The sequence below is a fragment of the Microbacterium paludicola genome (genome assembly GCF_015235415.1).
GTDB classification, from domain to species: Bacteria; Actinomycetota; Actinomycetes; order Actinomycetales; family Microbacteriaceae; genus Microbacterium; species Microbacterium paludicola.
Genome location: NZ_JADGLL010000003.1, coordinates 1 through 56,631 on the forward strand (window position 1 = coordinate 1; position 56,631 = coordinate 56,631).

A 56,631-nucleotide genomic window follows, 5' to 3' on the forward strand; every position below is an offset into this window, starting at 1 on the left:
GGTGCACGAAGACAGCACCCACCCGTTCCTCCTCGACGCCCACCCCGCCAAGGCCGATCCGGCCCTCATCCGTGACGACGTCGCGCAGTTCGCCCGCATCGGCGACAGCCTCGCGCGCCAGATCTCGGTCCTGGAGTCCCGCCTCGCCGAGCAGCGTCGCGCCCCGGCCGGCCACGGCCAGGCGGCGCTCGACCGCGACCTCGAGATCCATCGCCTCACCGCCAGGCTGCGGATGCTGCGTCGCTTCGGACTCGACCTGTGCCTCGGCCGCATCGTCGGCGCGCACGGCACCCTGTACATCGGCCGCCTCGCCCTGACGGACGATGCAGGCGAGCCGCTGCTGGTCGATTGGCGTGCTCCCGCGGCCGAGCCCTTCTTCGGTGCGACCCACGCGCAGCCGATGGGGCTGACGAGCCGGCGGCGCTACCGCTGGAACGACGGCCGGATAACCGACTACTGGGACGAGGCCTTCACGCCGGAGGCGCTCGCCGTGGGGCGCGCCCTCGACGACCAGTCGGCGTTCATCGCGAGCCTCGCCGCCAGCCGCTCGCCCCGCATGCGCGACGTGCTGGGCACGATCCAGGCGGACCAGGACGCGATCATCCGGGCCGGATCGCGCGGTGCGCTCGTTGTCGACGGCGGCCCCGGCACGGGCAAGACGGTCGTCGCCCTGCATCGCGCCGCGTACCTGCTGTACGCCGACCCGCGCCTGCAGGACGGCCGCGGCGGCGTGCTCTTCGTCGGCCCCTCGCACGCGTACACGGCGTACGTCGCCGACATCCTGCCCGGCCTCGGCGAGGAGGGGGTGAGGATCACGCCCCTGGCGGACCTCGTGCCGGAGGGATCGCAGGCGGTCGAGGAGACGGACCGTGACGTCGCGCGCCTGAAGGCGTCGGCGCTCGTGGTCGACGCCGTCGACGCGGCGGTGCGGCTGCGCGAGCGCCCGCCTGCTCGCGACGTGCTGGTGGACACGGCGTGGGGCGATCTCAGCAGGATCGGCGCGAGCGACTGGGAGGAGGCGTTCGGGGCGATCGAACCTGGCGCGACGCACAACGAAGCGCGCGCGCAGGCGTGGGACGCGCTCATGCGCATCCTGGTCGATCGCGTGGGCGCGGCGCCGCGGGAGGGGGCGGAGGCGGAAGACAGCGGACCCGACGACCGCTGGGCCGACGAGGGCTGGGGGGACGCGGGCACGACGGCATGGGACGAAGAGCGCCTCGCGGAGGACGCGCCCGCGGACGAAGAGGACTTCGACGCGTACGGGCTGGTGGGCGAGGACGGCGACGAGGCGGTGCGCGGCGCGCTCGCCGAGAGCGAGCGGCTGCGCGCGGCGTTCGACGCCGCGTGGCCCCTGCTCGATCCCGTCGCGCTCGTTCGGGCGCTCTGGACCGACCCGGCGCTTCTGCGCCGTTGCGCGCCGGGGCTCACCGCGGCCGACGTCGCCGCGCTGCAGCGCCCGGCGGATGCGCCGTGGACCCGCGCCGATCTTCCGCTGCTCGACGCGGCGCGGCTGCGCGTCGGCGATCCCGAGGCGGAGATCCGGCGGCGACGCGCCGAAGCAGAGGCCGCGGCGGAGCGGGCGCGGATGGACGACGTCGTCGCCGATTTCATCGCGACCGACGACTCGGACCTGCGCGTGATGTCGATGCTGCGCGGGCAGGATCTGCGCGGCACCCTCGCGGTGCCGGCCGTCACGGCGCCCGCCGGCGAACCGCTTGCCGGTCCGTTCGCGCATATCGTCGTCGACGAGGCGCAGGAGCTCACCGACGCCGAGTGGCGGATGCTGCTGCGCCGCAATCCCTCGCGCAGCTTCACGATCGTCGGCGACCGCGCGCAGGCCCGCCACGGATTCACGCGCTCGTGGAAGCAGCGTCTGGCGGATGCCGGGCTCCGCGACGTGAGCATCGCCGCGCTGACGGTCAACTACCGCACGCCCGAGGAGGTGATGGCCGAGGCCGAACCGGTCATCCGGCGCGCGATCCCGGATGCGAACGTGCCCACGTCCATCCGCCGCAGCGGCATCCCGGTGCGCCGCGGCACGATCGCCCAGCGCGACGCACTGCTCGCCGCATGGACTGCGGAGAACGACGAGGGCGTCGCGTGCGTGATCGGCGATCCGTCGTTCGTCGGATCGGACCGGATGCGCTCGCTCTCGCCGGCGGAGGCGAAGGGGCTCGAGTACGACCTCGTCGTGCTGGTGGATCCCGATGGCTGGGGCGAGGGGATCGAGGCGACCGTCGACCGCTACGTGGCGATGACGCGCACCACGCGGGAACTGGTCATCCTCTCGGGCGTATAGCGCGCTCCCCGCCGCTGCGCAATGCCCTGTGGGGGAGCGGTTCCGCGCGAGTTCACTTGTGACACCGCAGGGTGAAACCCGAAAGGAGCACCGCCATGAGCACTCCCATGGATCGAGACGGCGTCAACCGCAGCGAGCGACCGGGCGCGGCTGACCAGCAGGCATCCCAGCACGTGCACGACGAGTCGGTGACGACGGGGCGCTCCGCGCCCGACCTCGACGCGGGCCGGGGAAGCGACGAGCCGACCCGCGCCTACGACGCGCCGCGCGTCGACGACCGCACCACCACCGGCGCCCGTCAGGGTGACGGCGCCGCAGGGCAGGATCGCGAGGTCGTGCAGCGCGACTTCGTCGACCGCGAGTACGTCGCCACCGAGCGCGGCGGGCGGGGAGCCATCGTCGGCGACCACGATCAGGACCGGGATGGACGCGATGACCGGGATGAGCGGGATCGCGACCGCGACGCTGACCGCGGCGGCCTCTTCGGACGCGACCGGGACCGGGACGGCGATGCGGACGCCGCGGATCGGGATCGCGACGGCGAGCTCCGCCGCGATCGAGACCGCGACGCGGACCGCGACGCCACCGTCGCCGCGCCGGTCGTGGGGGCCGCGTCGCCGGAGGCGGCCCGTGCCGCGCGCCACGAGGTCGTCGCCCGCGAGAAGGAGGAGTTCGGCGGCATGAAGTTCGGCTCGGCCTTCTTCGGCTGGCTGTGCGCGATGGGAATGACCGTGCTGCTGACCGCTCTCGTCGCGGGCGCGGGTGCCGCACTGGGCCTCGGCGGACAGGTCGATCCCGAGCAGGCCGCGCAGGAGAATGCGGGCACCATCGGCATCGCGGGAGCGATCGCCGTCCTGGTGATCCTCCTCATCGCCTACTACTGCGGCGGATACGTCGCGGGCCGGATGGCGCGCTTCAGCGGCGCCAAGCAGGGGATTGCGGTGTGGCTGTGGGCGATCATCGTCGCCATCATCGTCGCGATCATCACCGCCATCGCCGGAGCGCAGTGGAACATCCTGGCGAACGTCAACACGTTCCCGCGACTTCCGTTCAGCGAGGGCGAGCTGACGACGGCGGGCATCGTCACCGCGGTGGGCGCGCTGCTCGTCAGCCTCCTCGGCGCGGTCCTCGGCGGGGTCGCCGGCATGCGCTACCACCGCAAGGTCGACCGGGCCGGCTTCGGACGCTGACCCGCAGGACAGAGGATCGGCCCCCTCCCTCGGTCGAGGGAGGGGGCCGATCAACGCGTCGGTCAGCGTTCGACGACCACGTGCTCGTTCGGCACCACGTGCGTCATCTTCAGCCCCGTCACGTCGCGCGGGCCGTTCGCGCCCAGGTTTCGCAGGCGCTCGAGCTCGGCCTCGCTGAGCGTCTGGCTCTGCAGCGGCGGCAGGTCCTTGACGTCGTCCACCCCGATGCCCAGGCCCTCGCCGACGCGCAGTCCCAGCTCGTCGTCGCAGAGCAGGAAGTGCCACACCATGCGCTCCTGCACGGGGCGTGCGGCCTGGCCGATGAGCTCGACGAAGTTGGCGACGAGGTCGTCCTTCTCCCACTGCTCCATGAGCTGGTAGCGCTGGCCCGCCTGCAGGTAGTCGTTCGTGCGCGGGATCCGCTTGCGCGTGAGCCGCCCCCTGATCTCCGGCCCCTGCTCGTCGTGGGTCGGGTACTGCGCCTCGCGCAGTCCGCCCGTGATGGACGGCTCGTAGTTCACGTGCGGGTTCTGCCCCTCGCCGAGGTCCACGCCGTACGACATCTGCCCGCCGCGCTGGTTGGTCGCCGCGCGGGCGTGCTTGGGCGCGTTCACCGGCAGCTGCAGGTAGTTCGGCCCCACGCGGTAGCGCTGCGTGTCGGAGTACGAGAACGTCCGGCCGACGAGCATCTTGTCGTCCGAGAAGTCGAGGCCGTCGACGAGCACGCCCGTGCCGAACGCGATCTGCTCGTTCTCGTTGTGGTGATCCGAGACGTTGCTCGTGAGAGTCATCGTGCCCACGAGCTTCGGCTCGAACTCGTTCTCGGGCCACACCTTGGTGTCATCGAGCGGATCCCAGTCGAGCTCGGGGTGCTCGTCGTCGCTCATCAGCTGCACGTACAGGTCCCACTGCGGGTACTCGCCGCGCTCGATGTGCTCGTACAGGTCCTTCGACGCGTGCCCGAGGTCGCCCGCCTGGATGTTCGCGGCGTCGGCCTCGGTGAGGCTCGCCACGCCCGCGCGCGGGATCCAGTGGTACTTCACAAGGTGCGTCTCGCCCTGCGCGTTGACCCACTTGTACGTGTTCACGCCGAAGCCCTGCATGCGGCGGTAGTTCGCGGGGATGCCCCGCGGGCTGAACAGGTTCACGAGCATGTGCATCGACTCGGGCGTCTGCGACATGAAGTCGAAGATGCGCGCGGGCTCCTGCCGGAACGTGACGGGGTCGGGCTTGAGCGAGTGGATCACGTCGGGGAACTTGATCGCGTCGCGGATGAAGAACACCGCGAGGTTGTTGCCGACCAGGTCCCAGTTGCCGTCCTCCGTGTAGAACTTCACCGCGAAGCCCCGCGGATCGCGTGCTGCCTCGGACGAGTCGCGCCCGCCGATCACGGTCGAGAAGCGGATCGCGAGGTCGGTCTTCTTCCCGGCCTCTGCGAACACCTTCGCGCGCGTGTACTTCTCGATGGGCTCGTCGCCCCACTTCCCGGTGGCCTCGAAGTGTCCGAACGCGACGGCCCCGCGGGCGTGCACCACGCGCTCGGGGATGCGCTCGCGATCGAAATGGCTGATCTTCTCGAGGAAGTGGTAGTTCTCCAGCGTGGCGGGACCGCGGGCCCCGACCGTGCGCTGGTTCTGGTTGTCGGAGACGGGATGGCCCTGCCGGTCGGTGAGGATCGGACGACCCTCTTCGCTCGGCTCGGGTCCCGTGGATGCGACATCGGTCATCGAACGTCCCTTCGTGACGTGGGTTCGCTGTCGCTGGCGACACTAGGAGCCCGATGTGCCGCCGTCGAGCGGGTTGGCGGAACCCCCTCGGCGGCCGCCACGACGCTGAGCCTGCATGCCGAGCAGTCGCGCAACAACCAGTACGCGCGCAACATCGACGACGGGCTCGCGTGGGTCACTGCCGCCGACTCCGCCATCTCGTCGAGTGTGACGCTGCTGCGCCGCGCGCGGGATCTCACCCTCCAGGGGGCGAACGACGGCGCGCTGGATGCCACCGCGAAGGAGGCGATCGCCGTCGAGCTCGAGGGCATCCGCGAGGAGCTGCTCGCCAACGCGAACACGTCGATCCTCGGGCGCTCGGTGTTCGCCGGCACCTCCGACGCGGGAGCGGCCTTCACCGCCGACGGCACGGGCGGCTACGCCTTCACGGGCGAGCCCGGATCCTCGGTGCAGCGGCGCCTGTCCGACGGGGTCACGGTGCGCGTGGATGCCGACGGCGCAGAGGTCTTCGGCACCGGCCCCGACTCGGTGTTCGCCCTCATCGACGACATCGTCGCCGACCTGCGCTCGGGCCAGAACGTCGCCGCGCATGTGGGCCGGATCGACGAGCGGTCGACAAGTATGCTCAGTGCCCAGGGCGCCGTCGGCGCCCGCCAGTCGCAGATCGAGCGAGCGAAGGGGATCGCCGTGGACACGTCCGTCTCCCTCGAGACCCGCCGTGCTGCGGTCGAGGACGTCGACTCGGTCGAGGTGCTCGTGCAGCTGCAGGCGCAGGAGCTTGTGTACCGCTCGGCGCTGCAGGTCACCGGGCGCGTGCTGCAGCCCACGCTGATGGACTTCCTCTCGTGAGCGCGGCCGTCGCGTTCCTGTCCCCGCCCCCGGGCCTCGCGCCCCACACCGACTTCGACCTCGCGCCGATCGAGGGTGCCGAGGGGCTGTTCGCGCTCAGCGCGCGCGGCGACGCCGAGCTGCGGCTGTTCCTCGTCGACCCGAGCACGGTCGTCGCCGGCTACGCGCCCGTGCTCACCGATCAGCAGGCCGCCGACCTCGCGCTCGAGCGGCCGGACGACGCGCTGCTGCTCGTCGTCGCGAACCCGGGGGCCGATGGCGTACACGTCAATCTGCTCGCGCCCGTCGTCATCAACACGGCCACGGGGACGGCGGCTCAGCTGATCCTCGACGGCCAGGATCACCCCGTCCGCGCGCCGCTCGGCTGACATCCCGCCGGCGCGCGGGAGGCGCTGGGATCGAGCCGGAGGCGCGGCTAGGGTGGCCATCGTGGGCACACTTGTCGAGGTCATGCGTTCCGCCGTCGACCGCACCCGCTTCCCGCACGACACGGGTGAGGATGGCGCGCATGGCTGGTGACTACTCGCTCGACGGTTTCGCCGTGCCGCCCGAGCTCCATCGCCTCCACACGCTCCTCGAGAGGGTGGGCGCCGAGCATCCCGAGCTCGATCCGATGGATCTCATGCTCTTCGAGACCGCGGTGATCGAGATCGCGAACAACGTCGTGGAACACGGCGTGCCGAGCGGTGAGGTGCGCTGGCTTTTCGAGGTGCGCGTCACCGACGAGGCGATCGTCGCCGATCTGCACGACTCTGGCCAGGAGTTCTCGCCCACGTTCGGCGAGCAGATGCCCGGTGAGGACGCGGAGCGCGGCCGCGGGCTGCCGCTCGCCGAGGCAGTGCTCGACGAGCTCGAGGTCAATCGCACGGACGAGGGCAACCACTGGCGCATGGTCCGCCGCCGGGGGCACTCCGCTCCCTGAGCGAGCGCGCAGGCCGCGCCCAGCCTCGTGGGCTAGGGTTGACCGACGCGGCAGCCAGCTTCGGCCATTCCCGCCCGACATCTCACGGGCGCCGCGTCACCCGGATCCACCGCTTCACTGCGGAACCGCCCGCCGTCTTCGGCGAAGGGCGTGATCCTCCCGCCGAGCGATATGCGCTCGCGCGCTCCCTGACCTTCTCCGCGATCCGCCAGTGACGGCGAGATCGCCCGTGATGAAACGACCTGATGTCTTCCCTACTGCCCCTTGCCCCGTCCGCCCCTGCCCGCGCCGTCGCCGCGCCGGCCCTGCTCTGGAAGCAGGCCGACGAGGACGTGTACGTCGCGACCGTCGACGACGAGTTCGCCGGCTACATCGCCGTGTCCGACAGCGGCTACGCCCTGCACAGCGCCCACGCCGAGCCGCTGGGCGTCTACCGCTCGCGCCGGGACGCCCAGGATGCGCTGCGCGTGCACCTCGCTCCCGCCGCGGCGTCGCGCCCACGCACCGCCGCGGGGCGACGCCGTCGCTCCCGCGCGCGGACGCATGCCTGAAGTGTGAACGCATGCTGGCGGCGGCCTGGACATCGATGATGCATCGGCCGAGTATTCCTGCGTCCGCATGGCACCACCTGTAGCGTGGGCCTCAGCGATCGGCGATCTGCCTTTGGCTCCGAGGTCTGTGACGGCCGAACCGATCGACAGGGGTTGACCCATCTCCACGACCACGCTCACGTCCGCACCCCCGGCTCGGCTCGGTCCGATCCGCCAGACGTACTCCGGTGCCGGTGATTTCCCGCCGCTCGCGAAGGCCTACACCCAGGTGTCGCAGGTGGTGAAGGAGACCGGGCTGCTGCGTCGCGCCGGCTGGTTCTACGCCCTCGTCGGTGCCGCTCTCGCCGTCTGCTTCGGCGGCGTCATCACCGGGTTCATCCTGCTCGGAGACAGCTGGTTCCAGCTGCTCATGGCGGCCGCGCTCGGCATCCTGTTCACGCAGGTCGCCTTCCTCGCTCACGAGGCGGCGCACCGTCAGATCCTGTCCAGCGGCCCGGCGAACCTGCGCCTCGCGCGCATCCTCGCGGCCGGTGTCGTCGGGATCAGCCTGTCCTGGTGGGACGCGAAGCACACGCGCCACCACGGCAACCCCAACCGCGTCGGCAAGGACCCCGACATCGAGTTCGACACGGTCTCGTTCCTCGAGGTCGATGCGGCCAAGACGCGCGGCCCGCTGCGCTGGATCACCCGCCGGCAGGGCTGGCTGTTCTTCCCGCTGCTCACGCTCGAGGGACTGAACCTGCACGTGCTGGGGCTCAAGCACCTGTTCGCCCGCGGACCGGTCAAGGGTCGCTGGCTGGAGCTCGGACTCATCGCGGTGCGCCTCGCGGCCGTGATCGTGCCGGTCTTCCTCCTCCTGCCGCTGGGCATGGCCTTCGCCTTCATCGGCGTGCAGCTCGCGGTCTTCGGCGTCTACATGGGAGCGTCCTTCGCGCCGAACCACAAGGGGATGCCGATCATCGCGCCCGACGCGAAGCTCGACTTCTTCTCGAAGCAGGTGCGCACCTCGCGCAACGTCTCCGGCGGCTGGTGGGCGACGTGGCTCATGGGCGGCCTGAACTACCAGGTGGAGCACCACCTCTTCCCGAACATGCCTCGCCCGCATCTGGCGAAGGCGCGCGAGATCGTGCGCGACTACTGCATCTCGCACGACGTGCCGTACACCGAGACCACGCTGCTGCGCTCGTACGGCATCGTGATCGAGTACCTCAACCGCGTCGGTCTCGCCGCGCGCGATCCGTTCGACTGCCCGGCCTCGGCGCAGTTCGGTCGCGCCTGACAGACGCCGCAGAGCGGCCCTCGTCATCCTCCGGATGGCGGGGGCCGATTTCTCGTGCGCGTCAGCCGAGCCCGACGTGCTCGACCGGATAGACGTCGCGCACCCGCTGGCTGAAGAACGCCCCGGGGCTGTCCGCGCCGATGAGGCCGCGGTGCACGGAGGGCGGAACGGCGTAGTAGCGGTACAGCTCGCCGGTGGTGAACAGCACGTCCATCGCGGAGAGGTCGGGGTCGTAACCCACTTCCGCGATCACGCTCGACTCGACCGTCACCCGCTTCATCCCGGCCCCCTCCCGCCGATCGGATCATGCCGGCTCGAGCGCAGCACGCATCCGCGTCAGGTCATGCTCGATCCACCGTAGGCGCCGGGAGCGGCTGCGGCGCAACCCCCTGGCCGGTCGGTGCGGAGCGCCCTACCGTCGGGACGACGACGCGCGAAGGAGGACGGATGAGGTCGACGACCGAGGTGCTGCACGATCATCTGATGAAGCGACTTCAGGGAGACGTCGAGGGGGATCTCTCGAACTACTCGCAGGATGTCGTGATGCTCACCGGGTCAGGGGAGTTCCGGGGGCACGAGGGCGTGATGCAGTGCGCCGGTGAGCTGGATCGGATCGTGGGCGACGCCGAGTTCGCGTACGACACGACGATGGTCTCGGGCGAGTACGGCTTCCTGCAGTGGTCGGCGAGCAGCGGTGACGCCGCCGTCTGCGACGGCGCCGACAGCTTCGTCGTCCGCGACGGCCTCATCGTCATGCAGACGGTGCACTACACGCCGCGGTGAGCGGTGCCGCCGGCTCAGCCGCGACGGCGAGGGGATGCCTCGCTTCGGATGGGACCACGCGACCGACTGGTACAAGCGCGTGATCCAGGACGTGTGGGGCTTCGACCTGGAGGTCATCGAGGCCGAGCTGACGCTCGCGGAGGGCAACCCCGCGATGGCGGACCTCGTCGAGCTCGCGCACAAGAACCTCGCCGACGCCCACGCCGCGGCCGAGGCGCACGGCAGGACGCTCGCCGAGAAGCTGTCCGTCGCCGCCTGATCCCTTCGTCGGTGCCGCTCGGCCGTCAGGCCGGGCGGCACCGGTCGGGCCGGATGGTGATGTCGGCGGCCCTGCCTACGATGTGGATGTGAGCACAGAGCCAGAGCAGCTTGTCGTCGAGGACGCCGCGGCCTGGCGCGCCTGGCTCGACCTGCACGAGGGCGACTCCGACGGCATCTGGCTCGTGCTCGCCAAGAAGGGGACGACATCGCCCACGTCGCTCACCTACGCCCAGGCGCTCGACGAGGCGCTCTGCAGCGGATGGATCGACGGGCGTCGCCAGAGCATCGACCAGGCCGCCTTCCGTCAGCACTTCACGCCGCGGCGGAAGACCTCCATCTGGTCCGAGCGGAACGTCGGCATCGTCGAGCGGCTGATCTCCGAAGGCCGGATGAGGCCGCGCGGGCAGGCCGAGATCGACAGGGCCAAGGCCGACGGGCGCTGGGATCGCGCGTACGGGCCGCAGGCGTTCGCGCAGGTGCCGGACGACCTCGCGGCTGCGTTGGCCGCGGCCCCGGCGGTCGCCGAGCGGTTCGCGGGGCTGAACGCCCAGAACCGGTATGCGGTGCTCCACCGGGTGCACACCGCGCCGAGCGCGACGAGTCGCGCGAACCGCATCGAGAAGCTCGTGGCCATGCTCGCGCGCGGCGAGACGCCGTACCCGCAGTGAGCCGCCCGGCGGTCGCGCCCGCCGCCGGTACGCTGGGTCCGCAGCGTCGCGTGCCCGCGCGATGACGTCCGGCGGCCGGTCTCCGGGCCCGCCCCGATCCGCGAGGAGCGCCATGCGAGGTACCCGCCCGCCATCGATGGCGGACGTCGCCGAGCGCGCGGGCGTCTCGCACCAGACGGTGTCGCGGGTGCTGAACGGGCACGCCTACGTCCGTCCCGACACGCGAGACCGGGTGCAGGCAGCGATCGACGAGCTCGGCTACCGGCGCAATCAGGCCGCGAGGGCCCTCGTGACCGCGCGCAGCGCCACCATCGGCGTGCTGACGGCCGGCACGACGCACTACGGGCCGACGAGCACGGTGCTGGCGGTCGAGGCCGCCGCGCGGGCCGAGGGCTACTACGTCTCGGTCGGATCGCTCTCCGGCGCGGGATCGGCGCGTCCCGTGTTCGAGCAGCTGATGAACCAGGGTGTCGACGGCGTCGTCGTCGTCGCGCCGCTCGACGAGGTGGCCCATCTCATGGACGACGTGGCCTCCGCGGTGCCGGTCGTCGTGGTGGCGGCCCGGCCCGACATCCCCGAGCAGTCGCCGATCCGGTACGTGGCGGTGGATCAGGTCGGCGGCGCGATGCTCGCGACCGAGCACCTGCTGGGCCTCGGCCACGAGCGCATCGTCCACGTCGCCGGTCCCGACGGGTGGTACGACGCGGCGCAGCGCGCCGAAGGGCACCGGCGGCTGCTCGCAGAGCAGGGCCTCGAGCCGCGGCTCGTCGCCGCCGGGGGATGGTCGGCGAGGCGCGGATACGACGCGGGCATGCGACTCGCCGCCGAGCTGCGCACGGCGGGCGGCCCCACCGCGGTCTTCGCCGCGAACGACTACCTCGCCATGGGACTGCTCCGGGCGTTCTGGGAGCGCGGCGTCCGCGTGCCCGAGGACGTCTCGCTGGTGGGCTTCGACGACATCGACGGCAGCGGGTTCCTGGTGCCGGCGCTCACGACGGTGCGCCAGCCGTTCGCCGCCGTGGGGGAGGCCGCGATCCATGCGCTGCTCGATCACTGGTCGGCCGATCCCTCGCAGGATGCGGGCGGCCTCGTCGCCCTGATCGCCCCCGAGCTCGTCGTCCGCGACAGCACCGCCGCACCGCGCGCCTGAACCTGCCGGCGTGGGCGCGACTTGCCCGCGGCAGATATGTGAGCGCTAACATATACTCGATCCGCGGCGGACCGGCCGCGAGGACGATCGAGGAGCGGGCGGCGCTGCCCGGCGGAACGGAGCACTGCGATGACGCATGCGGAGACGGACACGGCGATCGCCGACGATATCCGGGCGGGGCGTACGGCGCTCGGCATCGAGCTCGGCTCGACCCGCATCAAGGCGTGCCTGATCGCCCTCGACGGCACGACCGTCGCCGCCGGATCCCACGCCTGGGAGAACGAGCTCGTCGACGGCTTGTGGACGTACTCGCTCGAGGCGGTGCATGACGGCCTGCGTTCGGCGTTCGCCGAGCTCGTCGCCGACGCGGAGGAGCGCCACGGCGTGCGGCCCGCGACGGCCGGCTCGATCGGCGTGTCGGCGATGATGCACGGCTACCTCGCGTTCGACGACGCCGGCGAGCTGCTCGTGCCGTTCCGCACGTGGCGCAACGTCAACACCGAGCGGGCGGCAGGCGAGCTGTCCGAGGCGCTCGGCGTCAACATCCCGCTGCGGTGGTCGGTCGCGCACCTGCACCAGGCGGTCCTGGATCGCGAGCCCCACGTCGCCCGGATCGCGCACGTCACGACCCTGGCCGGCTACGTCCACGAGCAGCTCACCGGGCAGCGAGTGCTCGGGGTGGGAGACGCCTCCGGGATGTTCCCGATCGATCCCGCGACGGGCGGCTACGACGAGGCGCTGCTGCGGATCGCGGACGAGCGGATCGCGGCCGCGGGAGCCGAGCGCATCCGGCTGTCCGACGTGCTTCCCGCCGTGCTGCCGGCCGGAGCGGAGGCCGGTCGTCTGACCGCCGCGGGCGCCGCGCTGCTCGACCCGACCGGCACCCTGCAGCCGGGAGCGGAGTTCTGCCCGCCCGAGGGCGACGCCGGAACCGGCATGGTGGCGACGAACGCCGTCACTCCGCGCACCGGCAACGTCAGCGCCGGCACCAGCATCTTCGCGATGGTCGTGCTCGAGAAGGCGCTCTCGCGCGCCCACGCCGACATCGACATCGTGACAACACCCGCGGGCGATCCGGTCGCCATGGTCCACTGCAACAACGGCGCGAGCGAGCTCGGCTCGTGGGCCGACCTGTTCGGCGAGTTCGCGGCCGCGATCGGATCGTCCGCATCGAGCGACGATGTGTTCGCCGCCCTCCTCGCCGGCGCGCTCGAGGAGGGCGTCGACGACGGCCTGCTCGCGTACAACCACCTGTCGGGCGAGCCGATCGCCGAGCTGCCGGAGGGCCGGCCGCTGTTCGTCCGCACGCCGGGCTCGCGCCTCACCCTGGGCGGCTTCATGCGCGCGCAGCTGCGAGCGGTGTTCGCCACCCTCGCGCTGGGGATGCGCACGCTGGCCGAGGAGGACGTGGCGATCGACGCGATGTTCGCGCACGGCGGCCTCTTCCGCACCGCGGGCGTCGCGCAGCGACTGCTCGCCGCCGCCCTCGGCGCTCCGGTCGTCGTGGGAGACACCGCCGGCGAGGGCGGAGCCTGGGGCATGGCAGTGCTCGCCGCGTACCGCCGCGCGGTGGCCGAGGGAGACGAGCGCGACCTCGCCGCCTGGCTCGACGCCGAGGTCTTCGCCGGCGCCGAGACCACGACCGCGGAGCCGACTCCGGCCGAGATCGCCGACCACGCCCGCTACCTCGAGCGATGGAGCGCCGGGCTCGCTGCCGAGCGCGCCGCCATCGACGCCGTCCGCTGATCCGGACCGCCCGACCCGACCCTGCTCTGAAGGAGAACTGATGCGTCGCACTGAGCGACCGAAGGGAGTCGAAGTGACCGAGCCCGCCGCCATCCCCGCCGAGATGCGGGCCGCCGTCGAGCAGGCGCGCGAGCGCGTCGCCGCCCTGCACGCCGAGCTGCCGCGCTGGGAGCTCGTGGTCTGGACCGCGGGCAACGTGTCCGAGCGCGTGCCCGGCGTCGACGGGCATCCCGATCTGCTCGTCATCAAGCCCTCGGGCGTCTCGTACGACGACCTCGACGCCGCGGCGATCGTCGTGTGCGACCTCGACGGCAACCTGGTCGAGGGAACGCGCAACCCGTCGTCCGACACCGCCGCCCACGCGTACGTCTACCGCCACATGCCCGAGGTCGGGGGAGTGGTGCACACGCACTCGACCTACGCCACGGCGTGGGCGGCGCGCGGGGAGGAGATCCCCTGCGTGCTCACCATGATGGGCGACGAGTTCGGCGGTCCGATCCCCGTCGGCCCGTTCGCGATCATCGGGGACGACTCGATCGGCCGGGGCATCGTCGAGACGCTGAAGGACCACCGCAGCTCGGCGGTCCTGATGCAGAACCACGGGCCCTTCACGATCGGCCGCGACGCGAAGTCGGCCGTCAAGGCCGCCGTCCTGCTCGAGGAGGTCGCCCGCACGGTGCACATCTCGCGCCAGCTCGGCGACCCGCTGCCCATCCCGCAGCAGGCGATCGACTCCCTCTACGACCGCTACCAGAACGTCTACGGCCAGCGCTGACGCCGGCCCCGAAAGGAGCACGAATGAGCAAGCCCTACGCGGACCGCGAGATCTGGTTCTTCACCGGCAGCCAGGATCTCTACGGCGAGGACACACTGCGCCAGGTCGCCGAGCAGTCGCAGGAGGTCGCCCGCGCGCTGGACGCGTCGGCCGACGTGCCGGCGACGATCGTGTGGAAGCCTGTGCTGAAGGACTCCGCGTCGATCCGCCGCGCGATGCTCGACGCGAACGCCGACGGCCGCGTCCTCGGCGTGATCACGTGGATGCACACCTTCAGCCCCGCGAAGATGTGGATCGCCGGCCTTGACGCGCTGCGCAAGCCGCTGCTGCACCTTCACACGCAGGCGAACGTCGAGCTTCCGTGGGACAGCATCGACTTCGACTTCATGAACCTCAATCAGGCCGCGCACGGCGACCGCGAGTACGCCTACCTCGCCACGCGCCTGGGCGTCGCGCGCACCACGGTCGTCGGCCACGTCTCGAACCCCGCCGTCCAGCGCCGCGTGGGCACCTGGATCCGCGGGGCCGCGGGCTGGGCCGCCACGCACGAGCTGAAGCTCGTGCGCTTCGGCGACAACATGCGCAACGTCGCGGTCACGGAGGGCGACAAGACCGAAGCCGAGCTGCGCTTCGGCGTCTCGGTCAACACCTACGGCGTGAACGACCTGGTGGCAGCGGTCGCAGCGGTCGCCGAGGAGGACATCGACGCGCTCGTCGCCGAGTACGAGGACCTCTACGACGTCGTTCCCGAACTGCGACGCGGGGGAGAGCGCCACGAGTCGCTCCGCTACGCCGCGAGCCAGGAGATCGCGCTCGAGACGTTCCTCGGCGAGGTCGGCGCCAAGGCGTTCACGACCAACTTCGAGGACCTCGGCGACCTCCGTCAGCTGCCGGGTATCGCCGTGCAGCGCCTGATGTCCAAGGGCTACGGCTTCGGCGCCGAGGGCGACTGGAAGACCGCCGTGCTCGTGCGGGCGGCGAAGGTCATGGGCGAGGGGCTGCCCGGCGGCGCGTCGCTCATGGAGGACTACACCTACGACCTCACGCCCGGGGCCGAGCTGATCCTCGGCGCGCACATGCTCGAGATCTGCCCGTCGCTGACGACCTCGAAGCCGAAGGTCGAGATCCACCCGCTCGGCATCGGCGGCAAGGAGGACCCGGTGCGCATGGTGTTCGACGCCGACGCCACCGAGGGCGCCGTCGTCGTCTCGCTCGCCGACATGCGCGACCGCTTCCGTCTCACGGCCAACGTCGTCGACGTCGTCGCCCCGCCCGCGCCGCTGCCGCACCTGCCGGTCGCGCGCGCGGTGTGGCAGCCGCGCCCGTCGTTCGAGGTGTCGGCCGAGGCGTGGCTGACCGCGGGCGGCGCGCACCACACGGTGCTGTCCACCGCGGCGGGCGTCGAGGCGTTCGAGGTGTTCGCCGACATCGCGCGCTGCGAGCTGCTCGTGATCGACGAGTCCACCACGCGCCGCGGCTTCGCCGACCAGGTGCGCTGGAACGCGGCGTACCACCGCCTCGCCCAGGGGCTCTGAGCGGCGCCGGCGGCGCGGCCCCGATGAGGCGGGGCCGCGCCGCCGTGCTCGCGGCGTGTGAATAGAATGCGCTGGAGCGCCGCGCCCGCGGCGCGCACGAAGGCGAGGACGCATGTCGGTGACGATGCGCGATGTCGCGGATCGTGCCGGGGTCTCGGTGAAGACCGTCTCGAACGTCGTGAACGGGTTCGTGCACATCCGGCCCGAGACGCGCGGACGCGTGGAGACCGCGATCGCCGAGCTCGGCTATCGCGTGAACGTCGCCGGGCGCAACCTCCGCCGAGGCCGCACGGGGATGATCGGCCTCGCCATCCCGGAGTTGCGGAACCCGTACTTCGCGGAACTCGCCGACACCTTCATGCGGGCGGCCGAGGCGCGTGACCTCGTGCTCCTGATCGAGCACACCGGGCCTGCCGGCGAACACGAGCTCGACGCGCTGCGCAGCGCCCGGCGCCAGCTCACCGACGGGCTGCTGTTCTCGCCGATGACGATGGATCCGGCCGATCTCTCGCCCTTCGACGACCTCGACTACCCCCTGGTCATGCTCGGCGAGCGCGTGTTCGGCGCCCCGGTCGACCACGTGACGATGAACAACCGCGAGGCGGCGAGGGCGGCGACGCTGCACCTTGCCGAGCGGGGTTGCCGGCACATCGCGGTGCTTGGTGCGCACGAGGGCGAGCGGATGGGATCTGCCGCGCTGCGCTTCGAGGGCTACCTCGCCGGGCTCGCGGATGCCGGGCAGGTGCACGACCCGCGGCTCGTGGGCGAGGCGGGACGCTGGCGCAGGTCGACGGGCGCTGCCGCGATGGCCCGCGTGCTCGACTCGGGAGCGCCCGTCGACGGTGTGTTCGCGATGAACGACGCGCTCGCCCTCGGTGCGCTCCACGAGCTCCACGAGCGCGGCATCTCCGTTCCGCACGACGTCGCCGTCGTCGGCTTCGACGACATCGAGGAGGGGCGCTATTCGGCGCCGACCCTGAGCTCGATCGCCCCCGGCCGTGAGCAGATCGCCCGCGCAACCTCCGCACGTCCGGGATCTACATCGCGTTCGTCGCGATCGTGGTGCTGTTCACGGTGCTGACCGACGGACTGCTGCTGAACCCCGAGAACGTCACGAACCTCGTCCTGCAGAACGCGCACATCCTGATCATGGCGCTCGGCATGATCATGATCATCGTCGCCGGCCACATCGACCTGTCGGTGGGGTCCGTGCTCGCATTCGCCTCGGCGGTGTCGGCCGTGCTCGTGATCAGGCAGGGGATGCCCTGGTGGGTCGGCCTTCTCGCGGCGGTGCTCGTCGGCGTGCTCGTCGGCGCATGGCACGGCTTCTGGGTCGCGTACGTCGGCATCCCGGCGTTCATCGTGACGCTCGCGGGCATGCTCCTGTTCCGCGGCCTGACGCTCGTGGTGCTGCAGAACGTGTCGCTGTCGCCGTTCCCCGCCGACTACAAGACGATCGCCACCGACTTCTCGCGGGGCCTGTTCGGCGAGATCGTCGTCAGCCAGGGCGAGGGCCTCAAGGCCGTGCCGGTCACGGTCGACGTGTTCACGCTCCTGATCGGCGTGCTCGGGGTCGGCGGCTTCGTGGTCACGCAGGTGCGCAGCCGCCGTGCCCGCATCGGCTACAACCAGAAGGTCGAGTCGCAGGTCCTGTTCATCCTGAAGCTCGTCGCCGTCGCCGTGGTCGTCATGGCGTTCGCGTGGGCCCTCGCGTACAACCGAGGCTTCCCGTACATCCTGATCGTGCTCGGCGTGCTGGTGCTCGTGTACCAGCTGATCACGAACCGCACGGTGTTCGGTCGTCACGTGTACGCGGTGGGCGGCAACCTCGCCGCGGCGAAGCTCAGCGGTGTGAACGTCGCCCGCGTGAACTTCTGGCTGTTCGTGCACATGGGCCTGCTGACGGGTATCGCCGCGGCCTTGTTCTCGGCGCGTTCGAACGGCGCGCAGCCGAACATGGGCAACAGCTTCGAGCTCGACGTCATCGCCGCCTGCTTCATCGGCGGCGCCTCGACCACCGGTGGAATCGGCCGTGTGACGGGCGCGCTCGTCGGCGGCCTGGTCATGGCCGTCATGTCGAACGGCATGTCGCTCATGGGTGTTCCGCAGTCGCTGCAGCCGATCGTCAAGGGCCTCGTGCTGCTGATCGCCGTCGCGTTCGACATCTACAACAAGCGTCGCGCCGGCGCCACGCGCTGAGCCTGTCTCTCTGCGGCGGGTCGCCCCCTTGGGGGCGGCCCGCCGCTTCGTGTGTGCGGTGGGGCGCGCCGCGGCGCCGCGAAATGAGGAGATCCGCGCAGGAGAGGGGGAATCGCCGGATTCGGCCCTCGATTCGCCGGATCTCCTCGGTTGGAGCGGCGTCAGGGAAGGATCGAGTCCACGTAGCCGCCGTCGACCCGCACCGCGGCCCCGGTGGTCGCCGAGGCGAGGGGAGAGCTGAGGTACGCCACCATGTTGGCGATCTCCTCGGGCTCGATCAGCCGCTGCAGCAGCGACTGCGGGCGGTGAGTGCGCATGAACTCGCGCTGCGCCTCATCCCACGGGAGGCTCTGGTCGACGAGCTCGTAGACGAACTTCTCCACGCCGCCGGTGTGGGTCGGCCCCGCGATCACGGAGTTCACCGTGACGCCGGTGCCGGCGGCCTCCTTGGCGAAACCGCGCGAGACGGCGAGCAGGGCCGTCTTCGACATCCCATAGTGGATCATCTCGGCCGGGATCACGACCGCCGAATCGCTCGCGATGTTCAGGATGCGCCCCCAACCGCGGCCCGTCATCCCGGGGAGCGTCTCGCGGATGAGGCGCACGGCGGCGAGCACGTTGACCTCGAAGTACCGGCGCCATTCGTCGTCGCCGATCTCCAGGGCGGGCTCCGCCCCGAAGATGCCGAGGTTGTTGATCAGGATGTCCACGTCGCCCGCGGCGGCGAGCACCGTCTCGGCGTCGGCCGCGTCGGCGACGTCGCCCGGCACGGCGACGAGGTCGCGACCGTCCGCCTCATCCTGCAGCTCGCGGATCGTGTCGGCCACGCTCTCGGCGCGGCGTCCGTTGATCGCCACCCGAGCGCCGGCGTCGGCGAGCGTCGCCGCGATCGCCCGTCCGATGCCCTGCGTCGAGCCCGTGACCAGTGCCGTCTTCCCCGTCAGATCGATGTGCATACCGGGGGAGAACCCACGCGGGTGCGCGCGCATTCCGGCTACCCGTCGAACTCGGCCCGCTCGGCGAGGTGCCCGCCGGGTTCGATGCCGATCACCACGTCGGTGCCGAGGCGGCGCAGGAACGCGTGGTCGTGGCTCACGACAAGCAGCGCGCCGCGATACGCGCCGAGCGCCTCGGCGAGCTGCTCGACGCTGGCGATGTCGAGGTTGTTCGTCGGCTCGTCCAGGATCAGCAGCTGGGCCGGGGGATCGGCGAACAGCAGCTTCGCCAGCGCCACGCGAAACCGCTCGCCGCCCGACAGCGTGCCGACGGGACGGTCGAGCGCGCTTCCGCGCAGCAGCAGCCGCGCCAGCTGGTTGCGCAGCTCGCCGGGCGCCGTGCCCGGCGCCGTGTCGCGCACGTTGTCCACGGCGGAGCGGTTGTCGTCGAGGTCGTCCAGCCGCTGCCGGAGGTACCCGACCCGGTCCGTCAGCAGCGCGCCGCGGATCGCGCCGTCCGCCGTGCCGGCGACCAGTGCCTCGAGCAGCGTCGTCTTCCCCGCGCCGTTCGGACCGACCAGCGCCACGCGCTCGGGACCCTGGATCGTGACGGTGCGAGATCCATCCGTCAGCTCGGCGATCCGCTTGCCGCGCGGGACATCCGGATCGGGGAGCGTGAGATGGATGTGCTCCTCCTCCCGCACGCGCGCGTCGGCGGCGTCGAGGGCATCCTGCGCGTCTTTCACGCGGTCATCGAGCAGGCCGCGGTGCGCTCCCGCGGTCTCCTGCGCTTTGCGCTTGCGCGCGTTCGCGAGGATCTTCGGCATGTTCTCGGCCGCCTTCTTGCCGGCGCGGGCGCGCGCGGCGAGCTTCGCCTCGGCCTCGACGCGCTGGCGCTTCTCGACCTTCAGGTGCTGCTGTGCCGTGCGCGCGGCCTGGGTCGCGGCGGACTGCTCCTGCTCGACGACGGCGCGGTAGGCGCTGTAGGGGCCGCCGAACACGTCAAGCCGCGCACCGGTTCCACGCGCGGCCTGGCCGAGGCCGGTCGGGCGCAGCTCGGCGGTGTGGTCCATGCGGTCGAGCAGCTCGAGGTCGTGGCTGACGACGATGAGCGTGCCCGGCCACGAGTCGACGAGCTCGGCGAGCTGCGCGCGGCGGGGACGGTCGAGGTTGTTCGTCGGCTCGTCGAGCAGGGTGATCGGCGCGCGGCGCAGGCGCAGGCCGGTGATGGCGATGAGCATCGCCTCGCCGCCGGACAGCTCTGCGACCCGTCGATCCAGGTGTGCCGCGCGGAAGCCGATCGCCGCGAGCGCCTCGTCGGCGCGCGCTTCGATGTCCCAGTCGTCGCCGATGGCGTCGAAGTGCCGCTCGTCGACGTCGCCGGCCTCGATCGCTCGCAGGGCGGCCAGGATCGGCGTGACGCCGAGCAGGTCGGCGACGGTCGTGTCGGCCTCGAGCGTGAGCGTCTGGGGCAGGTAGCCGACGTCGCCTGCGGTCTCGACGCGACCGCGCGCGGGCGTCAGGATGCCGGCGATCAGCTTCAGGAGAGTGGACTTCCCGACACCGTTGCGACCGACGAGACCGGTACGGCCGGCGGGGAGGGTGCCGTTCAGCTCGGCGAGGGCGGGGGATCCGTCCGGCCAGTCGAACGAGACGTCGAACAGGGAGACGGCGGAGGTGGAGACGGGCATGTGGAGACCTTTCGGGGCGACGGTGGAGGCTGCGCACCCGGGTGTCCGGATGCCGGCTAGCTGCGGTCGACCTCGATCTCCATGCCCTCCACGGTAGCGGGAAATCCGCCGTCAGGCGAGCAGAGGCAGTCGCCCGACGATCCGGTCGACGCGGTTTCGCGGCCCGACGATGCCCACCGCGAGGTATCCGAGGTCCTCGGGCGCGCGGGTCGCGACCTCCGCGAGGTACTCGTCGTACACACGCGTGAGCTGGGCGTGTGCCGGCATGTCGGCGACGGACACCCCGTCGGATGCGACGGCCTTGGCGCGGATCGCCGCAAGCTGCGCCCCGTCCGCCGCCAGAACCGTGCATCCGATCCACGGCAGCCCGGCGTGGGAAGTGCCGTCGGCGTCCACGGCGTCGGGGCCCAGCAGCCCGGTGACCGCGGCGCCGGTCGCCGCGCCGACGCACGCCGTCGCGTTGGCGATGCGGCCCGCCGGCAGCGAGCCGTCGACCACCACGACCCACTTCAGGCGAGCGGATCGGGTGGGGGCGGCGGTGTCGATCTCGTCGGGGGCGAAGCCGATCTCGTCGTTCATGTGTCTCCTGCTCTGCGGATCATCGGGTGATGACACAGAATGTAGCCATGGATCCGAGCGACCGGATCCAGCGGCGTATGACGTACGGATGAGGGTGCGAAATGGCGGATCTGGACGGACTTGATGCGGCGATCCTCGCCGCTCTCCAGACGAATGCGCGGATGACGAATCGCGAGGTCGCCGCGCGCGTGGGAGTCTCACCCACGACGGCGCTCGACCGGACCCGCGCCTTGCGCCGACGGGGGATCATCCGCGGCGCGACCCTGGACGTCGACCTCGCGAGCATCGGTCGCGGGGTGCAGGCGCTGATCTCGGTGCGCGTGCGTCCGCCGTCGCGGCAGACGATCGAGGCGTTCCGCGACTGGGTGTCGGCGCTGCCCGAGACGCTCGGCGTCTTCGTCGTCAGCGGCGACGTGGATTTCATCATCCATGTCGCGGTCGCCGACAACGACGCGCTCTACGCGTTTGTGATCGACCGGCTCACCCAGCGCGCGGAGATCGCGGATGTGCGCACGACCGTCGTCTACGAGCACCTCCGCAGCGACCGGATCGAGATCGCGCCGACACGCTGACGCAGGCGTGACGCCGCGTGACGTCACGGGCGGTCACAGCCCTTGGCAGTGTCGGGGGCGCGACGTAGCGTGGGGCCATCGCGACGGTCCGGGTGGTCCCGGGGCCCGGCTCATACCCGGTGTCGCAGCGGGTTCGACTCCCGCCGTCGCGTCTACGAGGGATCAGGCCGAGCTCGACAGTGCGTGCGCGTCGCGAGACCGCACCGGTCGACGCGGTTTCGCGAACGGCGTGCGGTTTCGCGAGCAGCACCCTGCTTCAGGCGCCGGCGGGATCGGGGTGCTCGATATCCAGGCGCACGCGCTGGGCGGCGAAGCGCGTGATCTGGTGCTGCAGGGGAGTGCCGTCGACCAGAGTGTCGAGCGCCTCCGTGACGAGCACGATCGCGCCCGGCCCGAGGCCCAGCAGCGCGGCCTCCGAGGTGGTTGCATGGCGCGCCGCGACGACCGTCGAGGCGCGCACATAGTCATCGATGCCGCTGGCGCGCAGCGCCGCCGTCACGGAGGACGTGCGGCGCAGGGCGGCGGCGATGTCGGGCAGGCGCGCGGCGTCGAACCAGCGGGTGCCGAGCGCGAGGGGCTCGCCGTCGACCGTGCGAAGCGCCTCGACGCGCACCGCGGGGGCCCCGGGCGCGATGCCGAGCCGAGCCGCGACGTCGGCCGGGGCCGGCTCGGTCGCGCTCTCGAGCACGCGGCCCGCTGCCGAGTGGCGATCCCCGAGGCTTGTCGACAGGCGGGTGCGCATGCCGATCCGGTGGATGTGGACGGATCCGCCCGTCACGAACGTGCCGCTGCCGCGCCGCGATTCCACGATGCCCTCGGCGGCGAGCGAGGCGATCGCCTGACGTGCCGTGTGCCGGTTCACGCCGAAGCGCTCGGCGAGGGCGTTCTCCGTCGGCAGGCGGTCGCCCGCGTGAAGGCGTCCCTCGGTGATGTCGGCGCGCAGCTCCTCGGCGATGAGGCGCCACGCCGAGTAGCCGGTGGCACGGGCGCTGTCTGACACGGGGCTCCATTCACGCTTCACCGGATGTTCACGCGCTCGTGGGTCGATCCGGCTTCTTCTCCTCTCATCGTGCCACTAACGTCATAGTTGTCTAGATAAATAGACAACTACTCACGAGGTCGAGGGGTGACGGATGGATCAGCACGCGGACGTCGAGTCGCGTCGCCGCACCGCCCGGGTGCTGGCGAACGCGGCCGAGGCCGAGCTCGCCGAGCTGTGGGAGGCATGGCCGGACCGGCCGCAGGTGCAGTACCTGCGCGGGCCCGAGGCAGGCCTCGTCATGGTGCAGGGCCGCACGGGCGGCACGGGCGACCGGTTCAACCTGGGCGAGGCCACCGTCACGCGCGCCACGGTGGTCGTCCGCTCCGACGCGGCCGGCGATCCGGATGAGGCCGTCGGTACCGCCTACGTCCTCGGCAGCCACCCGGATCACGCCGGCCTTGCCGCGATCTTCGACGCGATGCTCGCCTCGGGCCGCCGCGATCGCGTGCTCGCCGAGGTGATCGAGCCGCTCGAGCGCGCGCAAGCCGAACGCGACGCTCTCGCCCGCGCCGAGGCGCGCAGCACGGTCGTCGACTTCTTCACCGTCTCTCGGGAGAACGATGGCGCCCGCGAGAACTCCGGACCGGATGAGGAGGACGACGAATGAGCGTCGTGACCACGCAGAACCACCTGCCGGGCTTCGTCGATCCGGTGCACGACGCGCAGCGCGTGTTCCGCGCCGTGCTCGAGGCCATGGCGCGCCCCACGCTGGCCCAGCCGATCCTCGCCGCATCGCCGCTGCAGACTCCTGCCCCGCTCGGGGCCGTGGCGGGCGCGGTGGTGCTCGCGCTCTGCGACGAGCAGACCCCCATCTGGCTCGACAGGGCGCTCGCGAACGCCGGCGAGGTGTGCGCGTGGATCCGGTTCCACACCGGGGCGCGGCTGGTCGAGCGTCCCGGCGACGCGCTGTTCGCCGTCGCCTCCTCGCCGTCGGCCGCGCCGCGCCTCGCCGAGCTCGCGCAGGGAACGGACGAGGAGCCGCACCTGTCGGCGACGCTCGTGATCGACGCGGTCGGCGCGAAGCCTATCGGCGCGTTCACCGCGACCGGCCCCGGCGTGAACGGCGAGGCGAGCTGGGACGGCGCGGGCCTCCCCGGCGGATTCCTCGCACAGTGGGAGGCCAACCGCGCCGGGTTCCCGCGCGGCGTGGACGTCATCCTCGCCGGCGCGAACGAGGTGCGGGCCCTGCCGCGCACCACGACGCTCACCGGCCGCGAGAACAGGAGCGCCTGATGTACGTCGCCGTCAAGGGAGGCGAGAAGGCCATCGCCAACGCCCACGCCCTGCTCGCCAAACGGGGCGCGGGGGAGACGCGCATCGGCTATGGCCAGGTGCGCGACCAGCTCGGCGTGCTGGTCTCGCGCGTGATGGCCGAGGGCTCGCTCTACGACCCGGATCTCGCCGCCAAGGCGCTGCTTCAGGCGCAGGGCGACGTGCTCGAGGCCGTCACGCTGCTTCGCTCGTATCGCACAACGCTGCCCCGCTTCGGCACCACGGCCGCGATCGACACCGCCGGCCTGCCGGCCCAGCGCCGCATCTCCGCGACGTTCAAGGACCTGCCCGGCGGCCAGCAGCTCGGTGCGACGTTCGACTACACCCACCGCCTGCTCGCGGACGAGCTCGAGACGCCGGACATCCCGGCGGCTGCAACAACGCAGGATGACGCCCCGATGCCGCGCATCACAGACCTCCTCGGCGTCGACGCCCTGATCGAGCCCGAGCGCCCCGACGACTGGACGGATCCGGATCCGGCCGACCTCACGCGCGAGCCGACGGTCTTCCCGATGTCGCGTGCCGAGCGGCTGCAGGCCCTCACCCGCGGAGACGAGGGGTTCCTCCTCTCCCTCGGGTACTCGACCCAGCGCGGCTTCGGCCGCACCCACCCGTTCGCGGGCGAGGTGCGCGTGGGCGAGGTCGAGGTCTTCTTCGACGCCCCCGAGCTGGGGTTCGAGGTGCCGATCGGTCGCATCGAGGTCACCGAGTGCCAGATGGTGAACCAGTTCGTCGGCGGCACGGATGCGACCGGAGCCGAGCGCCCGCCGCAGTTCACGCGCGGCTACGGCCTCGTGTTCGGCCGGGCCGAGCGCAAGGCGATGTCGATGTCGCTCGTGGATCGTGCGCTGCGGCACGAGGAGTTCGCCGAGCGCGCCGTGTCTCCCGCGCAGGACGAGGAGTTCGTGATCAGCCACGCCGACAACGTGCAGGCGACCGGGTTCGTCGAGCACCTGAAGCTGCCGCACTACGTCGACTTCCAGGGCGAGCTCGTGCTCATCCGGCAGCTCCACCGCGATTTCCAGGAGCGCACGGCCGCGGCGCAGGCAGAGGAGGCCGCGAATGTCTGAGCCCCGCATCGTCTACAACGAGGGCTACCTCGACGAGCAGACCAAGCGCGTCGTGCGCCGCGCGCTGCTGAAGGGCGTCGCCATCCCGGGTTTCCAGGTGCCGTTCGCCTCGCGCGAGGTGCCGATGCCGCGCGGCTGGGGAACCGGCGGCGTGCAGGTGACCGCCGCCATCATCGGCGCCGCCGACACCCTCAAGGTCATCGACCAGGGCGCGGACGACACAACCAACGCGGTCTCGATCCGGCAGTTCTTCGAGAAGGTCGCCGGATCCCGCAGCACAACGCGCACGGATCTCGCGACCGTGATCCAGACGCGACACCGGATCCCCGAGACGCCGCTCGTCGAGGGCCAGATCCTCGTGTACCAGGTGCCGATCCCCGAGCCGCTGCGGTTCCTCGAGCCCCGCGAGACCGAGACGCGGCGACTTCACGCGCTCGAGGAGTACGGCCTGATGTACGTCAAGCTCTACGAGGACATCGCCCGCTACGGCCACTTCGCCACCACGTACGACTTCCCGGTGATCGTCGACGGGCGCTACGTCATGGCGCCGTCGCCCATCCCGAGCTTCGACAACCCGAAGATGCACCAGAGCCCGGCGCTGCAGCTGTTCGGAGCCGGCCGCGAGAAGCGCATCTACGCGGTGCCGCCGTACACCGACGTCGAGAGCCTCGGCTTCGAGGACTTCCCGTTCGAGCCGCAGCGATTCCACACTCCGTGCGAGATCTGCGGATCGGAGGGGGTCTACCTGGACGAGGTGGTCATGGACGACAAGGGGGGCGTCATGTACGTCTGCTCCGACACGGATCACTGCGAGCGGACGGCCGCGGCCGCCCGGAAGGAGATGAGCGCGTGATGGGCGCCCTCTGCGACCAGATTGAGCGAGGGAGCGAAGCGACCGAGCCGAAATCCGACGAGACCCCGCTGCTGAGCGTCACCGGCGCCGGCCACCGCTACGGCGACCGGTTCGGCTGCCGCGATGTCAGCTTCGACCTCTGGCCCGGCGAGGTGCTGGCCGTCGTCGGCGAATCCGGATCGGGCAAGTCCACGCTGCTCGGGATGCTGTCGCAGCGCCTGTCCGTCGACGAGGGAGCCATCCGGTACCGGGTCGCGGACGAGCTCGCCGACCTGTCCTCGCTCACCGAGCGCGACGTGCGCCGCCTGTGGCGCACCGAGTGGGGCTTCGTTCACCAGAACCCCGCCGACGGACTGCGGATGCACGTCAGCGCCGGCGGGAACATCGGCGAGCCGCTGATGGCCAACGGCCTCCGCCACTACGGGACGATCCGTGCGGAGGCCGAGGAGTGGCTCGCCCGCGTCGAGATCCCCGCGAACCGGATCGACGACGCCCCCGCGACCTTCTCGGGCGGCATGCGTCAGCGCCTGCAGATCGCCCGCAACCTCGTCTTCGGGCCCCGGCTCGTCTTCATGGATGAGCCGACAAGCGGCCTGGACGTGTCGGTGCAGGCGCGCCTGCTCGACCTGATCCGCTCGCTCGTCGCCGACCTGGGGCTGTCGGTCGTGATCGTCACGCACGACCTCGCCGTCGCGCGCCTCATCTCGCACCGCACGCTGGTCATGAAGGACGGCGCGGTCATCGAGTCGGGCCTGACCGACCGGGTGCTCGACGACCCGCAGGCCGCGTACACCCAGCTGCTCGTCTCCTCGATCCTCCAGGGCTGATCATGACCTCTCACACCATCGATCCGGATCTCGTCCTGTCCGTTCAGGACGTCGACAAGACCTTCACCCTCCACCTGCAGGACGCGCAGCGCCTTCCCGTGCTGCGCGGGCTGACCTTCGACGTGCCGCGCGGGACGTGCGTGGTGCTCGGCGGGGAGTCGGGATCGGGCAAGAGCACCGTCATGAAGATGGTGTTCGGCAGCTACGGCGCCGACGCGGGGCGCATCCTGCTCGCCCACGACGGCCGCGTGCTCGACCTCGCCGCCGCCCAGCCGCGGGAGGTGCTCGCCGCCCGGCGCGAGACCATGGGCTACGTGAGCCAGTTCCTGCGCGCCGTGCCGCGGGTCGCCGCGCTCGATGTCGTCGCCGAGCCGCTCGTCGAGCGCGGCGCCGACCGCGACACCGCCCGCGAGCGCGCGGCCGAGCTGCTGTCGCGGCTGAGCATCCCCGAGCGGCTCTGGACGCTGCCGCCCGCCACGTTCTCGGGCGGCGAGCAGCAGCGCGTCAACATCGCGCGCGGGTTCATCGCCGAGCGGCCGCTGCTGCTGCTCGACGAGCCCACCGCCTCGCTCGACGCGCGCAACCGCGAGGTGGTGATCGGCCTGATCCGCGAGCGTCTCGCGCGCGGCGTCGGCATGCTCGCGATCTTCCACGACGCGGATGTGCGCGACGCCGTGGGCGACGCGGTCGTCGACGTGCGCGCGTTCACGCCCCAGCCCGCGGGAGCCGCGGCGTGATCCGGTACGCGGTGTACGCGCTCCCGGGGGCCCTCGGCGCGACCGACGCCCCCGAGGCCGTGCGGCTGCGAGAGGCCGTCGAGGCCTGCTACGCGCGGGCGAAGTTCCGGGACCTCACCGTGGATGCGCGCCGGTACGGCTTCCACGCCACGCTGAAGGCGCCGTTCCGGCTCGCCGAGGGGCGCACCGAGGCCGAGCTGCGGCAGGTGGCGGACGCGTTCGCCGCCGCGCGCCGGCCCGTGATGATCGCCGCGCCCCGTCCGGCGACGCTCGGGCACTTCCGCGCGCTGCTGCCGGATGGCGATCAGGCGGGCCTCGACGCGCTCGCTGCGGACGCCGTGCGGGAGTTCGACGGATTCCGCGCCGCGCCGAACGAGGCAGAGATCCGCCGGCGCCGGCCCGAGCGGCTGACCCCGCGGCAGCGCGAGCTGTTCGAGAAGTGGGGATACCCGTTCGTGTTCGACGAGTTCCGCTTCCACCTGACGCTCACCGATCCGGTGCCCACCGAGCGCTCGGACGAGGTCGACGCGGCGCTCGAGGAGCACTTCGCGGAGGTCGCGGGCGTCGACGTCCCCCTGCAGTCCATCGCCCTGTTCGTCGAGCCCGAGCCGGGCGCGCCCTTCGAGATGCACTCCGTCCATCCCTTCGCCCCCGCGATTGCGGCGAGCGAGAAAAGCGAGGCGAAATGAGCAACGAGACCGTCTTCACGAACGCGCGAGTGGTGCTCGACGACGAGGTGATCCACGGATCGGTCCGCGTCGTCGACGGCGCGATCGTGGACGTCTCCGGATCGCCGACCGTGGCCGGCGAGGATCTGCAGGGCGACTTCCTGATGCCCGGCATCGTCGAGGTGCACACCGACCAGGTGGAGGCGCACTTCCAGCCGCGGCCAAAGCGGTACTGGGATCCGATCCCGGCGGTGATCGCGCACGACGCACAGATGGCCGCGTCCGGCATGACGACCGTCCTGGATGCGCTGCGCATCGGCACCGGGCCGACCGACGGCAACAACATGGCGAAGAACGCGCGCACCCTGATCGACGCCGTCGTCCACGCGGCAGAGTCGGGGCTGCTGCGCGCCGATCACTTCGTGCACCTGCGCTGCGAGGTGTCGACGCCCGACGTCGTCGACGTGTTCGACGAGGTCGGGGCGCACGACCGCGTGCGCATGGTCTCGCTCATGGATCACACCCCCGGCCAGCGGCAGTACGCCGACGTCGAGGCGTTCCGCACCTACATGGTGGGCAAGGGGCGCCTCACGAACGAGGAGTTCGAGTCGCACGTCGAGGAGCTCCACCGTCTGTCGGCGCAGTACGCGCACCCGCACCGGCGTCTGATGGCCGAGCGCGCCACGGCGCGCGGCATCACGATGGCGGCGCACGACGACGCCACGCAGGCGCACGTCGACGAGGGGGTGGCGCTCGGCGTCGGCATCTCGGAGTTCCCCACGACGATCGCCGCCGCGCGCGCCGCGCGCGCCGCCGGACAGCTCGTTGTGATGGGGGCGCCGAACATCGTGCGCGGCGGATCCCACTCCGGCAACGTCGCGGCGTCCGAGCTGCTCGCCGCCGGTCTGCTCGACATCCTGTCGAGCGACTACGTCCCGGCGAGCCCGCTGCAGGCGGCGTTCCTCCTGTTCGCGCGCGGCGACGTGACCTTGCCGGAGGCGTCGAAGCTGATCAGCGGCAACCCCGCCAGGGCCATCGGGCTCGACGACCGCGGCGTCATCGAGGTCGGGCGGCGCGCCGACCTGATCCGCGTTCACGCGTACGACGAGGCGCCGAGCGAGCAGCACCCGCTCGGTGTGCCCGTCCCGATCGTGCGCGGCGTGTGGCGCGAAGGGAAGCGCGTCGCATGACCGGCGCCTTCGTGGCGGTCGTGGGGCCGAGCGGGGCGGGCAAGGACTCGGTCATCGATGCCGCGCGCCGGCGCCTCGAGGGCGACCCGACGTTCGTGTTCGCCCGCCGCGCGATCACCCGTCCCGCCGGTCGGGCCGAGGACTGCGCGTTCGCGACCGAGGAGCAGTTCGCGGCGCACGAGGCATCCGGATCGTTCTCGCTCGCCTGGCGCGCACATGGGCTCGCGTACGGCATCCCGGTCGAGAACCTGGCGCTCGTGCGCGGCGGGACGGTCGTGGTCGGCAACGTCTCGCGCGCCGTCCTGACCGAACTGGACGACCGCTTCCCGCGCGCGTACGTCGTGCGGATCACGGTGCCGGAGGAGGTTCGTCGCGCCCGGATCGCCGCACGCGGGCGCGAGGACGATGCCGCGCTCGCCGCGCGTCTCGACCGCCCCGACCCCGCGCCGGGGCATCCGGCCGACCTCGAGATCGTCAACGACGGGACGCTCGAGGAGGCGGGGGAGACGCTCGCGGCCTTCCTCCGTGCGGTGGCGGGTTCTGCGGAGATGTCGGCTTCTCCGGAGCATCCGCGCGATCCGGATCCGGAGAACGCGGCATCTCCGAAGAAGGCGGACGGATGATCACGCCGCCGAGGATCGCGGTGCAGGAGGAGACCGGATGAGCGCCCTGCCCGAGGCCGGGATCGTGCACGCCGGCTCGACCGTCGTCGCGAGCACCCTCGGCCGCTACACCGAGGTGGGCGAGGGGAGCAGGTTCGACGGCGTCGACCTCGGCGACTACAGCTACTGCGACCGCCTGTGCGACCTCGCCAACACCACGGTGGGGCGGTTCTCGAACATCGCGAGCTTCGTGCGGATCGGCGCGACGGATCATCCGCTCGATAAGGCGAGCCTTCACCACTTCCTGTACCGGTCGGAGAAGTACTGGCCGGATGAGACCGACGACGCCGACTGGTTCGCCCAGCGCCGTGCCCGCCGCACGGTGATCGGACACGACACCTGGATCGGCCACGGGGCGCAGGTGAAGCCCGAGGTGACCGTGGGGGACGGCGCGGTCGTCGCATCCGGCGCGATCGTGACGAAGGACGTTCCCGCGTACGCGATCGTGGCGGGCGTGCCGGCGCGCGTCGTGCGGATGCGGCAGCCGCCGGAGATCGCCGAGCGCCTTGTGCGGCTCGCGTGGTGGGACTGGGATCACGACACGCTGCGCGCGCGACTCGGCGACTTCCGGAGCCTGCCGGCGGAGGAGTTCCTCGCGCGATACGAGTGAGGAGCGGACTTCCGCTCGGCGCTCGCCGCGTCAGACCGCGATGCCGTCCTCGCCGCGGCCCTCGCCGAGGTAGCGGACGAGCTCGGTGACGGCGGCCCGCCCGGCGCGGTTGGCGCCGACGGTGGACTGGGACGGGCCGAAGCCGATCAGGTGCGCGCGCGGCTCGCCGCGCACCTGGGTGCCGCGCATCGTGATGCCGCCGAGCTCGTTGCGCAGGTACAGCGGGTCGAGGTGGTGCAGGTCGGCCTTGAAGCCGGTCGCCCACAGGATCGCGTCCACCGGAGTGAGCGATCCATCCGGTTCCCTCACGCCATCCGGCTCGATGCGGGTGAACATCGGGCGCCGCACGAGCACGCCGCGGTCGCGGGCGGCGCGGGCGTACGGGCTCCAGCCGAGACCGGTGTAGCCGACGACGCTCCCCGTCGGGCGGCCCGCCTCGACGTCGGCGGTGACCTTGTCGATCGTCGCGCGGCCCGTGGTCTCGGGATCGAACTCGCCCTCGATGAACACCGGCTCGCGCCGCGTGTACCAGCGGGTCTCGGCGACGCGGGAGATCTCCTCGAGCAGCTGCACCGCCGAGATCCCGCCGCCCACGATCGCCACGCGCTGACCGGCGAAGTCCTCGAGCCTGCCGTAGTCCCGCGTGTGAAGGTGTCGACCGCGGAAGGTCTCCTGCCCCGGGTACTCCGGCAGCACGGGGTTGTTCCAGGTGCCCGTCGCGTTGATGATCGCCCGCGTCAGCCACACCCCGCCATCGGTTCGCACAACGAGGTCGCCGTCCTCGTCCTCGTCCGCGTAGTCGACGGACTCGACCCGCACCGGGCGCAGGATCGGCAGCCCGTACCGGTCCTCGAACTCCCGGAAGTACCGCGGGACGGCATCCCGGCTCGGCTCTGCGGGATCCATCGGAGGCTGGGGCAGGCCGGGCAGGTCGAAGATGCGGTTGAGCTTCTCGACGTGGAGCGACTCCCACCGGTGCTGCCACGCACCACCGGCGGCGGGATTCGCGTCGAGCACGACGAAGGTGCTTGCGGCATCCGGCGAGGCAAGGGCGCTGGCGAATCCGCTGCGCATCAGGTGGAACGCCGCCGACAACCCCGCCTGGCCGCCCCCGATGACGACGACGGTCGCGGTGCGGCTCGAGGCGGTCATGCCGGATGCAACCGCGGTGGGCGGGCGGTCATTCCGACGGGATCAGCGCCGGCGCGGTTTGTCCTGGGCGCTCGCCGGCGGGGCGACCGTCACGTCGACGGCAGGATGCCCCGCCCGCGACTCCCACGAGCCCTCGAGGCCCTTCGCCGCATGCCGCGCCGCGCGCACGGCGCGCTCGTCCGCCCAGCTGTTGAGGCGATGGCCGGCATGGCCCTTCACATGCTCGAGCACAACGTCGGGCATCCCGGCGGCGCGGCGCGCGTCGCGGGCGGCGATCAGGCCCTCGAGGATGTCGACGTTCTTCACCGGCTGCTTGGCCGACGTCCGCCATCCGCGGCGCTTGTGACCGTCCATCCACGACACGTACGTGTTGATCGCGTACATCGAGTCCGCCTGCACAACGAGGTGACGGACGTGCGCGTTGTCGCGGATTCCGCGCAGCAGCGCCGTGAGCTCGCCGATGTTGTTCGTCCCCTGCGGGATGGCTCCCGCGGCCCATTGCCCGTCCTCGCCGACCCACGCCCACCCCGTGGGGCCGGGGTTCCCCTGGCAGGCGCCGTCCGTCGCGATCACATAGCGGTCGGGGGCGGGGGAGTCGGTGGGCGAATCGGGCACGGTTCAACCGTAACCGCGGCCGGATCACTCGCCGGGCGCGTCGCGAATCCGGCGTTCGAGGGCGACGGCGTCATGCGGCGCGCGGCCGCGACCGTCGTTGTCGAAGTACACGTAGACGTCGCGCGGGACCCCGTCCGGGGATCCGGATCCGTCGCTCCACGCGCGCACCCGGCGCGCCCAGTCATCCAGCTCCTCGTCCGTGTACCCGCTCAGGTACAGCTCCTGCGACCCGTGCAGCCGCACATAGACGTGGTCGGACGTGATCTCGTCGAACATCGGGAAGGTGCCGGCCGTGTCGGCCACCGTCAGCGACACGTTGTGCTCGCGCAGGAGGTCGGCGAACGCGGGATCGGCGAAGGACTCGGATCGCGGCTCGATCGAGTGGCGCAGCTGCCTGTCCTCGTCGATCTCCAGGGCGGTCCGCCCCTCGAGCCGTCGGTCGTGCCCGCGCGCGATGTCGAGCGCCTCACCGGTCGTGCGGGGAAGGGACTTCATGAACGCGTCGAGGATCCCCGGTTCGAAGGGGTGCCGTGCGGGCAGCTGCCACAGGATGGGCCCGAGCTTCGCGCGCAGCGCGAGCGGTCCGGAGGCGAAGAAGTTCGCGAGGGCGGTGCCCGAGCTGCGAAGCCGCAGCATGTGCGTGATGTAGCGCGGAGCCTTCACGGCGAACAGGAAGTCGTCGGGCACGCTCTCGCGCCATCGCACGTAGCTCGACGGGCGCTGCAGCGAGTAGAACGAGCCGTTGATCTCGGCGCTCGACATGTGCTCGCCGATGTGCTCGAGCTCGCGCCGCTGCACGAGGCCGCGCGGATAGAAGTCGCCTCGCCAGCTCGGATACCGCCAGCCGGAGACTCCGATCCACACGCGGCCTCGTGGCGGGGTCATCCGCCGTCCGCCCGCCTCAGCGCCGCGATCGGCTCGGCCGCCGGGCGATCGTCCCGTGCCTCGCCCTCGGCGAGCTCCTCCTCGGCGATCAGCACCCGTGCGCCGCTCAGGACCGCGGCGCGGGCGAGCGCCTCGGCCGCGGGGAGGTAGCCGAGCGATCCGGCGGGGAGCTCGTCGAGCTCGGTGCGCGCGACCCAGGGTTCCGCGTCGAGGGCCGCGAGGGAATCGCCGTCCTCGCCCGCGTCCGCGAGCCGGGCGTCGAGCACGAGCGTGTCGACGCGCGCCTGCTGCAGGGCGTCGATCACCTCGCCGACACCGCGTGCTCCCGCCGCGCCGTCCCGTTCGGCCGCGCGGCGCCGCGCGTCGTCGATGTCGCCCCCGATCGCGGCGCTCACCGCCTCCGCGACCGCCTCATCGAGCGCCTCGTCGTCCGATCCCTCGGCCTTGGTGTGCACGTCGACCTCAAGCACGAGCTCGCGCGACGCGGCCGCGAGGCGCTCGAGCAGCAGCTGCCGGGCGCGCACATCGCCCGCGACCACAACGAACCGGGGCCGGTGCTCCCGCACGAGCCGGTCGACGGCCTCGGCGACCTCGGCTTGGTTGTGCTCCCAGATGTCCTCCGAGTGGTTCTGGTACCGGCGATGCGACCATCCGCCCGCCTGCACCTTCTTGAGGCTGTCGGTGCGGCCCTCGATCTCCTGGCTTGCGCCGCTCGCGCCGCGATGCGCCTCGCGCAGGCTCAGCCGGGCGCCCTCGCGCGCGGTCTCCACCAGGAGGTACGGGACGGCCCCCCCCGCGGGGGCGCAGCAGCGGCAGGATCCGCGGGGCCGGGCCATGCGCCAGCACCTCGGCCCCGATGCGCTGCCCGATGAACGCCTCGTCCAGCACGACCGTGCCGTCGCGCACGAGAAGGTAGCGCGTCGACGGGCTCGGCAGGCCGTCGCCCGCGGCCAGCGCGGAGCCGACGGCGCGCACATCCTCCTCCGGCGCTCCCGCTTCGCCGAGGGGGTCCGTCACGGCGCGCACCCGCGCCTCCTCCTCGTGCTGCGGGCGCTCGCCGCGTCCGTCCGTCAGCACCGTCGTCCAGGGGCCGGGCTGTCGCAGCAGCTCGGCGAGATCCTGGTTCGCGTCAGTCATCCTCCGCTCCCTCCTCGCTCTCGGCCGGATCCGCGTCGCCACCGGCGACCTCGGGGCCGTCGCGCCGGAACGCCGTCTCGACCTCCGCCTCGTCGGTGTCATCGGGAAGCGGCTCGGTCTCGCGGAACGGCTCGGCGTGCGGCGCACCCGGTGCGCCCTGCACCATGCCGCGGCTCTCCTGCTCGAGCTGGTCGTCCACGTGTGGTCCGTGCTTCGCGTTGCCTCGCTGGGCGTCGCTCATGTTGCTTCTCCCTTCTGCGTTCCACGACCGTAGGTCGCGTGACGGATCGGCTGCACGGGCTTGACATGATTGACGGATGACCTCCGCCAACGCCGCCGCCAACCTGACCCGCGAGGAGACGGCCGCCCGCGCCGCCGCGATCTCGCTCCGCGCCGCCCGCGTCGAACTCGACCTGTCGGGGGCGCCGGATCCGTCGCGCAGCGGCTTCCCGACGATCGCCACCCTGTCGTTCGATGCGACCGCGGAGGCGACCTGGATCGACTTCATCGGCGAGGCGGTGCTGCGCGTTGTCGTGAACGGCACGGAGCGCGACTTCGACTGGGATGGTGCCCGCATCCGGATCGCCGGGCTCGCGCCGGGAGCGAACGAGGTCGTCGTCGAGGCGGTCGCCGCGTACAGCCGGTCGGGCGAGGGGATGCACCGGTTCGTCGATCCGGTCGACGGCGAGACCTACCTGTACACGCAGTACGAGCCTGCCGACGCCCGCCGGGTGATGCCGTGCTTCGAGCAGCCGGACATGAAGGCGCGGTACACGTTCGCGATCACCGCCCCGGCCGGATGGCACGTCCTGTCGAACCAGGCCCCCGTCCGCACGGAGCCGGCGGGGGAGGCGCAGCGCGTCGAGTTCGCGCCGACGCTGCCCATCTCGAGCTACATCACCGCCGTCGCCGCCGGGCCGTACCACCGCGTCACGGACGAGTGGACGAAGGGCGATCAGCGCGTGCCGCTCGGTGCCTACTGCCGATCCTCGCTGGCGCAGCACTTCGACGCGGACGAGATCCTCGGCCTCACGAAGCAGGGCCTCGACTTCTTCGACGAGGCGTTCGGCTTCCCGTACCCGTGGTCGACGTACGACCAGATCTTCGTGCCCGAGTACAACCTCGGCGCCATGGAGAACCCCGGCCTCGTGACCTTCACCGAGGCGTACGTCTTCCGCGGTGCGGCGACCGATGCGCAGCGCGAGGCACGGGCGAACACAATCCTTCACGAGATGGCGCACATGTGGTTCGGCGACCTGGTGACGATGCGCTGGTGGGACGACCTCTGGCTCAAGGAGTCTTTCGCCGACTACATGGGCTCCCACGCCTCGGCCGCCGCCACCCGGTTCACCGACGCGTGGGTGTCCTTCGCCGCGCGCCGCAAGGTGTGGGCGTACCAGCAGGATCAGCTCTCGACGACGCACCCGATCGTCGCCGACATCCCCGACCTCGAGGCCGCGAAGCTCAACTTCGACGGGATCACCTACGCGAAGGGCGCGTCGGTGCTCAAGCAGCTCGTCGCGTACGTCGGTGAGGACGCGTTCTTCGAGGGAGCCCGCCGCTACTTCCGTGAGCACGCCTACGGCAACACGACCCTCGACGACCTGCTCCTGCAGCTCGAGGCGGCATCCGGGCGCGACCTGCGGTCCTGGTCCCGGGCCTGGCTCGAGACCACCGGGATGTCGGCGATCGCGTACGACCGGACGGGCGGCGTCCTGTCGCAGACGGATCCGCGCCCGCACCGTCTCGCGATCGGCTGCTACGCCCTCGCGGACGGCCGGCTGCAGCGCACCGATCTGGTGGAGGTGGATCTGCTCGAGGCGACGGCGCCGGTCTCGCTGCCGGACGCCGACCTGATCCTGATCAACGACCGCGACCTCACCTACGCGAAGGCGCGGCTCGACGAGCTCTCGCTGGCGGCGGTGGAGGAGGCGCTGTCGACGCTCGACGACCCGCTCGCGCGCGGCCTGATCTGGGCCTCCCTCTGGGACGCCACGCGCGATGGCGAGCTGCCGGTGCGTCGGTACCTCTCGATCGTGCGCCGCCACGCCCCGGCAGAGGCCCACGTCGGCCTGCTGACCGCCGCCACCGGCAACGCGGCGTTCGCGATCAGCCACTACGTGCCGCGGGACGCGCGCGCCGAGGAGCGTCGGGCCTGGCTCGACACCGCGTGGGAGCAGGCGCACGCCGCCCCCGCGGGAAGCGGAGCGCAGCTCGCCTGGGCCCGCGCCCTCTCGGGCGCCGCCGCCTTCGACGACGCCCGGGCCACCGAGCTGCGGGAGATCCTCGACGGTGCGCGCCCGGGCCCCGAGGGGCTGCCGCTCGATGCAGACCTTCGCTGGTCGTGGCTGACCGCGCTCGCCGCCACCGGCCACGCGGGCGAGGCGGAGGCCGCGGCGGAGCTCGCGCGCGACGACACGGCGACGGGCCGGACCGCCTGGATCCGGGTGCTCGCCGCGCGTCCCGAGGCGGACGTGCGCGCGGCCGCCTGGGAGTCGGCCTGGCAGGATCGCTCGCTCACGAACGACCACCTCGACGCGACGATCGCCGGCTTCCGCACGGGCGACAGCCGCCCCCTGATCGCCCGCTTCGACGAGGAGTACTTCAGCCGAATCCGCGAGGCGTGGGCGGAGCGCAGCATCGAGATCGCGCGCCGCCTCGTGACCGGGCTGTTCCCGTCGTCGGACACGCTCGACCTGGTCGACGGGTGGCTCGCGGCGAACGCCGAGGCGCCGGCATCGCTTCGCCGGCTCGTCCTCGAGCAGCGCGACCACCTGGCGCGCGAGCTCCGGGTGCGCGCGGGGAAGTAGGCGGCCGGGGCGGATCTACATCCGCAGGATGACCCGGATCCATACCCCGGCGGACGCGCCAGGACCGCGGGGGGACGAGGCTTGAATCATGACCTCGACACCTCCGACCTCGACACCCCTCCCCACGACGCAATCGATCCTGACCGGATCCGACCTCGTCAAGACGTACGGGACGACGCGCGCCCTCGGCGGCGTCAGCCTCGACGTGCGCGCGGGTGAGGCGGTCGCGATCATGGGCGCCTCCGGCTCGGGGAAGACGACCCTCCTGCACGTGCTCGCGGGCATCCTCCCTCCCGACGCGGGAACCGTGGCCCTCAACGGGCGCACCGGGCCCATCCGGATCGACGGCCTGGGGGAGCGGGAGCGCTCCCGCCTGCGCCGCGAGGAGTTCGGCTTCGTGTTCCAGCAGGGTCTGCTGATCCCCGAGCTCACGGCGGTCGAGAACGTCGCGCTGCCGCTGCTGCTCACGGGACACGCGCGCGGTCCGGCCGAGGCCCACGCGGCGCAGTGGCTCGCCGCGCTCGGCCTCGCCGGCATGGAGCAGCGCCGCATCGGGCAGCTGTCGGGCGGCCAGGCGCAGCGCGTCGCGATCGCCCGCGCCCAGGCGACCGGCGCGCGCATCCTGTTCGCCGACGAGCCCACCGGTGCGCTCGACTCCGCGACCTCCGCCGAGGTGATGACCGCGCTGCTCGAGTCGACCCTGAGCCGCGGCAACGCGCTCGTCGTCGTGACCCACGACCCGCAGGTCGCCGCGCGCTGCACGCGGGTGATCCGGATGCAGGACGGCCTGATCACCGGCGAGACCGTCGCCACGCAGGCTTCCGGCACCGAGGTCGCGCGATGAGCGTCATCGCCGCCCCCGCGCCGCTCGCTCCCGCATCCGGGCGTGCGCCGGTGGCGCGCCTCACCTGGATGCTCGGCCGGCCCAGCGCCCAGAGCGCCGCGGCCCTCGCCCTGCCTGCCGTCGCGTTCGCCGTCACCACGGCGCTGATGCTCGTCGTGCTCGGCGGGGTGCTGATGTTCTGGCGCTGGGACGTCACGGCGCAGCCCGACGCTCCCGTCTACCAGCTGCTCAGCGTCATCGCGCTCGCGGTGCTCGTCATCCCGCTGCTCTCGCTCGGTGGCGCGGCCGCGCGGCTGTCGGCGCGTCGCCGCGACGACCGCCTGGCGACGCTGCGCCTGCTCGGCGCGTCGACCCCGACCGTCGGCGCCATCACCGTGCTCGAGTCGACGGCCGTCGCGGTCGCCGGCGCGCTCGCCGGGGTGGTGCTGTACGCCCTGCTCATGCCGCTCGTCGGCCTCGTCTCGTTCGGCGGCGCGCCCATCGGCGGTGCGTCGCTGTGGACGGGAATCCCGGCCATCGCCGCGGTCGTCGTCGGCGTGGCGCTGCTCGCCGCGATCAGCGCGGCGATCGGCCTGCGTCAGGTGGTGCTGTCCCCGCTCGGCGTGCGGGCGCGCACCGACGCGCCGAAGCTCCACTGGGTGCGCGTCCTCATCGCCGTCGTCGTGATCGCGGCGGGCTTCGTCGCGCTGAACGTGCCGGCGCTGGCGCCGGGCGCGGCCTTCGCCTTCGTGATCGCCGCCGTCTTCGGTGCGGGGATGGCGGTGCTGAACCTGCTCGGACCCTGGACGATCGGAGTCTTCGCGAAGATCCAGGCCCGGCGCGCCACGACGGCGGCGCGCCTCGTCGCCGCCCGCACGGTGCTCGAGTCGCCGAAGGCGGCGTGGCGGCAGGTCGGCGGCGTGGCGATGACGTCGTTCGTCGCCGTCATCGCGGGCGCCGGCACGGCGATGGTCGCCGACGCGCAGGATGCCGGGGTGCTGATGCGGGACGTCCAGACCGGCGTGCTGCTGACGCTCGTCGTCTCCTTCGCGATGGTGGCGTGCTCGGTCGGCGTCAACCAGGCCGCGGCGATCCTCGACCGCCGGGCGCTTCACGTCGCCCTCGACCGGATCGGAATGCCGATCGAGGTCATGGAGTCAGCGCGCACGCGGGCCACGATGGCGCCCCTGCTGTTCACGGTCGTCGTGTCGGTGCTCGCGGCGGGCGTGCTCGTCTTCCCTCTCGTCGGGATCGCGATGATCGTCGCGCCCCTGTCGCTCGGCGTGATCGCCGCGTGCTTCGCGCTCGGCATCGTCCTGGTGTGGGCCGCACTGCGCGCGACGCGTCCGGTGCTGCTGCGCGTGCTCGCGGAGCCGGAGCGCGCGGAGTGATGCCGGAGGTCCGGATCCCGCGCGCGCGCCGGATCCGGACCAGCCGAATCGAGGAGATCCGGTCTCCCGAGGAGATCCCCGCGCGGATCCTCCTCTGGCGGCCGGATCTCCTCGGTCCACTCAGCCGAAGAAGCCGCGGAGCAGCGCCTCGGAGCCGTCGATGTGCTCGGCCATCGCGCGTGCGGCCTCGTCGGGCTTGCCGCGCAGGATGGCCGACACGATCGCCTCGTGCTGCTCGTTCGAGTGCGCGATGTTCGGGCCGAGGATCGGGATCCGGTCGAGCAGCTCGTTCACGCGCATGCGCGAGTCGGCCATGAGGGTGACGACCTGCGGCGCGCCGAGCAGCTCGGCGAGCAGCAGGTGCAGTCGCGAGTCGGCCACGCGGTAGCGCGCCTGGTCGGCGTCGCGGCAGGCCTCGAAGGCCTGCCACAGCCGGTCGCGGTCGAACGCGGTGAGGTCGCGCAGCGCGAGCCGCCGGGCAACGCCGACCTCGAGCACCGCACGCACGGCCAGCACCTCGTCCACCACGTCGGCCGTCGGGCCGTCGTCCTCGACGGGCCGCCCCTCGGCGCCGAGCGGGGTGCGCGGCGGATGCTCCGCGATGAACGTGCCTCCCGTGCGGCCGCGCCGCACGACCACGTATCCGGCGTCTGCCAGGGCTGCGAGGGCGTCGCGCAGCGTGTCGCGGCTGACGTCGAGCAGCGTCGCGAGCTCCCGCTCCGGCGGCAGTCGTGTACCCGGCGCCGCAAGCCCGAGCCTTATCGTCTGCAGCAGCCGCTGCACCGTCTCCTCGAACGCGTTCGCGGTGCGCAGCGGCCGCAGCAGCAGCTCGGAGCTCAGCAGCTCCGCGTCGTCGGCGGTGTCGGGCATCCGGATCAGAGCGGCGTCACGTAGGCCGACGAGATGCCGCCGTCGACGAGGAAGGTCGAGCCCGTGATGAAGCTCGCGTCGTCCGACGCGAGGAACGCCACGGCCGCGGCGAGCTCTTCCGGCTCGGCGAAGCGCCCGACGGGGATGTGGATGAGCCGGCGCTGCGCGCGCTCGGGGTCCTTCGCGAACAGCTCCTGCAGCAGGGGCGTGTTCACCGGCCCCGGGCAGAGGGCGTTCACCCGGATTCCCTGACGCGCGAACTGCACGCCGAGCTCGCGCGACATCGCGAGCACACCGCCCTTCGAAGCCGTGTAGGAGATCTGCGACGTGGCCGATCCCAGCACCGCGACGAACGAGGCGGTGTTGATGATGGATCCGCGCTGCTGCGGCACCATGTGACGCAGCGCCGCGCGCGAGCACAGGTAGACCGACTTGAGGTTCACATCCTGCACGCGCTCCCACGCCGGCAGCTCGGTGATCTCGATCGAGTCGTCGTCGGCGGGGGAGATGCCCGCGTTGTTGAAGGCGATGTCGACCGATCCGAGTTCCGCCGCGGCGGTGTCGAACAGGTTGTCGACGGCGTCCTTGTCGGTCACGTCGACCTTCACGAACAGGCCGTCGACCGCCTGCGCGGCCGCCTCTCCGGCGATGGGATCCACGTCGCCGATCACGACCTTGGCGCCCTCGGCGGCGAGGCGGTGGGCGGTGGCGAGGCCGATGCCCGACGCCCCGCCGGTGATGACGGCGACGCGGTCGCGCAGGCGCTGGGTGAGATCGATGGGGGTCACGCTCATGGGAGTGCTTTCTGTGCGGGGCGGGGCGGGCGGTTCAGTCGACGGCGAGGAAGACGTTCTTGGTCTCGGTGAAGGCGAGGGGTGCGTCCGGGCCGAGCTCGCGCCCGAGGCCCGACTGCTTGAAGCCGCCGAAGGGTGTCGAGTAGCGGACGGATGAGTGCGAGTTGACCGAGAGATTCCCTGCTTCCACGGCACGGGACACGCGGATCGCGCGGCCGACGTCACGGGTCCAGATCGAGCCGCTGAGGCCGTACTCGCTGCTGTTGGCGAACCGGATGGCGTCGTCCTCGTCGTCGAAGGGGAAGACCGACACGACGGGGCCGAAGATCTCCTCGGTCGCGGCGCGGGAGTCGCGTGCGGGCGTCAGCACGGTCGGCGCGAACCAGAAGCCGGGGGCGTCCGGCGCCGCGCCCCGGAACGCGACGTCGGTGTCATCCGGCACGTACGAGGCGACCTTCTCGAGGTGCGGGCGCGAGACGAGCGGCCCCATCTCGGTCGCCTCGAGCAACGGATCGCCCACGGCGACACCCTGCACGGCGGGCTCGAGCAGTTCCATGAAGCGCTCGTAGACGCTGCGCTGCACCAGGATGCGGCTGCGCGCGCAGCAGTCCTGGCCCGCGTTCTCGAAGACGCCGTAGGGCGCGGTGGCCGCGGCCTTCTCGATGTCGGCATCGGCGAACACGATGTTCGCGCTCTTGCCGCCGAGCTCGAGGGTGACGCGCTTCACGCCGCCCGCCGCGCCGGCCATGATCCGCTTTCCCGTCGCGGTCGAGCCGGTGAAGGCGACCTTGCGGACGAGCGGATGCGTCACGAACCGCTCGCCGACGACGGATCCCTTGCCGGGCAGGATCTGCAGCAGGCCCTCGGGCAACCCCGCCTCGAGGGCGAGCTCGCCGATCCGGATCGACGTGAGGGGCGTCCACTCCGCCGGCTTCAGGACGACGGCGTTTCCCGCCGCGAGCGCGGGCGCGAAGCCCCACGACGCGATCGTCATGGGGAAGTTCCACGGGGTGATGACCCCCACCACGCCGAGCGGCTCGTGGAAGGTCACGTCCAGCCCGCCGGCGACGGGGATCTGACGGCCGAAGAGCCGCTCGGGTGAGGCGGAGTAGTACTCGAGCACGTCGCGCACGTGCCCGGCCTCCCAGCGTGCCTGGGCGATCGGATGGCCCGAGTTGCGCACCTCGAGCTGGGCCAGCTCCTCGACGGCGCCGTCGACCGCGTCGGCGAAGCGGCGCAGCAGGCGGGCGCGGTCGGCGGGGGCGAGGGCTGCCCAGCCGCGCTGGGCCTCGGCCGCGCGCTCGATCGCCGCGTCGGTCTGCTCGACCGTCGTGTGCGCGACCGTGGCGACGACGGTCTCGTCGGCGGGGTTCAGGATCTCCTGCATCTCAGTCCTTCCGGCGGTCGCGGTGGGCGCGGGCCGCGTCGACGACGCTCTGGAAGAGGCGGCGGTCATCCGGGTCCTCCTCGGGATGCCACTGCACCGCGAGGCCGTGGGTCGCGCCCTCGAGCTCGACCGCCTCGACGATGCCGTCGGCCGAGCGCGCCGTGGCGACCAGGCCCTCGCCGGGCCGGTCGATCGCCTGGTGGTGGTAGACGGGCGCCTGGATCCGCTCGCCCACGAGCGTTGCGAGGCGCGAACCCTCATCCACCTCCACCGCGACGCGGGCGAACACGCCGCGGCCGAGCTGATACCGGGCGTCGCCGACCACGTCGGGCAGATGCTGGTGCAGGGTGCCGCCGCGCAGCACGTTCAGCACCTGCATCCCGCGGCAGATGCCGAGGAACGGCAGGTCGAGCTCGAGCGCGCGCTCCAGCAGCGCGAACTCCCACTCGTCGCGCAGCGTCTGCGGTGCGTCGGTGCGCGGATGGGCCTCGGCCCCGTAGCGCGCGGGGTCGACGTCCGCGCCGCCCGCGACGATGAGCCCGTCCAGGCGCTCCAGCACGGCGTCGACCACGCCGGGCAGCGTGGGCTGAGGCGGCAGCAGCACCGGCACGCCGCCGGCCGCGATCACGCCGTCCATGTACACGCGCGGCAGGAACGACGCCTCGAGGTCCCAGACCCCGGTCTGCGCGCGCTGCAGGTAGGTCGTGACGCCGATCAGCGGCGGGGCCGCGGCCGGATCCGGATCAGAGACGCTCGAAGCCACGCACCCGCTCCCAGTCCGTCACGGCCGACTCGAACGCCCGCAGCTCGACGCGTGCGTTGTTGAGGTAGTGCTCCACCACGTTGTCGCCGAAGGCCTCGCGTGCCACCGCCGAGTCGGCGAACAGCGCGGCCGACTCATGGAGGGTGGACGGCACCTGCGGCACATCCGCCTCGTACGCGTTCCCCGCGAACGGCTCATCGAGGGCGAGGCCCTGGTCCACCCCGTGCAGGCCGGCGGCGATGATCGCCGCGACCGCGAGGTACTGGTTCACGTCGCCGCCGGGCACGCGGTTCTCGAAGCGCAGCCCCTGGCCGTGGCCTACGATCCGCAGGGCACAGGTGCGGTTGTCCAGACCCCACGCGATGGCGGTGGGGGCGAAGGATCCCGGCGCGTAGCGCTTGTAGGAGTTGATGTTCGGCGCCGAGAACAGCGTCAGCTCCCGCATCGCGGCGAGCTGCCCCGCGAGGAACGACCGCATCAGGCCCGACATGCCGAGCGGATCCTCCTCGTCGGCGAACACCGCCTCGCCATCGGTCGAGCGCAGGCTGAAGTGGATGTGGCAGCTGTTGCCCTCGCGCTCGTCGAACTTCGCCATGAAGGTCAGTGCCTTGCCGTGCTTGTCGGCGATCTCCTTCGCGCCGTTCTTGTAGATCGAGTGGTTGTCGCACGTCGCGAGCGCGTCCGTGTACCGGAACGCGATCTCCTGCTGTCCGAAGTTGCACTCGCCCTTGACGCCCTCGCAGTACATGCCGGCGGCGTCCATCGATCGCCGGATGTCGTGCAGCAGCGGCTCCATGCGCGTGGACGCGAGCAGGGCGTAGTCGACGTTGTAGTCGGTGGCGGGCGTCAGCCCCTGGTACCGCTTGCCCCAGGCCTCGCGGTACGTGTCCTCGAACACGATGAACTCGAGCTCGGTGCCCACGTACGGCACGAAACCGCGTTCGGCGAGGCGCTCGACCTGGCGCTGCAGGATGCGCCGGGGCGACTCCTCGACAGGCGAGCCGTCGAGCCACTGCAGGTCGGCCGTGACGAGCACCGTCTTGTGCAGCCAGGGGGCGGCGCGCAACGTCGACAGGTCGGGGATCATCGCCATGTCGCCGTAGCCGCGCTCCCAGCTCGAGATGGCGTATCCCGACACGGTGTTCATCTCGACGTCGACCGAGAGCAGGTAGTTGCAGCACTCGGCGCCGTGCTCCATGACGTCGTCGAGGAACAGGCGCGCGCTCACGCGCTTGCCGACGAGGCGGCCCTGCATGTCGGTGAAGGCCACGATCACCGTGTCGATGGCGTCGGCGTCGATCGCGTCGCGCAGCTGCTCGGGGGTCAGGAACCCGGTGGGCGGGGCCATCCGGAGCCTCCTCGTCTATTGGTGGGAGATGGCGACCATTGAACCACAGGCGGTGCCCTCGCGGAGGCTGGGTTCGTGCCGATGTGAGCGCGTGTTTCGCCCGGGTAAAACCTGGCGAGCTCGCATCAGAAAGGCATAGCGTGCAGACCTTTCCCGGCCCTATAGTGCTGGCCACGCGGTGCCCCCGCCCACCGCGTCTGCGCGACCCCCACGCGCTCAGCCGAAAGGAACCCGAACCATGGCCAAGGACACGCTGAAGGTCTCCGGCGTCACGTACACGACCGCCGGCGCCGACTACTACGAGAAACGCCGGCTGAAGCGCAGCGCCGGCGTCTGGGGCCTGTGGGGCCTCGCGGTCGCGGCCGTCATCTCGGGTGACTTCTCGGGCTGGAACTTCGGCATCGACTTCGCCGGCTTCGGCGGCATGCTGATCGCCTTCGCGATCCTCGTCATCATGTACTACGGCCTGATCTTCTCGATCGGCGAGATGGCGTCGGCCATGCCGCACACGGGCGGCGCCTACTCGTTCTCGCGCGCGGCCATGGGGCCGTGGGGCGGTCTGGTGACCGGTCTCGCGGAGACGATCGAGTACGTCGCGACGACCGCGGTGATCGTGTACTTCTCCGCCGGCTATGCGGACGGCGTGACGAGCAACCTCATGGGCTTCTCGCTTCCGCTGTGGGTCTGGTGGGTCATCCTCTACGTCGTCTTCATCGGGATCAACGCGGCGGGTGCCGCTCTGTCGTTCAGGTTCGCGATCGTCGTGTCGATCATCTCGATCGCGATCCTGCTGGGATTCAGCGTCATGGCCCTGTTCTCGGGCCACTTCTCGTGGGACGCGCTCTGGGACATCCAGGCCGATCCTGGTCAGACGGCGTTCCTGCCGCACGGCGTGCTGCCGATCCTGTTCGCCCTGCCCTTCGCGATGTGGTTCTTCCTCGGCATCGAGGAGCTGCCGCTCGCCGCCGAAGAGGCGCACGATCCCGTGCGCGACATCCCGCGGGCCGGCCTGATCGCCCGCGCGACCCTCATCGTCACCGGCCTGCTCGTTCTGTTCCTCAACACGGGCGTCATCGGGTCCGAGGCCACCTCTGCGGCGGGGGAGCCGCTGCTCGACGGCTTCCGGGCGATCGTCGGCGAGGGAGCGGATGCGCTTGTGGGCGTGTTCGCATTGCTGGCGCTGATCGGCCTGCTCGCCTCGTTGCAGGGCATCATGTTCGCCTACGGCCGCAACATGTACTCCCTTTCCCGCGCCGGCTACTACCCGCGCTTCCTCTCGCTGACGGGCAAGGCACAGACACCGTGGGTCGCGCTCATCGCGGGTGCGGTGATCGGGTTCATCGCCCTGGTGGTCATCGACGTCCTCGCGGCGATCGATGAAGAGGGCGCCGGCGCGGTCGCCGGAGCGATCGTCCTGAACATCGCCGTCTGGGGCGCTGTGCTCGCCTACCTGATGCAGATGGTCGCCTTCGTCATCCTGCGCCGGAAGTTCCCGAACGCGTCGCGTCCGTATCGCAGCCCGTGGGGTGTCCCCGGAGCCGTTGTGGCGGCCGTCATCGCGGCGCTGATCTTCGTGGGCTTCCTGCTCAATGCCACGTTCCAGCCGGCGATCATCGCGATCGTGGTCGTGTACGCGGTCATCCTGGTCGGCTTCGCGGTCTGGGGTCGCCACAACCTGGTGCTCTCGCCCGAGGAGGAGTACGCACTGTCGGGCGGCCTGCACGGCGACCCGCAGAAGGAGGGCTACGGCGGGGCGGTCGAGGAGGGCCTGCTCGCGACCGACGGCGTGGATCCGGATCCCGTCCGGTAGCGGGATGCGCATCGAGGGCCGGGTAGGCGGGAGCCTGCCCGGCCCTCGGTGCTGTCCGCCTGCAAGCGCTTGCGGTCTGAGATCCACCTAGCGAGGCGAACTGCCGCGGATCGCGGCGTGTCGCCGGTGATGACGGATGTAACGACTGCAAGCGCTTGCAGGTTGCCGTCTCGAGTTGCTACGGTCACCGGGACCCCACCCCGGGTGGATCCCCGAGCATCGATGGAGATGACGTGTCGAAGACGACGCGCGCACGGCGACGTGCGCTGGCCCTGCTGACCATCCCGCTTTTCGCGCTCTCCGGAGCCGCTGTCGCCATCCAGCCGGCCGTCGCCGCCGACCGCACTGTCGCGCTCGTGGGCAGCCTGCAGTCGGAGCTCGGCTGCGCCGAGGACTGGCAGCCCGCGTGCGCCGCGACCGAGCTCGCGCCGACCGGCGCCGAGGGGGTGTACGCGGCCGAGTTCGAGGTTCCCGCCGGCACCTACGAGTACAAGGTCGCGCTGAACGATGCATGGGACGAGGCGTACGGCCTGGACGGCGGCGGCGACAACATCCCGCTGACCGTGGCCGGACCCACCACCGTGCGGTTCATCTTCGACGACGGGCTCAAGCGCGTCGGGCTCGAGCTCGTCGACGTGCCCGGTGGATACACGGACGCCGACGCCGCGCTGGTCACGGCGCCGGTGCGCCAGCCCGGCGCCGACGAGCGCTTCTACTTCGTGATGACCGACCGCTTCGCCAACGGCGACGCGTCGAACGACACCGGGGGCATCGAGGGCGACCGGATGGCGCACGGCTTCGACCCGGTCGACAAGGGCTTCTACCAGGGCGGCGACATCGCCGGCCTGCGCTCGCAGCTCGACTACATCGAGGGCCTCGGCACGACCGCGCTGTGGCTGACGCCGAGCTTCGCGAACCGTCCCGTGCAGGGAAGCGGCGCCGACGCGAGCGCCGGGTATCACGGCTACTGGATCACCGACTTCACCCGGATCGACCCGCACCTCGGCACCAACGAGGAGCTCGCGGCGCTGATCGACGAGGCCCACGCCCGCGGCATCAAGGTGTACTTCGACATCATCACGAACCACACCGCGGACGTGATCGACTACGCCGAGAAGCAGTACGCGTACGTCGATCAGGCGACAAGCCCCTACACGGATGCGCAGGGCGCCGCGTTCGATCCCGCCGACTTCGCGGGAGGCGACACGTTCCCCGCGCTGGACCCGGCGACATCCTTCGCCTACACGCCGGTCGTGACCGACACGGCGGCGAAGACCCCCGCGTGGCTCAACGACCCGACGCTGTACCACAACCGCGGGGACTCGACGTGGTCGGGGGAGTCCGTCACCCACGGCGACTTCTCGGGGCTGGATGACCTGATGACCGAGCACCCCACCGTCGTGAACGGCTTCGTCGAGGTGTACAAGGACTGGATCGACCTGGGGATCGACGGCTTCCGGATCGACACCGTCAAGCACGTGAACTTCGAGTTCTGGGAGCAGTGGTCGGCCGAGGTGCTCGACTACGCCCACGGCCTCGGCAAGGACGACTTCTTCATGTTCGGCGAGGTGTACGACGCCGACCCGGCGAAGCTGGCGCCCTACGTCCGCGGCACCGACATGAACTCGGTGCTCGACTTCACCTTCCAGTCGGCCGCGACCGGCTTCGCGGCGGGCAACAGCGCGAAGAGCCTGCAGAGCCTGTTCGCGGGGGACGACCGCTACACGACACCCGACAAGTCGGCCACGGCGCTGCCGACCTTCCTCGGCAACCACGACATGGGCCGCGTCGGCCACTTCCTGCTCAACACGGGCGAGGCCCTCGAGCGGGATGAGCTCGCGCACGAGCTGATGTACCTCACGCGCGGCCAGCCCGTCGTCTACTACGGCGACGAGCAGGGCTTCGCCGGCCTCGGCGGTGACAAGTCGGCGCGGCAGACGCTGTTCGCGACGCAGGTCGCCGAGTACGCGGATCAGCCCCTCGTGACGGGCGAGACCGCAGGATCGATCGACCGCTACGCGACGGACGCGCCGCTCTACGGGCACATCGCGACGCTGGCGCAGCTGCGCGAGGCGCATCCTGCCCTTGCAACGGGGGCCCAGATCGAGCGGCACGTGGACGACGGCGCCGGCGTGTACGCCTTCTCGCGCGTCGATCGGGACGAGAAGGTCGAGTACCTCGTCGCTGTCAACAACGCCGAGGAGGCGCGCGAGGTGACGGTGCCGGCGCTGACGGCCGGTGCCTCGTTCGCGCCGCTCTACGGCGCCGACGCGGCGATCTCGAGCGACGCCGATGCCGCGGTGACGGTGACCGTGCCCGCGCTGAGCGCCGTCGTCTACCGCGCCGACCGCGCCGTGACGGCGGATGCCGTCGCACCCGCGATCTCGCTCTCCGCGCCGGCCGCCGGTGCGGGACTCGAGGGCCAGGCCGCCGTCTCCGCCGACGTCGAGGGCGACCGCTGGATCGAGACCAGCTTCGCCTGGCGCGTCGCCGGCGAGGCCGAGTGGACGCACCTGGGCACGGCCGAGGACACCGACCCGCGGGTCTACCACGACGTGGCGGGCCTCGCTCGCGGCACGGTCGTCGAATACCGGGCGGTCGTCACCGACGCCGCCGGTCAGCGATCCGCCGCCTCCACGTTCGCGTCGGTCGGCAACGCCGTGACACTCGCCGAGTCGGAGGAGCCCGAGACGCCGATCAGCATGGTCACCGTCCCGGGAAGCCACAACTCCGAGCTCGGCTGCGCCGGCGACTGGGATCCGGCCTGCGCGGCGGCCGAACTCACGCTCCGCCCCGACGGGATCTACGAGGGAACGTTCGAGCTGCCGGCCGGCGACTACGAGTACAAGGTCGCGATCGACGGCAGCTGGGCGATCAACTACGGCCAGGGCGGCGCGCGCGACGGCGCGAACTTCGCGTTCACGCACGCCGGCGGATCCATCACGTTCCTGTTCGACCCGCGCTCGAACGTCGTCCAGTCGACGGCCGAGGGTCCCATCGTCACCGTGCCCGGCAGCTTCCAGGACGAGCTCGGCTGCCCCGGCGACTGGGCGCCGGACTGCCTCGCCTCGCTCCTCTCTGACGGCGACCGCGACGGCGTGTACGAGCTGACGACCGACGCCGTTCCCGACGGCAGCTACGCGGCGAAGGTCGCGCACGGCCGCAGCTGGACCGAGAACTACGGCGCCGATGGCGCGCGCGACGGTGCGGACATCCCGTTCACTGTCGCCGACGGCGTGCCGGTGAGCTTCCGCTACACGATCGCCGACCACCGGCTCGAGATCACGGCGGCGGCCCCGCCCCTCGCCGGCACCGGCGAGGAGCGCGCCCACTGGATCGACGCCGAGACCATCGCCTGGCCCGCCGACCTCGGTCAGCCCGAGGGCGCGCAGTACGCGCTTCACGCGTCGGAGGACGCCGGACTCGCGCTCGAGGACGGCGCCGTCACCGGCGGCGACGAGATCGCGCTGACCCCGATCGAGGGCGGCCTCACCGAGAAGCAGCGGGAGCGGTTCCCGGCGCTGGCCCAGCACCTCGCCCTTCGTGTCGAGGGGCAGGATGCCGCGGCGCTGCTGCGCGGGCAGCTCGCCGTGTCGCAGCGCGCGTCCGACGGCACTGTCACCGCCTACACCGGCGTCCAGATCCCGGGCGTGCTCGACGACCTCTATGCCGAGGCGCTGGAGGACATCGAGCTCGGGGTGACGTTCGAGAAGAAGGCGCCGACGTTCCGCGTGTGGGCCCCGACGGCGCAGACCGCGACGCTGCTCACGTGGGACGCGGGCGCCGAGGGCGATCCGGTCCGTCACGAAGCGCGCCTCGACGAGCAGTCGGGCGTGTGGGAGGTGCGCGGCGGCCGCGATCTGGTGGGCGACGAATACGCCTGGGAGGTGCACGTCTTCGCGCCGAGCACGGGTGCGATCGAGACGAACGTCGTGACGGATCCGTACTCGGTCGCCCTCACGACCAACTCGACGCGGTCGGTCGCGATCGACCTCTCCGACAAGGCGCTGCAGCCGAAGCAGTGGCGGAAGGCGGAGGCGCCGGACGTCGAGCAGGATGTGGATCGCGCGATCTACGAGCTGCACATCCGCGACTTCTCGATCTCGGACGAGTCGGTTCCCGCCGACCTGCGGGGCACGTACTCCGCGTTCACGCGGGACAGTGACGGCACCCGCCAGCTGCGACAGCTCTCGGACGCCGGCATCACGACCGTCCACCTGCTGCCGTCGTTCGACATCGCGACGATCGAGGAGGACCGCTCGGCGCAGGCGACCCCCGACTGCGACCTCGCGGCGCTTCCGCCCGCATCGGAGGAGCAGCAGGCCTGCGTGGGTGCCGTCGCCGGCCAGGACGGCTTCAACTGGGGCTACGACCCGTACCACTTCACGGTGCCGGAGGGCTCGTACGCGGTCGACCCCGAGGGTGGGGCGCGCGTGGCCGAGTTCCGCTCGATGGTCGGCGCCCTTCACGACATGGGGCTGGAGGTCGTGCTCGACCAGGTGTTCAACCACACCGCGCAGTCGGGTCAGGGCGAGAAGTCGGTGCTCGACCGGCTCGTTCCCGGCTACTACCACCGCCTCAACGCGGCCGGCGACGTCGAGAAGTCGACGTGCTGCGAGAACGTGGCGACCGAGCACGCCGCCGCGCAGAAGCTCATGGTCGACTCGGTCGTCACCTGGGCACGCGACTACAAGGTGGACGGCTTCCGCTTCGACCTGATGGGGCACCACTCGACGGCGAACATGAAGGCGGTGCGCGACGCGCTCGACGAGCTCACCGAGAAGCGCGACGGGGTCGACGGGAAGTCGGTCTACCTCTACGGCGAGGGCTGGGACTTCGGCGAGGTGGCCGGTGACGCGCTGTTCGAGCAGGCGAAGCAGGGGAACCTCGGCGGCACGGGCATCGGCTCGTTCAACGACCGGCTGCGCGACGCGGTGCACGGCGGCAGCCCTGTCGACTCGTCGAGCACGTACCGCCAGGGCTTCGGCACCGGGCTCGGCACCGATCCCAATGGAGACCCGATCAACGGCACCACCGAGCAGGCGCTCGCCGACCTCGGGCACGAGACGGATCTCGTCAAGCTCGGGCTCGCGGGAAACCTCGCGCACTACGAGCTGCTCGGGTCGGACGGCGAGGTCCACCGCGGTGACGAGCTCGACTACCGCGGAGCAAAGGCGGGTTACGCCGACGAGCCGTCCGAGATCGTGAACTACGTCGACGCCCACGACAACGAGACGCTGTACGACCTGTCGGTGCTGAAGCTGCCGGTCGACACGTCGATGGCCGACCGGGTGCGGATGAACACGCTGTCGCTCGCGACCGTGACGCTGTCGCAGTCGGTGTCGTTCTGGCACGCGGGCACCGAGCTGCTGCGTTCGAAGTCGCTCGACCGCAACAGCTACGACTCCGGCGACTGGTTCAACCGGATCGACTGGGACGGCGAGGAGTCGACCTTCGGCTCGGGCCTGCCGCCCGAGGCCGACAACGGCGAGAAGTGGGGCCTCATGGCGCCGCTGCTTGAGAACCCGGCGCTCAAGCCTTCGGCGAGCGACATCAAGACGGCCGAGGCTGCGGCGCTCGACCTGCTCGAAGTGCGCTCCGAGGTCGACCTGCTGACGCTCGGATCGGCGGACCGGATCGAGCAGAAGGTCTCGTTCCCGAAGACCGACGCGGCCGGCACCATCGCGATGGTGGTGGATGACCGCAAGGGCCGCGACGCCGACCGCAAGCTGGCTGGCGCACTGGTGTTCTTCAACGCGTCGCCCGAGCCGGTCACGCAGAAGGTCGCGGGACTTGAGGGCCGGTCGTTCGCGCTGACGCCGGCGCAGGCGAAGGGATCCGACCCGGTCGTGAAGGAGACGACGTGGGATGCCGCGACGGGCACCATCACGATCCCGGCCCGCACCGTGGCCGTGCTGGTCGAGCGGGGCTGAGGCGCGGGTTTGTCCCCGAGTTGCCGCTTTGATCCGGCAGTTCGGGGACACGGCGCGGGTTCTGTCCCCGAGTTGTCGCTGTGATCCGGCAGTTCGGGGACACGGCGTGGGTTCTGTCCCCGAGTTGCCGCTGTGGTCCGGCAGTTCGGGGACACGGCGTGGGTTCTGTCCCCGAGTTGCCGCTGTGGTCCGGCAGTTCGGGGACACGGCGTGGGTTCTGTCCCCGAGTTGCCGCTGTGGTCCGGCAGTTCGGGGACACCGGCTCAGGGCTAGACGTCGGGCGTGGCCGTCGGGCCGCGTCCGGGCCCGGACGGCGGGCTGGGCGAGGCGCCGGGCTCGGGCTGAGGCGACCGCCGCGCCCGCTCGCGCACCCGGTCGACGAGGGTCCGCCACGGCCCGTCGAGCTGCCGCTCGGGCAGCACGACCTCGTGCGGCTCGCACGTGATCCGGTAGATGTACCGGTCGGGCTCGCCCGGCGGCGCCGATGGCGCGTCGTCCCATGGCAGCGATTCGACCAGCTCGAACCACTCCGCGCGGTCCGGCTGGTCGTCGACCCGCACCTCCCAGGTGACGCGGATCCCGGCGAACCCGCCGGACCGCACCACGACGACGTTCATGGCCGCAAGGCTAGTCCCGGCGCATCCTGTCCCGCACCCGGCCGGGCTCGACACCCACCGACTCCCAGGCGTCGGCCACCGCGCGCGCCTCGTCGGAGTCGTCGCCGTAGAGCTCGTCCGCGACGACCGCGGTGGCGGCCGCGAACTGGGCGAACGTGGCTGTCGGGGTGAGCCGGTCGCCCGCGAGCGTCTCGTACCAGATGCGGCCGGCGCGCTCCCACGCATTCCCGCCGAGCGCCTCGGCCAGCGCGACGAACGCGCGGTTGGGGATGCCCGAATTGATGTGCACGCCGCCGTTGTCGTCGCTCGTCTCGACGTAGTCGCGCATGTGCGCCGGCTGCGGGTCCTTGCCGAGCATCGGATCGTCGTACGCGGTGCCGGGCGCGCGCATCGACCGGATGGCGACGCCCTTCACCTGCTCGGTGAAGATGCCCGCGCCGACCAGCCACGTCGCGTCCTGTGCGGTCTGGCCGAGCACGCGCTGCTCGACGAGCACGCCGAAGACGTCGGACACGTGCTCGTTCAGCGCGCCCGACTGACCCTGGTAGACGAGGCCGGCCGTGCGCTCGGTCACGCCGTGGGCGAGCTCGTGACCGATGATGCTGATCGATCCCGTGAAGCCGCGGAAGATCTCGCCGTCCCCGTCGCCGAACACCATCCGCGCGCCGTCCCAGAACGCGTTGTCGTAGCGCTGACCGAAGTGAACTGTCGCGTCGAGGCGCATGCCGGACCCGTCGATCGAGTCGCGCCCGAACGCGTCCCAGAACAGCGCATAGGTGTCGCCGAGCCCGTCGTACGCCTGCGTCACGGCGGTGTCCTCGGTCTCCGGCCCGCCCTCGCGGCGTACCTCCTCGCCCGGCAGGTCCTCCGTGCCCTTCGCGTCGAAGATCAGCCGATCCGGCGATCCGGGTTCGGCCGACCCCGCGACGGGATGCTGCAGCTCGGGCCGCAGCGAGGGGCGCACAAGGCCGGGCATGCTGCCGTCCGACCCACGCTGCTCCCGGAACGGGCCGTCGATGCCGAGCGTGCGCCGCGCGGCCTCGGGCGCGTGGTCGTAGTCGTCCTGATCAAGTCGCGCGATGCGGGCGAGCAGAAACGGCGGCACGATGCCGTGCCGGACCGTGGCGGCGGGGGAGCGGAAGTCGGGAGCCATGTCTCGATGCTCGCACCGGCATCCGACATCCGCGCCCGCTTGCACGCGATGTTTCGCTGCGCTATCCCCGCAGTTGGGCGAGCGCCGCGCCCTGGTGGCGGTGGCCGATCGTCTCGTAGCCGACGATCACGACCACCGGCGCGAGCGCGACGATCCCGACGCTGAGGGACGCGCCCGCGGCGACCGCGATGACCGCCGCGATCAGCACCAGGACCGATCCGGCGAACAGCAGCAGGTGGAACGGATCGAGCTGGCGCAGCAGCACGGCGTAGAGCGTGAACAGCGCCAGGATGAAGAAGCCCACCGGGATGACCATGGTCAGCAGCGCCGCGACCGCGTCGATGTGCGCGTCGTGCCGCATCGCGGTGGCCGCGACGTGCAGACCCGCGCCGGTGCCGGCGACGCCCGCGAACAGCACGATGTGCCCGTACCCCCAGGGGAACGACCGTTCGCGGCGCACGGCCAGCACCTCGCCCGACGGCATCATGTAGTAGATCCACCACATGCCGAACGCGAGGGCGGTGCCGCCGAAGGCGACGACGCCGGCGCCGATCGACCAGCCCTCCGCCTCGACCACGGCGGAGACCGACAGCACGGTGCCGCGGATCACCTCGCCGAGCGTGATGATCGTCAGCAGTCCGTAGCGCCCGGCGATGTGGTGCGGGTGCCACGGTGTGCTGCCGCCGCGCCGCTCGGCCACCACGGGCACGAGCATCTCGGCGATCGCGAGCGCCGCGAACAGCGCCATGGCGACGGCGAGCGGCGGATCGACGAAGATCAGCACCACCCAGCCGACCTGCACCAGGCCGACGAGTGCCGCGTAGGTGAGGGCGGTGCGCCGGTGGGCAGGATCATGCCGCGCCGCCCGCAGCCAGAGCGCGATCGCCGCGACCCGCATGATCACGTAGCCCGACGCCGCGAGCACGTTGTCGAGATGATGACCCTCGTCGATGGAATGGAACAGCGGCGGCAGCCCGAGGGCCAGGATGATCACGCCGACCATCTGCACGAACGTCGCGATGCGGAAGAACACGTCGTCGTTGTCGAAGGCCGAGGCGAGCCAGGAGTAGTTGATCCACGCCCAGGTGACCGCGAACACCGCGATCGAGAACCCGCCGATCGCCGCGGCGAAGTGCCCGAGCTCGAGCAGGTGCGCGGCCTGCGCGCCCGCCTGGCTGAACGCCACGACGAACGTCAGGTCGTACAGCAGCTCGAGCGGCGTGGCCCCGCGGTGGGACTGCTGAGGGTCGCGGCCGATCATGCGGCGCGGCCGGTGGTGGAGGATCACGTCGTGGCTCACGGCATGATCGTGTCAGACCCGGGGCCGCGGGCTCAGCGCGGCGGCGTCCGCAGCCGTCGCCGCTCGCGCAGGATCATCGCGATGCCGAGCAGCCACAGCGGCAGCTGGGTCGCGAACGCCCAGCGGAACGCCTCGTCGGTATAGAGGTCGGGCCGCGACGCACCCTGCACGTCGAGCGCGATGCCGATGAACAGGATGGCCAGGAGCCCGGCGAGGAATCCGCCGACGTTCGTGACCCCGGTGGCGGTGCTCAGGCGGTGGGCCGGATTGTGGGCGCGGGCGAAGTCGAACGCGACCATCGACGCGGGGCCGCCGACGGCCAACGCGATCAGGAGCGCGACAAGCAGCCACGTCGGCGCGGGGGAGGGCCAGAGCAGGACGATCGCCCAGAGCAGCATCTGCGCCCCGATCGCCGGCAGCACCAGGAGGCGGGACCGGTAATGCGGGTGCCGCGCCGACAGCATGCCGACGAGCGGGCCGAGCACGATGCCGGCGACGACGTAGACCGACGTGACCGCCGCCGCCTGTCCGGTGGAGAGGCCCTCGCCGGCGGTGAGGAACGGTATACCCCACAGCATCACGAACGCGGATCCCGCGAACGGGGTGGTGAAGTGCGTCCAGAAGGCGAGGCGGGTTCCCGGCTGCTCCCAGGCCGCCCGGATGCCCTGCCGCGTGTCCACCGCGCTCCGGACGACGGTGATGGTGCCCGTGTCAGTGTCGACCGAGACGTCGGCGGGGAGCTCCGGCGGGTGGTTGCGCACGAGGACCGCGATCAGCACCGAGAACAGGATGGCGCCGCCCGCGAGCGCGCCGAACGCGACCTCCCACGAGGTGGCGTGCAGCAGCAGGGGCAGGGGAACGAGCGCGACGACCTGCCCGAGCTGTCCGAAGATGCCCGTCAGCTGCATCATGAGCGAGCCGCGCTGGGCCGGGAACCAGGTGGCGATGAGGCGCAGCACGCCGGGGAAGATCGCCGCGTCGCCGGCGCCGAGCAGCATGCGTGCGGCGATCGCGACGCCCACGGTGGGGGAGAGCGCGATGACCACCTGGCCCGCTGCCATGAGCACCATGCCGACCGCCATGATGGGTCGAGCGCCCCAGCGATCCAGCCACAGACCGACCGGGATCTGCATGAAGCCGTACACCGCGAGCTGCAGCACCGCGAACATCGCGAGGGTCGAGGCGTCGGCGTCGAACCGGT

General features: G+C 71.6%; 52 protein-coding genes and 1 tRNA gene (1 of these 53 only partly in view). 33 read left to right on the top strand and 20 right to left on the bottom strand.

Translation table 11 applies throughout. The features are described 5' to 3' along the window. Window position 1: 1 nt before the first annotated feature. Together IR155_RS02135 and IR155_RS16200 are read left to right on the top strand one after the other, a co-directional pair. Window positions 2-2,299, top strand: coding sequence for a HelD family protein (locus tag IR155_RS02135; RefSeq protein WP_135112712.1), 2,298 nt, complete (start codon window positions 2-4; stop codon window positions 2,297-2,299). Window positions 2,300-2,394: 95 nt separating this feature from the next. Then, window positions 2,395-3,489, top strand: a complete 1,095-nt coding sequence (locus tag IR155_RS16200; RefSeq protein ID WP_135112714.1) for a hypothetical protein — start codon at window positions 2,395-2,397, stop codon at window positions 3,487-3,489. A gap of 62 nt (window positions 3,490-3,551) precedes the next feature. Here the strand turns inward: IR155_RS16200 and IR155_RS02145 are convergent, their stop codons facing one another. Next, on the bottom strand, window positions 3,552-5,216 hold the full coding sequence (locus IR155_RS02145; protein ID WP_135112716.1) for a catalase: 1,665 nt from the start codon (window positions 5,214-5,216) through the stop codon (window positions 3,552-3,554). An 18-nt stretch (window positions 5,217-5,234) separates the two neighbouring features. Here IR155_RS02145 and IR155_RS02150 point away from each other — a divergent pair, with 18 nt between their 5' ends. From IR155_RS02150 to IR155_RS02170, 5 genes are all read left to right on the top strand, one after another. Then, entirely contained in the window at window positions 5,235-6,065 is an 831-nt protein-coding gene (locus IR155_RS02150; protein WP_233441066.1) for a flagellin N-terminal helical domain-containing protein, read from the top strand. After that, window positions 6,062-6,433, top strand: a complete 372-nt coding sequence (locus IR155_RS02155; protein ID WP_135112720.1) for a flagellar assembly protein FliW — start codon at window positions 6,062-6,064, stop codon at window positions 6,431-6,433. Before IR155_RS02150 ends, IR155_RS02155 begins: the two co-directional genes overlap by 4 nt. Before the next feature lie 140 nt (window positions 6,434-6,573). Next, the gene (locus tag IR155_RS02160; RefSeq protein WP_167760687.1) at window positions 6,574-6,987 is read left to right on the top strand and encodes an ATP-binding protein; all 414 of its coding nucleotides are present in this window, start codon (window positions 6,574-6,576) and stop codon (window positions 6,985-6,987) included. A gap of 245 nt (window positions 6,988-7,232) precedes the next feature. Beyond that, window positions 7,233-7,538 carry a hypothetical protein gene (locus IR155_RS02165; protein ID WP_135112724.1) on the top strand — a complete coding sequence of 102 codons (306 nt, stop codon included), beginning with the start codon at window positions 7,233-7,235 and terminating at the stop codon, window positions 7,536-7,538. Between the two features lie 160 nt (window positions 7,539-7,698). Then, window positions 7,699-8,817 (top strand): fatty acid desaturase family protein, encoded by a 1,119-nt coding sequence (locus IR155_RS02170; protein ID WP_233441077.1) that lies wholly within the window; start codon window positions 7,699-7,701, stop codon window positions 8,815-8,817. Between the two features lie 61 nt (window positions 8,818-8,878). Here the strand turns inward: IR155_RS02170 and IR155_RS02175 are convergent, their stop codons facing one another. After that, window positions 8,879-9,097 (bottom strand): KTSC domain-containing protein, encoded by a 219-nt coding sequence (locus tag IR155_RS02175; protein WP_135112728.1) that lies wholly within the window; start codon window positions 9,095-9,097, stop codon window positions 8,879-8,881. A gap of 167 nt (window positions 9,098-9,264) precedes the next feature. Between IR155_RS02175 and IR155_RS02180 the strand changes: the two genes are divergently transcribed. The 9 genes from IR155_RS02180 to mmsB all read left to right on the top strand — a co-directional run bounded on the left by IR155_RS02180 (window position 9,265) and on the right by mmsB (window position 17,934). Beyond that, on the top strand, window positions 9,265-9,600 hold the full coding sequence (locus IR155_RS02180; RefSeq protein ID WP_135112730.1) for a nuclear transport factor 2 family protein: 336 nt from the start codon (window positions 9,265-9,267) through the stop codon (window positions 9,598-9,600). A gap of 34 nt (window positions 9,601-9,634) precedes the next feature. Beyond that, on the top strand, window positions 9,635-9,859 hold the full coding sequence (locus tag IR155_RS02185; protein WP_135112732.1) for a hypothetical protein: 225 nt from the start codon (window positions 9,635-9,637) through the stop codon (window positions 9,857-9,859). Window positions 9,860-9,947: 88 nt separating this feature from the next. Then, a complete protein-coding gene (locus IR155_RS02190) occupies window positions 9,948-10,529 on the top strand; it encodes a YdeI/OmpD-associated family protein (RefSeq protein WP_135112734.1) in 582 nt (193 codons plus the stop codon). A gap of 112 nt (window positions 10,530-10,641) precedes the next feature. Further along, window positions 10,642-11,679, top strand: a complete 1,038-nt coding sequence (locus tag IR155_RS02195; protein ID WP_135112736.1) for a LacI family DNA-binding transcriptional regulator — start codon at window positions 10,642-10,644, stop codon at window positions 11,677-11,679. A gap of 129 nt (window positions 11,680-11,808) precedes the next feature. Continuing rightward, window positions 11,809-13,425, top strand: a complete 1,617-nt coding sequence (locus IR155_RS02200; RefSeq protein WP_135112738.1) for a xylulokinase — start codon at window positions 11,809-11,811, stop codon at window positions 13,423-13,425. 103 nt (window positions 13,426-13,528) lie between these two features. Continuing rightward, window positions 13,529-14,200, top strand: coding sequence for an L-ribulose-5-phosphate 4-epimerase (locus IR155_RS02205; protein WP_228066555.1), 672 nt, complete (start codon window positions 13,529-13,531; stop codon window positions 14,198-14,200). 23 nt (window positions 14,201-14,223) lie between these two features. Then, window positions 14,224-15,735: an L-arabinose isomerase gene (gene araA, locus IR155_RS02210; protein ID WP_135112741.1), complete on the top strand. Its 1,512-nt coding sequence runs from the start codon at window positions 14,224-14,226 to the stop codon at window positions 15,733-15,735. A gap of 112 nt (window positions 15,736-15,847) precedes the next feature. Then, a complete protein-coding gene (locus IR155_RS02215) occupies window positions 15,848-16,816 on the top strand; it encodes a LacI family DNA-binding transcriptional regulator (RefSeq protein ID WP_135112743.1) in 969 nt (322 codons plus the stop codon). Further along, window positions 16,795-17,934 (top strand): multiple monosaccharide ABC transporter permease, encoded by a 1,140-nt coding sequence (gene mmsB / locus IR155_RS02220; protein ID WP_233441067.1) that lies wholly within the window; start codon window positions 16,795-16,797, stop codon window positions 17,932-17,934. Before IR155_RS02215 ends, mmsB begins: the two co-directional genes overlap by 22 nt. Window positions 17,935-18,095: 161 nt before the next feature. Here mmsB and IR155_RS02225 read toward each other — a convergent pair whose 3' ends face one another. The 3 genes from IR155_RS02225 to IR155_RS02235 form a co-directional block, all read right to left on the bottom strand. Beyond that, window positions 18,096-18,890, bottom strand: coding sequence for an SDR family NAD(P)-dependent oxidoreductase (locus tag IR155_RS02225; RefSeq protein ID WP_135112747.1), 795 nt, complete (start codon window positions 18,888-18,890; stop codon window positions 18,096-18,098). A 38-nt stretch (window positions 18,891-18,928) separates the two neighbouring features. Next, on the bottom strand, window positions 18,929-20,560 hold the full coding sequence (locus tag IR155_RS02230) for an ABC-F family ATP-binding cassette domain-containing protein (RefSeq protein ID WP_135112749.1): 1,632 nt from the start codon (window positions 20,558-20,560) through the stop codon (window positions 18,929-18,931). 111 nt (window positions 20,561-20,671) lie between these two features. Continuing rightward, window positions 20,672-21,139 carry a DUF2000 domain-containing protein gene (locus IR155_RS02235; RefSeq protein ID WP_135112751.1) on the bottom strand — a complete coding sequence of 156 codons (468 nt, stop codon included), beginning with the start codon at window positions 21,137-21,139 and terminating at the stop codon, window positions 20,672-20,674. Window positions 21,140-21,240: 101 nt separating this feature from the next. On the opposite strand from IR155_RS02235, the gene IR155_RS02240 reads away from it, so the two are divergent. Then, the gene (locus tag IR155_RS02240; RefSeq protein WP_194210275.1) at window positions 21,241-21,711 is read left to right on the top strand and encodes an Lrp/AsnC family transcriptional regulator; all 471 of its coding nucleotides are present in this window, start codon (window positions 21,241-21,243) and stop codon (window positions 21,709-21,711) included. Between the two features lie 79 nt (window positions 21,712-21,790). Next, window positions 21,791-21,863 (top strand) — tRNA-Met (locus IR155_RS02245). Window positions 21,864-21,967: 104 nt separating this feature from the next. On the opposite strand, the gene phnF is transcribed toward IR155_RS02245, so the two are convergent. Further along, window positions 21,968-22,711 (bottom strand): phosphonate metabolism transcriptional regulator PhnF, encoded by a 744-nt coding sequence (gene phnF / locus IR155_RS02250; protein WP_135112753.1) that lies wholly within the window; start codon window positions 22,709-22,711, stop codon window positions 21,968-21,970. 133 nt (window positions 22,712-22,844) lie between these two features. Here phnF and phnG point away from each other — a divergent pair, with 133 nt between their 5' ends. Genes phnG through IR155_RS02300 form a run of 10 tightly spaced genes read left to right on the top strand, consistent with a single transcriptional unit; the run spans window position 22,845 to window position 30,642 of the window. Then, window positions 22,845-23,360 carry a phosphonate C-P lyase system protein PhnG gene (gene phnG, locus IR155_RS02255; protein WP_135112755.1) on the top strand — a complete coding sequence of 172 codons (516 nt, stop codon included), beginning with the start codon at window positions 22,845-22,847 and terminating at the stop codon, window positions 23,358-23,360. Beyond that, on the top strand, window positions 23,357-23,986 hold the full coding sequence (gene phnH, locus IR155_RS02260; protein ID WP_135112757.1) for a phosphonate C-P lyase system protein PhnH: 630 nt from the start codon (window positions 23,357-23,359) through the stop codon (window positions 23,984-23,986). Before phnG ends, phnH begins: the two co-directional genes overlap by 4 nt. Beyond that, a complete protein-coding gene (locus tag IR155_RS02265) occupies window positions 23,986-25,095 on the top strand; it encodes a carbon-phosphorus lyase complex subunit PhnI (protein WP_135112759.1) in 1,110 nt (369 codons plus the stop codon). The genes phnH and IR155_RS02265 overlap by 1 nt, the downstream gene beginning before the upstream one ends. Next, window positions 25,088-25,948, top strand: a complete 861-nt coding sequence (locus tag IR155_RS02270; protein WP_135112761.1) for an alpha-D-ribose 1-methylphosphonate 5-phosphate C-P-lyase PhnJ — start codon at window positions 25,088-25,090, stop codon at window positions 25,946-25,948. The genes IR155_RS02265 and IR155_RS02270 overlap by 8 nt, the downstream gene beginning before the upstream one ends. Further along, a complete protein-coding gene (gene phnK, locus IR155_RS02275; protein ID WP_135112763.1) occupies window positions 25,948-26,775 on the top strand; it encodes a phosphonate C-P lyase system protein PhnK in 828 nt (275 codons plus the stop codon). Before IR155_RS02270 ends, phnK begins: the two co-directional genes overlap by 1 nt. Before the next feature lie 2 nt (window positions 26,776-26,777). Further along, window positions 26,778-27,512, top strand: a complete 735-nt coding sequence (gene phnL, locus IR155_RS02280) for a phosphonate C-P lyase system protein PhnL (protein WP_135112765.1) — start codon at window positions 26,778-26,780, stop codon at window positions 27,510-27,512. After that, complete coding sequence (locus IR155_RS02285; RefSeq protein WP_135112767.1) at window positions 27,509-28,201, top strand: DUF1045 domain-containing protein; 693 nt, start codon at window positions 27,509-27,511, stop codon at window positions 28,199-28,201. The genes phnL and IR155_RS02285 overlap by 4 nt, the downstream gene beginning before the upstream one ends. After that, window positions 28,198-29,370 carry an alpha-D-ribose 1-methylphosphonate 5-triphosphate diphosphatase gene (locus IR155_RS02290; RefSeq protein ID WP_135112769.1) on the top strand — a complete coding sequence of 391 codons (1,173 nt, stop codon included), beginning with the start codon at window positions 28,198-28,200 and terminating at the stop codon, window positions 29,368-29,370. The genes IR155_RS02285 and IR155_RS02290 overlap by 4 nt, the downstream gene beginning before the upstream one ends. Further along, entirely contained in the window at window positions 29,367-29,993 is a 627-nt protein-coding gene (gene phnN, locus IR155_RS02295; protein ID WP_135112771.1) for a phosphonate metabolism protein/1,5-bisphosphokinase (PRPP-forming) PhnN, read from the top strand. The genes IR155_RS02290 and phnN overlap by 4 nt, the downstream gene beginning before the upstream one ends. Window positions 29,994-30,030: 37 nt before the next feature. Continuing rightward, window positions 30,031-30,642 carry an LbetaH domain-containing protein gene (locus IR155_RS02300; RefSeq protein ID WP_135112773.1) on the top strand — a complete coding sequence of 204 codons (612 nt, stop codon included), beginning with the start codon at window positions 30,031-30,033 and terminating at the stop codon, window positions 30,640-30,642. A gap of 30 nt (window positions 30,643-30,672) precedes the next feature. Here IR155_RS02300 and IR155_RS02305 read toward each other — a convergent pair whose 3' ends face one another. The 5 genes from IR155_RS02305 to IR155_RS02325 form a co-directional block, all read right to left on the bottom strand. Further along, on the bottom strand, window positions 30,673-31,794 hold the full coding sequence (locus IR155_RS02305; protein WP_135112775.1) for a flavin-containing monooxygenase: 1,122 nt from the start codon (window positions 31,792-31,794) through the stop codon (window positions 30,673-30,675). A 42-nt stretch (window positions 31,795-31,836) separates the two neighbouring features. Continuing rightward, window positions 31,837-32,409 (bottom strand): ribonuclease H family protein, encoded by a 573-nt coding sequence (locus IR155_RS02310; RefSeq protein WP_233441068.1) that lies wholly within the window; start codon window positions 32,407-32,409, stop codon window positions 31,837-31,839. A 24-nt stretch (window positions 32,410-32,433) separates the two neighbouring features. Next, window positions 32,434-33,294: a DUF72 domain-containing protein gene (locus IR155_RS02315; RefSeq protein ID WP_135112777.1), complete on the bottom strand. Its 861-nt coding sequence runs from the start codon at window positions 33,292-33,294 to the stop codon at window positions 32,434-32,436. Then, on the bottom strand, window positions 33,291-34,064 hold the full coding sequence (locus tag IR155_RS02320; RefSeq protein ID WP_135112779.1) for a baeRF2 domain-containing protein: 774 nt from the start codon (window positions 34,062-34,064) through the stop codon (window positions 33,291-33,293). The genes IR155_RS02315 and IR155_RS02320 overlap by 4 nt, the downstream gene beginning before the upstream one ends. Before the next feature lie 359 nt (window positions 34,065-34,423). Next, window positions 34,424-34,672 (bottom strand): hypothetical protein, encoded by a 249-nt coding sequence (locus IR155_RS02325; RefSeq protein ID WP_135112781.1) that lies wholly within the window; start codon window positions 34,670-34,672, stop codon window positions 34,424-34,426. Window positions 34,673-34,748: 76 nt separating this feature from the next. Between IR155_RS02325 and pepN the strand changes: the two genes are divergently transcribed. The 3 genes from pepN to IR155_RS02340 all read left to right on the top strand — a co-directional run bounded on the left by pepN (window position 34,749) and on the right by IR155_RS02340 (window position 39,455). Next, a complete protein-coding gene (gene pepN / locus IR155_RS02330; protein ID WP_135112783.1) occupies window positions 34,749-37,241 on the top strand; it encodes an aminopeptidase N in 2,493 nt (830 codons plus the stop codon). 88 nt (window positions 37,242-37,329) lie between these two features. Further along, complete coding sequence (locus IR155_RS02335; RefSeq protein WP_135112785.1) at window positions 37,330-38,085, top strand: ABC transporter ATP-binding protein; 756 nt, start codon at window positions 37,330-37,332, stop codon at window positions 38,083-38,085. After that, window positions 38,082-39,455 carry a permease gene (locus IR155_RS02340; RefSeq protein ID WP_135112787.1) on the top strand — a complete coding sequence of 458 codons (1,374 nt, stop codon included), beginning with the start codon at window positions 38,082-38,084 and terminating at the stop codon, window positions 39,453-39,455. The genes IR155_RS02335 and IR155_RS02340 overlap by 4 nt, the downstream gene beginning before the upstream one ends. Before the next feature lie 120 nt (window positions 39,456-39,575). On the opposite strand, the gene IR155_RS02345 is transcribed toward IR155_RS02340, so the two are convergent. Genes IR155_RS02345 through IR155_RS02365 form a run of 5 tightly spaced genes read right to left on the bottom strand, consistent with a single transcriptional unit; the run spans window position 39,576 to window position 44,617 of the window. Continuing rightward, window positions 39,576-40,325, bottom strand: coding sequence for a FadR/GntR family transcriptional regulator (locus tag IR155_RS02345; protein WP_135112789.1), 750 nt, complete (start codon window positions 40,323-40,325; stop codon window positions 39,576-39,578). A gap of 5 nt (window positions 40,326-40,330) precedes the next feature. Beyond that, window positions 40,331-41,119: a 3-oxoacyl-ACP reductase gene (locus tag IR155_RS02350; protein WP_194210276.1), complete on the bottom strand. Its 789-nt coding sequence runs from the start codon at window positions 41,117-41,119 to the stop codon at window positions 40,331-40,333. A 34-nt stretch (window positions 41,120-41,153) separates the two neighbouring features. Next, window positions 41,154-42,506 carry an aldehyde dehydrogenase family protein gene (locus tag IR155_RS02355; protein ID WP_135112790.1) on the bottom strand — a complete coding sequence of 451 codons (1,353 nt, stop codon included), beginning with the start codon at window positions 42,504-42,506 and terminating at the stop codon, window positions 41,154-41,156. Window position 42,507: 1 nt separating this feature from the next. Beyond that, a complete protein-coding gene (locus IR155_RS02360; protein WP_209306721.1) occupies window positions 42,508-43,269 on the bottom strand; it encodes a gamma-glutamyl-gamma-aminobutyrate hydrolase family protein in 762 nt (253 codons plus the stop codon). Beyond that, window positions 43,250-44,617, bottom strand: coding sequence for a glutamine synthetase family protein (locus IR155_RS02365; RefSeq protein WP_135112792.1), 1,368 nt, complete (start codon window positions 44,615-44,617; stop codon window positions 43,250-43,252). Before IR155_RS02365 ends, IR155_RS02360 begins: the two co-directional genes overlap by 20 nt. A 238-nt stretch (window positions 44,618-44,855) precedes the next feature. Here IR155_RS02365 and IR155_RS02370 point away from each other — a divergent pair, with 238 nt between their 5' ends. After that, window positions 44,856-46,427 carry an amino acid permease gene (locus IR155_RS02370; protein WP_135112794.1) on the top strand — a complete coding sequence of 524 codons (1,572 nt, stop codon included), beginning with the start codon at window positions 44,856-44,858 and terminating at the stop codon, window positions 46,425-46,427. A gap of 233 nt (window positions 46,428-46,660) precedes the next feature. Then, window positions 46,661-52,360, top strand: a complete 5,700-nt coding sequence (pulA, locus tag IR155_RS02375) for a pullulanase-type alpha-1,6-glucosidase (RefSeq protein ID WP_135112796.1) — start codon at window positions 46,661-46,663, stop codon at window positions 52,358-52,360. Window positions 52,361-52,629: 269 nt separating this feature from the next. Here the strand turns inward: pulA and IR155_RS02380 are convergent, their stop codons facing one another. From IR155_RS02380 to IR155_RS02395, 4 genes are all read right to left on the bottom strand, one after another. Next, window positions 52,630-52,977, bottom strand: coding sequence for a protealysin inhibitor emfourin (locus IR155_RS02380; RefSeq protein ID WP_228066544.1), 348 nt, complete (start codon window positions 52,975-52,977; stop codon window positions 52,630-52,632). Window positions 52,978-52,987: 10 nt separating this feature from the next. Beyond that, window positions 52,988-54,130 (bottom strand): M4 family metallopeptidase, encoded by a 1,143-nt coding sequence (locus tag IR155_RS02385; protein WP_135112798.1) that lies wholly within the window; start codon window positions 54,128-54,130, stop codon window positions 52,988-52,990. Between the two features lie 61 nt (window positions 54,131-54,191). Continuing rightward, entirely contained in the window at window positions 54,192-55,430 is a 1,239-nt protein-coding gene (locus tag IR155_RS02390) for a low temperature requirement protein A (RefSeq protein WP_233441069.1), read from the bottom strand. Between the two features lie 32 nt (window positions 55,431-55,462). Then, window positions 55,463-56,631: the 3' portion of an MFS transporter gene (locus IR155_RS02395; RefSeq protein WP_135113006.1), read on the bottom strand. The gene runs 91 nt beyond the window's last position; the window shows 1,169 of its 1,260 coding nt (coding positions 92-1,260); its start codon lies beyond the right edge, outside the window — the gene reads right to left on this strand; its stop codon occupies window positions 55,463-55,465.

Bases quoted from the DNA above. Each gene is read 5' to 3' on its own strand.
- IR155_RS16200 (WP_135112714.1), top strand. From the start codon at position 2,395: ATGAGCACTCCCATGGATCGAGACGGCGTCAACCGCAGCGAGCGACCG.
- IR155_RS02145 (WP_135112716.1), bottom strand. From the start codon at position 5,216: ATGACCGATGTCGCATCCACGGGACCCGAGCCGAGCGAAGAGGGTCGT.
- IR155_RS02160 (WP_167760687.1), top strand. From the start codon at position 6,574: ATGGCTGGTGACTACTCGCTCGACGGTTTCGCCGTGCCGCCCGAGCTC.
- IR155_RS02165 (WP_135112724.1), top strand. From the start codon at position 7,233: ATGTCTTCCCTACTGCCCCTTGCCCCGTCCGCCCCTGCCCGCGCCGTC.
- IR155_RS02175 (WP_135112728.1), bottom strand. From the start codon at position 9,097: ATGAAGCGGGTGACGGTCGAGTCGAGCGTGATCGCGGAAGTGGGTTAC.
- IR155_RS02180 (WP_135112730.1), top strand. From the start codon at position 9,265: ATGAGGTCGACGACCGAGGTGCTGCACGATCATCTGATGAAGCGACTT.
- IR155_RS02185 (WP_135112732.1), top strand. From the start codon at position 9,635: ATGCCTCGCTTCGGATGGGACCACGCGACCGACTGGTACAAGCGCGTG.
- IR155_RS02195 (WP_135112736.1), top strand. From the start codon at position 10,642: ATGCGAGGTACCCGCCCGCCATCGATGGCGGACGTCGCCGAGCGCGCG.
- IR155_RS02200 (WP_135112738.1), top strand. From the start codon at position 11,809: ATGACGCATGCGGAGACGGACACGGCGATCGCCGACGATATCCGGGCG.
- IR155_RS02205 (WP_228066555.1), top strand. From the start codon at position 13,529: ATGCGGGCCGCCGTCGAGCAGGCGCGCGAGCGCGTCGCCGCCCTGCAC.
- araA (WP_135112741.1), top strand. From the start codon at position 14,224: ATGAGCAAGCCCTACGCGGACCGCGAGATCTGGTTCTTCACCGGCAGC.
- IR155_RS02215 (WP_135112743.1), top strand. From the start codon at position 15,848: ATGTCGGTGACGATGCGCGATGTCGCGGATCGTGCCGGGGTCTCGGTG.
- IR155_RS02225 (WP_135112747.1), bottom strand. From the start codon at position 18,890: ATGCACATCGATCTGACGGGGAAGACGGCACTGGTCACGGGCTCGACG.
- IR155_RS02230 (WP_135112749.1), bottom strand. From the start codon at position 20,560: ATGCCCGTCTCCACCTCCGCCGTCTCCCTGTTCGACGTCTCGTTCGAC.
- IR155_RS02235 (WP_135112751.1), bottom strand. From the start codon at position 21,139: ATGAACGACGAGATCGGCTTCGCCCCCGACGAGATCGACACCGCCGCC.
- IR155_RS02240 (WP_194210275.1), top strand. From the start codon at position 21,241: ATGGCGGATCTGGACGGACTTGATGCGGCGATCCTCGCCGCTCTCCAG.
- phnG (WP_135112755.1), top strand. From the start codon at position 22,845: ATGGATCAGCACGCGGACGTCGAGTCGCGTCGCCGCACCGCCCGGGTG.
- phnH (WP_135112757.1), top strand. From the start codon at position 23,357: ATGAGCGTCGTGACCACGCAGAACCACCTGCCGGGCTTCGTCGATCCG.
- IR155_RS02265 (WP_135112759.1), top strand. From the start codon at position 23,986: ATGTACGTCGCCGTCAAGGGAGGCGAGAAGGCCATCGCCAACGCCCAC.
- IR155_RS02270 (WP_135112761.1), top strand. From the start codon at position 25,088: ATGTCTGAGCCCCGCATCGTCTACAACGAGGGCTACCTCGACGAGCAG.
- phnK (WP_135112763.1), top strand. From the start codon at position 25,948: ATGGGCGCCCTCTGCGACCAGATTGAGCGAGGGAGCGAAGCGACCGAG.
- phnL (WP_135112765.1), top strand. From the start codon at position 26,778: ATGACCTCTCACACCATCGATCCGGATCTCGTCCTGTCCGTTCAGGAC.
- IR155_RS02290 (WP_135112769.1), top strand. From the start codon at position 28,198: ATGAGCAACGAGACCGTCTTCACGAACGCGCGAGTGGTGCTCGACGAC.
- phnN (WP_135112771.1), top strand. From the start codon at position 29,367: ATGACCGGCGCCTTCGTGGCGGTCGTGGGGCCGAGCGGGGCGGGCAAG.
- IR155_RS02300 (WP_135112773.1), top strand. From the start codon at position 30,031: ATGAGCGCCCTGCCCGAGGCCGGGATCGTGCACGCCGGCTCGACCGTC.
- IR155_RS02305 (WP_135112775.1), bottom strand. From the start codon at position 31,794: ATGACCGCCTCGAGCCGCACCGCGACCGTCGTCGTCATCGGGGGCGGC.
- IR155_RS02315 (WP_135112777.1), bottom strand. From the start codon at position 33,294: ATGACCCCGCCACGAGGCCGCGTGTGGATCGGAGTCTCCGGCTGGCGG.
- IR155_RS02325 (WP_135112781.1), bottom strand. From the start codon at position 34,672: ATGAGCGACGCCCAGCGAGGCAACGCGAAGCACGGACCACACGTGGAC.
- pepN (WP_135112783.1), top strand. From the start codon at position 34,749: ATGACCTCCGCCAACGCCGCCGCCAACCTGACCCGCGAGGAGACGGCC.
- IR155_RS02335 (WP_135112785.1), top strand. From the start codon at position 37,330: ATGACCTCGACACCTCCGACCTCGACACCCCTCCCCACGACGCAATCG.
- IR155_RS02340 (WP_135112787.1), top strand. From the start codon at position 38,082: ATGAGCGTCATCGCCGCCCCCGCGCCGCTCGCTCCCGCATCCGGGCGT.
- IR155_RS02345 (WP_135112789.1), bottom strand. From the start codon at position 40,325: ATGCCCGACACCGCCGACGACGCGGAGCTGCTGAGCTCCGAGCTGCTG.
- IR155_RS02350 (WP_194210276.1), bottom strand. From the start codon at position 41,119: ATGAGCGTGACCCCCATCGATCTCACCCAGCGCCTGCGCGACCGCGTC.
- IR155_RS02355 (WP_135112790.1), bottom strand. From the start codon at position 42,506: ATGCAGGAGATCCTGAACCCCGCCGACGAGACCGTCGTCGCCACGGTC.
- IR155_RS02365 (WP_135112792.1), bottom strand. From the start codon at position 44,617: ATGGCCCCGCCCACCGGGTTCCTGACCCCCGAGCAGCTGCGCGACGCG.
- IR155_RS02370 (WP_135112794.1), top strand. From the start codon at position 44,856: ATGGCCAAGGACACGCTGAAGGTCTCCGGCGTCACGTACACGACCGCC.
- IR155_RS02380 (WP_228066544.1), bottom strand. From the start codon at position 52,977: ATGAACGTCGTCGTGGTGCGGTCCGGCGGGTTCGCCGGGATCCGCGTC.
- IR155_RS02385 (WP_135112798.1), bottom strand. From the start codon at position 54,130: ATGGCTCCCGACTTCCGCTCCCCCGCCGCCACGGTCCGGCACGGCATC.